The 56,335-nt window shown below is 70.2% G+C and carries 56 protein-coding genes, 3 tRNA genes and 1 pseudogene (2 of these 60 cut by a window edge); 22 read left to right on the top strand and 38 right to left on the bottom strand.

Going from position 1 to position 56,335, the window contains the following annotated elements; translation table 11 throughout:
- The 6 genes from chvE to CI785_RS12955 all read right to left on the bottom strand — a co-directional run.
- Positions 1-345, bottom strand: the 5' portion of a protein-coding gene (gene chvE, locus CI785_RS12980) for a multiple monosaccharide ABC transporter substrate-binding protein (RefSeq protein ID WP_105032499.1). Its footprint begins 771 nt before the window's first position; the window shows 345 of its 1,116 coding nt (coding positions 1-345); it begins with the start codon at positions 343-345; its stop codon lies off the left edge, out of view.
- 58 nt (positions 346-403) lie between these two features.
- Positions 404-1,918: an L-arabinose isomerase gene (gene araA / locus CI785_RS12975; protein WP_105032498.1), complete on the bottom strand. Its 1,515-nt coding sequence runs from the start codon at positions 1,916-1,918 to the stop codon at positions 404-406.
- Complete coding sequence (locus tag CI785_RS12970) at positions 1,915-2,628, bottom strand: L-ribulose-5-phosphate 4-epimerase (RefSeq protein WP_105032497.1); 714 nt, start codon at positions 2,626-2,628, stop codon at positions 1,915-1,917. The genes araA and CI785_RS12970 overlap by 4 nt, the downstream gene beginning before the upstream one ends.
- Complete coding sequence (gene araB / locus CI785_RS12965; protein WP_105032496.1) at positions 2,625-4,352, bottom strand: ribulokinase; 1,728 nt, start codon at positions 4,350-4,352, stop codon at positions 2,625-2,627. The genes CI785_RS12970 and araB overlap by 4 nt, the downstream gene beginning before the upstream one ends.
- Positions 4,353-4,502: 150 nt before the next feature.
- Positions 4,503-5,495 carry a LacI family DNA-binding transcriptional regulator gene (locus CI785_RS12960; RefSeq protein WP_240615205.1) on the bottom strand — a complete coding sequence of 331 codons (993 nt, stop codon included), beginning with the start codon at positions 5,493-5,495 and terminating at the stop codon, positions 4,503-4,505.
- 70 nt (positions 5,496-5,565) lie between these two features.
- Entirely contained in the window at positions 5,566-6,372 is an 807-nt protein-coding gene (locus tag CI785_RS12955; RefSeq protein ID WP_105032494.1) for a carbon-nitrogen hydrolase family protein, read from the bottom strand.
- 81 nt (positions 6,373-6,453) lie between these two features.
- Between CI785_RS12955 and CI785_RS12950 the strand changes: the two genes are divergently transcribed.
- On the top strand, positions 6,454-6,960 hold the full coding sequence (locus CI785_RS12950; RefSeq protein ID WP_105032493.1) for a DUF427 domain-containing protein: 507 nt from the start codon (positions 6,454-6,456) through the stop codon (positions 6,958-6,960).
- A 34-nt stretch (positions 6,961-6,994) separates the two neighbouring features.
- On the opposite strand, the gene CI785_RS12945 is transcribed toward CI785_RS12950, so the two are convergent.
- A complete protein-coding gene (locus CI785_RS12945; RefSeq protein WP_105032682.1) occupies positions 6,995-8,284 on the bottom strand; it encodes an adenylosuccinate synthase in 1,290 nt (429 codons plus the stop codon).
- 223 nt (positions 8,285-8,507) lie between these two features.
- On the opposite strand from CI785_RS12945, the gene CI785_RS12940 reads away from it, so the two are divergent.
- A complete protein-coding gene (locus CI785_RS12940; protein WP_105032492.1) occupies positions 8,508-9,110 on the top strand; it encodes a hypothetical protein in 603 nt (200 codons plus the stop codon).
- A gap of 150 nt (positions 9,111-9,260) precedes the next feature.
- Here CI785_RS12940 and CI785_RS12935 read toward each other — a convergent pair whose 3' ends face one another.
- The 7 genes and pseudogenes from CI785_RS12935 to CI785_RS12905 all read right to left on the bottom strand — a co-directional run bounded on the left by CI785_RS12935 (position 9,261) and on the right by CI785_RS12905 (position 13,838).
- On the bottom strand, positions 9,261-10,130 hold the full coding sequence (locus CI785_RS12935; protein WP_105032491.1) for an oxygenase MpaB family protein: 870 nt from the start codon (positions 10,128-10,130) through the stop codon (positions 9,261-9,263).
- Positions 10,131-10,261: 131 nt separating this feature from the next.
- Positions 10,262-10,474: pseudogene (locus tag CI785_RS17570) on the bottom strand (helix-turn-helix domain-containing protein); the annotation flags it as partial.
- On the bottom strand, positions 10,474-10,971 hold the full coding sequence (locus CI785_RS12925) for a DUF2975 domain-containing protein (RefSeq protein ID WP_105032490.1): 498 nt from the start codon (positions 10,969-10,971) through the stop codon (positions 10,474-10,476). The pseudogene CI785_RS17570 and the gene CI785_RS12925, both read right to left, overlap by 1 nt.
- A gap of 168 nt (positions 10,972-11,139) precedes the next feature.
- Positions 11,140-11,343, bottom strand: a complete 204-nt coding sequence (locus CI785_RS12920) for a helix-turn-helix domain-containing protein (RefSeq protein ID WP_105032489.1) — start codon at positions 11,341-11,343, stop codon at positions 11,140-11,142.
- A gap of 244 nt (positions 11,344-11,587) precedes the next feature.
- Positions 11,588-12,007: a DUF3151 domain-containing protein gene (locus CI785_RS12915; protein ID WP_104048786.1), complete on the bottom strand. Its 420-nt coding sequence runs from the start codon at positions 12,005-12,007 to the stop codon at positions 11,588-11,590.
- 4 nt (positions 12,008-12,011) lie between these two features.
- Positions 12,012-13,031, bottom strand: coding sequence for a class II fructose-bisphosphate aldolase (fbaA, locus tag CI785_RS12910; RefSeq protein ID WP_105032488.1), 1,020 nt, complete (start codon positions 13,029-13,031; stop codon positions 12,012-12,014).
- 132 nt (positions 13,032-13,163) lie between these two features.
- Positions 13,164-13,838: a TrmH family RNA methyltransferase gene (locus CI785_RS12905; protein ID WP_105032487.1), complete on the bottom strand. Its 675-nt coding sequence runs from the start codon at positions 13,836-13,838 to the stop codon at positions 13,164-13,166.
- Between the two features lie 70 nt (positions 13,839-13,908).
- Between CI785_RS12905 and CI785_RS12900 the strand changes: the two genes are divergently transcribed.
- Positions 13,909-14,688: an HAD-IIA family hydrolase gene (locus tag CI785_RS12900; RefSeq protein WP_105032486.1), complete on the top strand. Its 780-nt coding sequence runs from the start codon at positions 13,909-13,911 to the stop codon at positions 14,686-14,688.
- Positions 14,689-14,722: 34 nt separating this feature from the next.
- Here the strand turns inward: CI785_RS12900 and CI785_RS12895 are convergent, their stop codons facing one another.
- From CI785_RS12895 to CI785_RS12885, 3 genes are all read right to left on the bottom strand, one after another.
- Complete coding sequence (locus CI785_RS12895; RefSeq protein ID WP_105032485.1) at positions 14,723-15,763, bottom strand: alpha/beta fold hydrolase; 1,041 nt, start codon at positions 15,761-15,763, stop codon at positions 14,723-14,725.
- Between the two features lie 33 nt (positions 15,764-15,796).
- Positions 15,797-16,372 (bottom strand): orotate phosphoribosyltransferase, encoded by a 576-nt coding sequence (pyrE, locus tag CI785_RS12890; RefSeq protein WP_105032484.1) that lies wholly within the window; start codon positions 16,370-16,372, stop codon positions 15,797-15,799.
- A gap of 127 nt (positions 16,373-16,499) precedes the next feature.
- Positions 16,500-17,738, bottom strand: coding sequence for an ROK family transcriptional regulator (locus CI785_RS12885; RefSeq protein ID WP_420808241.1), 1,239 nt, complete (start codon positions 17,736-17,738; stop codon positions 16,500-16,502).
- A gap of 114 nt (positions 17,739-17,852) precedes the next feature.
- Between CI785_RS12885 and CI785_RS12880 the strand changes: the two genes are divergently transcribed.
- From CI785_RS12880 to CI785_RS12810, 15 genes are all read left to right on the top strand, one after another.
- Positions 17,853-19,370 carry a sugar ABC transporter ATP-binding protein gene (locus CI785_RS12880; protein WP_105032482.1) on the top strand — a complete coding sequence of 506 codons (1,518 nt, stop codon included), beginning with the start codon at positions 17,853-17,855 and terminating at the stop codon, positions 19,368-19,370.
- A complete protein-coding gene (locus CI785_RS12875; RefSeq protein ID WP_105032481.1) occupies positions 19,367-20,437 on the top strand; it encodes an ABC transporter permease in 1,071 nt (356 codons plus the stop codon). The genes CI785_RS12880 and CI785_RS12875 overlap by 4 nt, the downstream gene beginning before the upstream one ends.
- The gene (locus tag CI785_RS12870; RefSeq protein WP_105032480.1) at positions 20,434-21,528 is read left to right on the top strand and encodes an ABC transporter permease; all 1,095 of its coding nucleotides are present in this window, start codon (positions 20,434-20,436) and stop codon (positions 21,526-21,528) included. Before CI785_RS12875 ends, CI785_RS12870 begins: the two co-directional genes overlap by 4 nt.
- The gene (locus tag CI785_RS12865; protein WP_420808240.1) at positions 21,525-22,775 is read left to right on the top strand and encodes a substrate-binding domain-containing protein; all 1,251 of its coding nucleotides are present in this window, start codon (positions 21,525-21,527) and stop codon (positions 22,773-22,775) included. The genes CI785_RS12870 and CI785_RS12865 overlap by 4 nt, the downstream gene beginning before the upstream one ends.
- Positions 22,776-22,828: 53 nt before the next feature.
- A complete protein-coding gene (locus tag CI785_RS12860; protein WP_105032478.1) occupies positions 22,829-23,803 on the top strand; it encodes a sugar phosphate isomerase/epimerase family protein in 975 nt (324 codons plus the stop codon).
- Between the two features lie 182 nt (positions 23,804-23,985).
- Positions 23,986-25,203, top strand: a complete 1,218-nt coding sequence (locus CI785_RS12855; RefSeq protein WP_105032477.1) for a Gfo/Idh/MocA family protein — start codon at positions 23,986-23,988, stop codon at positions 25,201-25,203.
- Positions 25,200-26,198, top strand: a complete 999-nt coding sequence (locus tag CI785_RS12850; protein ID WP_105032476.1) for a sugar phosphate isomerase/epimerase family protein — start codon at positions 25,200-25,202, stop codon at positions 26,196-26,198. Before CI785_RS12855 ends, CI785_RS12850 begins: the two co-directional genes overlap by 4 nt.
- Positions 26,199-26,400: 202 nt before the next feature.
- Positions 26,401-27,723: an ABC transporter substrate-binding protein gene (locus tag CI785_RS12845; RefSeq protein WP_105032475.1), complete on the top strand. Its 1,323-nt coding sequence runs from the start codon at positions 26,401-26,403 to the stop codon at positions 27,721-27,723.
- A 59-nt stretch (positions 27,724-27,782) separates the two neighbouring features.
- On the top strand, positions 27,783-28,898 hold the full coding sequence (locus tag CI785_RS12840) for a carbohydrate ABC transporter permease (RefSeq protein WP_105032474.1): 1,116 nt from the start codon (positions 27,783-27,785) through the stop codon (positions 28,896-28,898).
- Positions 28,895-29,794, top strand: coding sequence for a carbohydrate ABC transporter permease (locus tag CI785_RS12835; protein WP_105032473.1), 900 nt, complete (start codon positions 28,895-28,897; stop codon positions 29,792-29,794). Before CI785_RS12840 ends, CI785_RS12835 begins: the two co-directional genes overlap by 4 nt.
- Complete coding sequence (locus CI785_RS12830) at positions 29,794-31,248, top strand: GH1 family beta-glucosidase (protein ID WP_105032472.1); 1,455 nt, start codon at positions 29,794-29,796, stop codon at positions 31,246-31,248. Before CI785_RS12835 ends, CI785_RS12830 begins: the two co-directional genes overlap by 1 nt.
- A 40-nt stretch (positions 31,249-31,288) precedes the next feature.
- Positions 31,289-32,314, top strand: coding sequence for a LacI family DNA-binding transcriptional regulator (locus CI785_RS12825; protein ID WP_105032681.1), 1,026 nt, complete (start codon positions 31,289-31,291; stop codon positions 32,312-32,314).
- A gap of 64 nt (positions 32,315-32,378) precedes the next feature.
- Positions 32,379-33,203 (top strand): ammonia-dependent NAD(+) synthetase, encoded by an 825-nt coding sequence (gene nadE / locus CI785_RS12820; protein ID WP_105032471.1) that lies wholly within the window; start codon positions 32,379-32,381, stop codon positions 33,201-33,203.
- 26 nt (positions 33,204-33,229) lie between these two features.
- Positions 33,230-34,039, top strand: coding sequence for an exodeoxyribonuclease III (locus tag CI785_RS12815; RefSeq protein ID WP_105032470.1), 810 nt, complete (start codon positions 33,230-33,232; stop codon positions 34,037-34,039).
- Between the two features lie 5 nt (positions 34,040-34,044).
- Positions 34,045-34,887: a DUF8083 family protein gene (locus tag CI785_RS12810; RefSeq protein ID WP_105032469.1), complete on the top strand. Its 843-nt coding sequence runs from the start codon at positions 34,045-34,047 to the stop codon at positions 34,885-34,887.
- 79 nt (positions 34,888-34,966) lie between these two features.
- On the opposite strand, the gene CI785_RS12805 is transcribed toward CI785_RS12810, so the two are convergent.
- From CI785_RS12805 to CI785_RS12745, 13 genes are all read right to left on the bottom strand, one after another.
- Positions 34,967-35,977, bottom strand: coding sequence for a LacI family DNA-binding transcriptional regulator (locus CI785_RS12805; RefSeq protein WP_105032468.1), 1,011 nt, complete (start codon positions 35,975-35,977; stop codon positions 34,967-34,969).
- Between the two features lie 3 nt (positions 35,978-35,980).
- Complete coding sequence (locus CI785_RS12800; protein WP_105032467.1) at positions 35,981-36,946, bottom strand: carbohydrate ABC transporter permease; 966 nt, start codon at positions 36,944-36,946, stop codon at positions 35,981-35,983.
- Complete coding sequence (locus CI785_RS12795) at positions 36,943-37,908, bottom strand: carbohydrate ABC transporter permease (RefSeq protein WP_105032466.1); 966 nt, start codon at positions 37,906-37,908, stop codon at positions 36,943-36,945. The genes CI785_RS12800 and CI785_RS12795 overlap by 4 nt, the downstream gene beginning before the upstream one ends.
- 140 nt (positions 37,909-38,048) lie before the next feature.
- Positions 38,049-39,395 carry an ABC transporter substrate-binding protein gene (locus tag CI785_RS12790; RefSeq protein WP_105032465.1) on the bottom strand — a complete coding sequence of 449 codons (1,347 nt, stop codon included), beginning with the start codon at positions 39,393-39,395 and terminating at the stop codon, positions 38,049-38,051.
- Positions 39,396-39,578: 183 nt separating this feature from the next.
- Positions 39,579-40,235 (bottom strand): hypothetical protein, encoded by a 657-nt coding sequence (locus CI785_RS12785; protein ID WP_105032464.1) that lies wholly within the window; start codon positions 40,233-40,235, stop codon positions 39,579-39,581.
- Positions 40,232-40,834: a DUF6286 domain-containing protein gene (locus CI785_RS12780; protein WP_240615186.1), complete on the bottom strand. Its 603-nt coding sequence runs from the start codon at positions 40,832-40,834 to the stop codon at positions 40,232-40,234. Before CI785_RS12780 ends, CI785_RS12785 begins: the two co-directional genes overlap by 4 nt.
- Positions 40,831-41,205, bottom strand: coding sequence for a hypothetical protein (locus CI785_RS12775; RefSeq protein ID WP_105032679.1), 375 nt, complete (start codon positions 41,203-41,205; stop codon positions 40,831-40,833). The genes CI785_RS12780 and CI785_RS12775 overlap by 4 nt, the downstream gene beginning before the upstream one ends.
- Positions 41,206-41,268: 63 nt before the next feature.
- Positions 41,269-41,460 carry a DUF2273 domain-containing protein gene (locus tag CI785_RS12770; RefSeq protein ID WP_105032463.1) on the bottom strand — a complete coding sequence of 64 codons (192 nt, stop codon included), beginning with the start codon at positions 41,458-41,460 and terminating at the stop codon, positions 41,269-41,271.
- A 7-nt stretch (positions 41,461-41,467) separates the two neighbouring features.
- Positions 41,468-41,935, bottom strand: coding sequence for an Asp23/Gls24 family envelope stress response protein (locus CI785_RS12765; protein ID WP_105032462.1), 468 nt, complete (start codon positions 41,933-41,935; stop codon positions 41,468-41,470).
- Between the two features lie 99 nt (positions 41,936-42,034).
- Positions 42,035-42,538, bottom strand: coding sequence for a hypothetical protein (locus tag CI785_RS12760; RefSeq protein WP_157940267.1), 504 nt, complete (start codon positions 42,536-42,538; stop codon positions 42,035-42,037).
- A gap of 327 nt (positions 42,539-42,865) precedes the next feature.
- Positions 42,866-42,938: transfer RNA gene (locus tag CI785_RS12755), tRNA-Phe, on the bottom strand.
- A 70-nt stretch (positions 42,939-43,008) separates the two neighbouring features.
- A tRNA-Asp gene (locus CI785_RS12750) sits at positions 43,009-43,082 on the bottom strand.
- Positions 43,083-43,169: 87 nt separating this feature from the next.
- Positions 43,170-43,242: transfer RNA gene (locus tag CI785_RS12745), tRNA-Glu, on the bottom strand.
- Between the two features lie 159 nt (positions 43,243-43,401).
- On the opposite strand from CI785_RS12745, the gene CI785_RS12740 reads away from it, so the two are divergent.
- Positions 43,402-43,806, top strand: coding sequence for a metallopeptidase family protein (locus CI785_RS12740; RefSeq protein WP_105032460.1), 405 nt, complete (start codon positions 43,402-43,404; stop codon positions 43,804-43,806).
- 186 nt (positions 43,807-43,992) lie between these two features.
- Here CI785_RS12740 and CI785_RS12735 read toward each other — a convergent pair whose 3' ends face one another.
- On the bottom strand, positions 43,993-45,012 hold the full coding sequence (locus tag CI785_RS12735; protein ID WP_105032459.1) for a universal stress protein: 1,020 nt from the start codon (positions 45,010-45,012) through the stop codon (positions 43,993-43,995).
- A 258-nt stretch (positions 45,013-45,270) separates the two neighbouring features.
- Here CI785_RS12735 and CI785_RS12730 point away from each other — a divergent pair, with 258 nt between their 5' ends.
- Positions 45,271-45,921, top strand: a complete 651-nt coding sequence (locus CI785_RS12730) for an FAD-dependent monooxygenase (RefSeq protein WP_240615185.1) — start codon at positions 45,271-45,273, stop codon at positions 45,919-45,921.
- Positions 45,922-46,014: 93 nt separating this feature from the next.
- Here the strand turns inward: CI785_RS12730 and CI785_RS12725 are convergent, their stop codons facing one another.
- Positions 46,015-46,623: a copper resistance CopC family protein gene (locus CI785_RS12725; RefSeq protein ID WP_105032457.1), complete on the bottom strand. Its 609-nt coding sequence runs from the start codon at positions 46,621-46,623 to the stop codon at positions 46,015-46,017.
- A gap of 122 nt (positions 46,624-46,745) precedes the next feature.
- On the opposite strand from CI785_RS12725, the gene CI785_RS12720 reads away from it, so the two are divergent.
- On the top strand, positions 46,746-48,197 hold the full coding sequence (locus CI785_RS12720) for an NCS2 family permease (protein ID WP_105032456.1): 1,452 nt from the start codon (positions 46,746-46,748) through the stop codon (positions 48,195-48,197).
- A 99-nt stretch (positions 48,198-48,296) separates the two neighbouring features.
- Here the strand turns inward: CI785_RS12720 and CI785_RS12715 are convergent, their stop codons facing one another.
- The gene (locus CI785_RS12715) at positions 48,297-49,082 is read right to left on the bottom strand and encodes a 3-hydroxybutyrate dehydrogenase (protein WP_105032455.1); all 786 of its coding nucleotides are present in this window, start codon (positions 49,080-49,082) and stop codon (positions 48,297-48,299) included.
- 130 nt (positions 49,083-49,212) lie between these two features.
- Between CI785_RS12715 and CI785_RS12710 the strand changes: the two genes are divergently transcribed.
- Entirely contained in the window at positions 49,213-50,106 is an 894-nt protein-coding gene (locus tag CI785_RS12710) for a LysR family transcriptional regulator (protein ID WP_240615184.1), read from the top strand.
- A gap of 120 nt (positions 50,107-50,226) precedes the next feature.
- Here CI785_RS12710 and CI785_RS12705 read toward each other — a convergent pair whose 3' ends face one another.
- From CI785_RS12705 to CI785_RS17660, 5 genes are all read right to left on the bottom strand, one after another.
- A complete protein-coding gene (locus CI785_RS12705; protein WP_105032453.1) occupies positions 50,227-51,954 on the bottom strand; it encodes a cation:proton antiporter in 1,728 nt (575 codons plus the stop codon).
- Between the two features lie 102 nt (positions 51,955-52,056).
- The gene (locus CI785_RS12700) at positions 52,057-52,869 is read right to left on the bottom strand and encodes a spermidine synthase (protein ID WP_105032452.1); all 813 of its coding nucleotides are present in this window, start codon (positions 52,867-52,869) and stop codon (positions 52,057-52,059) included.
- Positions 52,870-52,951: 82 nt separating this feature from the next.
- Positions 52,952-53,488: a GNAT family N-acetyltransferase gene (locus tag CI785_RS12695; protein WP_240615183.1), complete on the bottom strand. Its 537-nt coding sequence runs from the start codon at positions 53,486-53,488 to the stop codon at positions 52,952-52,954.
- Between the two features lie 46 nt (positions 53,489-53,534).
- Positions 53,535-53,876 carry a thiamine-binding protein gene (locus CI785_RS12690; RefSeq protein ID WP_105032451.1) on the bottom strand — a complete coding sequence of 114 codons (342 nt, stop codon included), beginning with the start codon at positions 53,874-53,876 and terminating at the stop codon, positions 53,535-53,537.
- 190 nt (positions 53,877-54,066) lie between these two features.
- Positions 54,067-56,335, bottom strand: partial view of a rhamnogalacturonan lyase family protein gene (locus tag CI785_RS17660; protein WP_276308029.1) — the 3' end only. The gene runs 2,753 nt beyond the window's last position; the window shows 2,269 of its 5,022 coding nt (coding positions 2,754-5,022); its start codon lies off the right edge, out of view — the gene reads right to left on this strand; its stop codon occupies positions 54,067-54,069.

Below are 56,335 nucleotides of genomic sequence, written 5' to 3'. Positions count from 1 at the left end.
GTCGAGCACGCTCGTGAGGGTGGTGCCGTCGATCGACGCGACGACGAGGGCCTTCACGCCACCGTTGATCATGTTCTCGATCTGCGAGACCTGCGTGGGGATGTCGTCGTTGGCGTACTGGAGGTCCACCTCGTAGCCGAGGTCCTCGAGCTGGCTCTTGACGTTCTCGCCGTCGGCGATCCAGCGCTCGGACTGCTGCGTGGGCATGGCCACGCCGATCTTGGCGCCCTCGTTGGACCCGCCCTCGGCGGCGGCGTCGCCGCCGCCCCTGCTGCCACCGCAGGCGGTGAGGCTGAGGGTCAGGATGCTGGCGGCCGCGATGCCGGCCAGATAGTTCCGATTCATGGTGGGACTTTCTTGTGAGTGGTTTCCGGCAGCGGTGCCGGCTTTCTGGAGAAAGTTCTTAGAGTTTCTGCGCGAGCCGGTAGTAGGCCGCGTTCCAGCGCAGTTCGCGCTGGAAGTCCCGCAGCTTCGTGTCGGCGTCGATCCGCAGCAGTTCGACCTCGGCGATGTCCGCGAAGTCCTCGAAGACCTCGAGACCCACGGCGGTGGTGAGGACGGTATGGTGCGCCGCCCCGGCACTGAGCCAGGCGGCAGCGGACGTCTCGAGGTTCGGCTCCGGCTTCCACACTGCGCGCGCGACCGGCAGGTTGGGGAGCGGGGCGTCGGGCGGGACGATCTCGACGGCGTTGGCCGTGAGGCGGAAGCGGTCGCGCATGTCGGACATCGCGACGACGACGCCGGCGCCGGCGTCCGTGTCGAACACCAGCCGCACCGGGTCCTCCTTGCCGCCGATCCCGAGCGGGTGCACCTCCAGGGAGGGCTTCGTCGTGGTCAGGGTGGGGCAGATCTCGAGCATGTGCGCCCCGAGGATCTTCTCCTCCCCGGGCACCAGGTGGTACGTGTAGTCCTCCATGAGCGAGGCGCCACCCGGCAGTCCCGCACCCATCACCTTCGCGGCGCGCACCAGCACGGCGGTCTTCCAGTCGCCCTCGGCGCCGAAGCCGTAGCCGCGGGCCATGAGCCGCTGGACGGCGAGGCCGGGCAGTTGCCGGAGCGCCCCGAGGTCCTCGAAGTTGGTGGTGAAGGCGCCGAACCCGCCGTCTTCGAGGAAGGACAGCAACCCGAGCTCCTGCCGGGCACCGTACCGCAGGGACTCGTGGCGCTCCCCGCCGCGGCGCAGCTCGGGGGCGACGTCGTAGGTCTCCTCGTACTCGGTCACGAGGGCGTCGACAGCGGCGTCGGACTGGGCCTCGACGGCGGCGACGAGGTCGTTGACGCCCCAGGTGTTGATCGAGACACCGAAGCGCAGCTCGGCCTCCGTCTTGTCACCCTCCGTCACGGCGACGTTGCGCATGTTGTCGCCGAAGCGGGCGACCTTCAGCTCGTGCACGGCGGCCCAGCCCGCGGCGGCGCGCTGCCAGGTGGCGACCTTGGCGCAGACCTCGGGGCTGGAGACGTGTCCCACGACGGTCTTCCGCGGCACGCCGAGGCGCGACTGGATGTACCCGAACTCGCGGTCGCCGTGGGCGGCCTGGTTGAGGTTCATGAAGTCGAAGTCGATCTCGCCCCAGGGCAGGGCCACGTTGATCTGGGTGTGCAGGTGCAGCAGCGGCTTGCGCAGGGCGTCGAGTCCGGCGATCCACATCTTGGCCGGGCTGAAGGTGTGCATCCAGGCGATCACGCCGATCGCGGCGTCGTCGGCGTTGACCTCGAGCGCCATGCGCCGGATGGAGGCGGAGTCCTTGAGCGTCGGCTTCCAGACCACCTTCACGGGCAGGCCGGCGTCGCCGAGCATGCGCACGATCTCCTGGGACTGCTCCGCGACCTGCTGCAGCGTCTCCTCGCCGTAGAGGTCCTGGCTGCCGGTGACGAACCAGACTTCGTAGGGGTCGAGGGTGGTGCTGAGGGGGCTCATGCGTGGGCTCCTGGGGTCGAGGGCTGACCGTACACGTTCTGGTACCGGTCGAAGAGGGAGTCGATGTGCTCGGACCCGATGGGCGCGGGGTCACCGAGCTGGCGGGAGATGTGGACGGTCCGGGCCACGTCCTCGAGCATGACGGCGGCCTTCACGGCGTCCCTGGCATCCCGGCCGATGGTGAAGGGCCCGTGGTTCTTCATGAGCACGCCGCGCGAGCGGTGGCCGGTCAGGGTCTCCACGATCCCGCGGCCGATCGAGTCGTCGCCGATGATGGCGAAGGGACCGACGGGGATCTCGCCGCCGAACTCGTCCGCCATGGCGGTGATCACGCAGGGGATCGGCTCGCCGCGCGCGGCCCAGGCCACCGCGTAGGTGGAGTGGGTGTGCACCACGCCGCCGACGTCGGGCATGTGCCGGTACACGTAGGCGTGCGCCGCGGTGTCGCTCGACGGCGACCGCTCGGATCCGGGGGTCCCCGCGATGACGTTGCCGTCGAGGTCGCACAGGATCTGGTTCTCCGGCGTCAGTTCGTCGTAGCCGACGCCGGAGGGCTTGATGACGAAGAGGTCCGCGCCGGGCACCCGGCCGGAGACGTTCCCGCCGGTCCACACCACCAGGCCGTAGCGCACGAGTTCGGCGTGGAGGGCGGCGACGTCCTGGCGCACGGCGTCGATGGCGGCCTCGACCCCAGGGGTGAACCGGCTCATGCGGACACCGCCTGCTGCATCGGGGCCTGCTGGGTGCGGGCCGAGCGGCGGAGGGCCTTGAGCCGGTGCATGACGTCGTTGGTGCCGCGGCCGAAGTAGTCGTGCAGTTCGGTGTACTCGCGGTACAGGGCGTCGTAGGCGGCGGCGCGGTCCGCGTCGGGGGTGTACGCGGCGCGGTTCAGGCGGCCCATCGCGGCGGCGGCCGCGTGGATGTCCTCGTAGGCACCGGCGGCGACGGCGGCATGGATGGCGGAGCCGAGGGCCGGCCCCTGGGAACTGCCGATGATGGAGATGGGCATATTCAGCACGTCGGCGTAGACCTGCATGAGGAACGGGTTGCGGATGAGGCCGCCGGCGGCGACGAACTCGGTGACGGGCACGCCGGCGGCGTTGAAGGTCTCGACGATCTTGCGTGTCCCGAAGGCCGTCGATTCCAGGAGTGCGCGGTAGACCTCGTGGGGCTTGGTGGCGAGCGTCAGTCCCACGATGGTGCCTGACAGCTCGTGGTCCACAAGGACGGAGCGGTTGCCGGAGTGCCAGTCGAGGGCGACGAGTCCGTGCGCACCCACGGGTTCGTCCTGCGCCTGCTCGGTGAGGTACTCGTGCACGCTCTGGCCCTGCGCGGTGGCCGCGTCCCGGATCTCGCCGGGCACCTGGTTCGCGACGAACCAGGCGAAGATGTCACCGACGCCGGACTGACCGGCCTCGTAGCCGTAGAATCCCTCGACGATCCCGCCGTCGACGACGCCGCACATGCCCGGCACCTCGCTCAGGCGGTCCGAGTTCATGACGTGGCACGTCGAGGTGCCCATGATGGCCACCATCTGGCCGGGGTCCGTGGCCTGCGCGGCAGGAGCCGTGACGTGGGCGTCCACGTTCCCGACCGCGACGGCGATGCCCGCCGGCAGGCCGGTCCACCCCGCGGCCTGCTCCGAGAGGGTGCCGGCCTTCGACGCGAGCGCACCGATGGTGTGTTCCACCTTCTCGCGGGCGAACCCTGCGAAGTCGGGGTTGAGCGCGGCGAGGAACTCCTCGGACGGGTAGGCGCCGTCCTGGTAGATGCCCTTGTAGCCGGCGGTGCAGGCGTTGCGGACGTACTGCCCGGTGAGCTGCCAGACGATCCAGTCGGCGGCCTCGACCCAGTGGTCCATCCGGTCGTACAGCTCGCGGTCCTCCTCGAGCAGCTGGAGGCCCTTCGCGAACTCCCATTCGCTGGAGATCAGTCCGCCGTAGCGCGGCAGCCACGCCTCGCCGCGCTCGGCGGCGAGTGCGTTGATGCGGTTGGCCTGGCCCTGGGCGGCGTGGTGCTTCCACAGCTTCACGTAGGCGTGCGGGCGGCCCTCGTAGCCCGGCACCTCGTTGAGCGGCGTCCCGTCGGCGAGGGTGGGGACCATGGTGCAGGCCGTGAAGTCGGTGGCGATGCCGAGGACGTCCTGCGGGTCGATCCCCGCCTCCCGGACGGCGGCGGGAACGGCCGTGCGGAGCACGTCGACGTAGTCGGAGGGCACCTGCAGGGCCCACTCGGGCGGGAGCTGCTCCCCCGTGGCCGCGAGCGTGGCATCCATGACGGCGTGCGGGTACTCGAGCGTCGAGGCGCCGAGTTCGGCGCCGTCGGAGACACGGACGACGACGGCACGCCCGGACAGGGTCCCGTAGTCGACGCCGATGACGTAGGTGGGGCGGCCGCTCTGCTCGGCCGGGGCGTCAGGGGTGGAGTCACTCAAGGGAAGGACCTCTTTGTTCTTCTCGAGACCGCGAAGCAGTGCTCTGGTGGATCGGAGTGCGGATGCGCGGTCTATGTGACCGTTCACATTCGCGGACACCAGTGTAGGCGTGCGGCGGTGTGATGTGTCAATGCGCAGGGCGGGCCGGCATCAGGTCCGAGCGACCGTGGAGGCCCGGACCACGAGTTCCGGGACGACGTCGGGCGCGGCGATCGAGAGGTTACCGGCCCCCTCCTCGCCGATCAGGCCGAGCAGCCTCGCCACGCAGCGTCGGCCCAGTTCCGGGAAGTCCTGCCGGACGGTGGTCAGCGGCGGCCAGTAGTGCGCGGCCTCCGGGACGTCGTCGAACCCCACCACGCTGACGTCCTCCGGCACCCGGCGCCCCTGCTCGCGGAACGCATGGAGCATCCCGAGCGCCATCTGGTCGTTCGAGGAGAACACCGCGGTGACGCCCGGATCGGCCGCCAGGGCGAGCCCCGCGCGGTACCCCGACTCCGCCGTCCAGTCGCCGGACAGCAGGGCCTGCGGTTCCTGCCCCCAGGCCTCGAGCTCGCCGCGGTACCCCCGTATGCGTGCCTCCGTCTCGAACCAGCCCTCGGGTCCGGCGATGTGCGCGATCCTCCGGTGGCCGAGCTGCAGCAGGTGGCGGGTCGCGAGCGCGGCCCCGCCCGACTGGTCCACGGACAGTCGGTGGTCGTCGTGGGCCCGCGCCGAGTGGACCGTCACGAACGGCAGGGAGATGGAGAGGCGCTCGATCTCCGCGAAGGTCTGCGTCTGCGGGGCCAGGATGATCAGGCCGTCCACGTTGTGGGCCAGGAGACGGTCCAGGGCTGCGCGGATCGACCCGCCCTCGGCGTCGTCGAGGTGCGCGACGTCGACGGCATAGCCCGCCTCGCGCGTGGCGCTGTCGATGGCCTGCAGGCTGGCGGCGGGCCCGTACTCGAAGCCCTTGCTCACGAGGACGCCGATGGTGGTGGACCGGCTGGTCACGAGGGCTCGGGCGGCGCGGTTGGGACGGAAGCTGAGCTCGTCCATGGCCGCCAGCACGCGGTCGCGCGTCTCGGGCCGGAGGCTCGGATGACCGTTGATCACGCGGGAGACGGTCTGGTGGGAGACGCCCGCCCGGCGTGCCACGTCCCGGATATTGGCGGCGCGCGCGGTCTCGGCGGGCCGGTCACGCCTCCCGGCGGTACCGACGACCGGACCCGCGGCCTCAGTGGGCGTCGACAATGGTGTCATTCCGGGTGAAGCGCCGGTTCCGCAGCACCGGCAGGAACTCCCGGACGTCGTCGACCCTGCGGCGGTAGACCTGCGTGGTCACGACGCCGCGCTCCTCCTCCTCGAGGTGCACCTGCGGGATCCCCATCGGGTCGAAGATGGCCGAATGGCCGATCGTGTGGTCGCTGGAGGTCCCGGCGGCAGCCACCCACAGGGTGTTCTCGATGGCCCGGGCCTTCAGCAGCGTCTCCCAGTGCTCGATCTTGTGATCGCCCTTGAACCAGGACGCCGGCACGCAGAGGAGGTCCGCCCCGGCGTCCGCGAGCGCGCGTGCCTGCTCCGGGAACCGGATGTCGTAGCACGTCATGAGACCCACCCGCACGTCGCCGATCTCGGCGACCGTGATCCCGCCGTCTCCCGGCTTGATGCGGGTGGACTCCTGGTAGCTGAAGGCGTCGTAGAGGTGGAGCTTGCGGTACGTGTCGACGATCCGGCCGGTCGCGTCGATGAGGACGAGGGTGTTGAAGGGTCGCTGCTCACCGCTGGGCTCGTACCCGCCCGCGACGATCCCGAGGGAGTACTCGGCGGCGATGAAGGACAGCTGCTGGACGAAGGAGGTCCAGGTGGCCTCCACGGCCTGCTGCAGCGAACCCTCGACCTCGCCGATCGCGAGCATCGACTCCTCGGGGAAGACGATCAGCTCCGATCCCTCGGAGCGGGCGGTGGCGGCGAGCTCCCGCATGACCGCCAGGTTGGCCGGGGTGTCCCCACCCGGCCGGAACTGACCAACGCTGACCAACATGTTCCCGCCCTCACGTGTGTGCCGTGCCTTGCGTCCAGCGTACAGACTCCCCGTCGGGCACGCCCGGGTAGCCTTTCTCCCATGAGGAACCCGATGCAGAGCAGGCGGACGCCGCCCGGGCCGGGCCAGGAGTCCGTGTGGGACTACCCGAGGCCACCTCGGGTGGAGCGGACCACGATGGTGATCGAGGTGTGGTTCGGCGGGCAGGTGATCGTCTCCACGGACAGCGCGGTGCGGGTGCTCGAGACGAGCCACCCGCCGGTCTACTACCTGCCGCTCGCCGACTTCGCGCCGGGCGTCCTGGTCCCCGTCGAGGGCACCACGCACTGCGAGTTCAAGGGCGCCGCGAGCTATTTCGACGTCGTCGCCGGCAGTACCCGGAGCCCGCGCGGCGCGTGGACCTACCCCTCCCCGGTGCGGGGGTACGAGGACCTGGCCTCGCGCGCCGCGATCTATCCCTCGCGGATGGAGCGCTGCACGGTCGATGGCGAGACGGTGCAGGCGCAGGAGGGCGACTTCTACGGAGGGTGGGTCACCGGGGCGATCGTCGGGCCGTTCAAGGGCGGCACGGGAACCTGGGGCTGGTAGCCCCAGGACCCCGCACAGCCGACGACAGGCGGTGTCAGCCGCCGATCAGGTCGTTGACCACGATGGTCTGGTCGCGGTCCGGGCCCACGCCGATGGCGGAGAACCGTGTGCCGGACAGCTTCTCGAGCGCCCGCACGTAGGTCTGCGCGTTGTCCGGCAGGTCCTCGATGGTCCTGGCCCCGGTGATGTCCTCGGTCCAGCCGTCGAAGTACTCGAAGATCGGCTTGGCGTGGTGGAAGTCGGTCTGCGTCATGGGCATCTCGTCGTACCGCACGCCGTCGACGTCGTACGCCACGCACACCGGGATGCTCTCGATCCCCGTGAGGACGTCGAGCTTGGTGACGAAGTAGTCGGTGAAGCCGTTGACGCGTGAGGCGTGGCGCGCCAGGACGGCGTCGTACCAGCCGCAGCGGCGCGGGCGGCCGGTGTTGACGCCGTACTCGCCGCCGGTCTTCTGCAGGTACAGGCCCATGTCGTCGAACAGTTCCGTGGGGAACGGTCCGGCGCCCACGCGCGTGGTGTACGCCTTGATGATGCCGATCGAGCGGGAGATGCGGGTGGGGCCGATGCCCGAGCCCACGGACGCGCCGCCCGCGGTGGGGTTCGACGACGTCACGAACGGGTAGGTGCCGTGGTCCACGTCGAGGAACGTGGCCTGGCCGCCCTCCATGAGGACCACCTTGCCGGCGTCGAGCGCCTCGTTGAGCACGAAGGTGGAGTCGATGACGAGGGGCTTGAGGCGTTCGGCGAAGGACAGGAAGTACTCCACCACCTCCTCGACCTGGACGTCGCGCCGGTTGTAGACCTTCACGAGCAGTTCGTTCTTCTGCTTGAGGGAGCCCTCGACCTTCTGGCGGAGGATGGACTCGTCGAACACGTCCTGCACGCGCAGGCCGAGACGGGCCACCTTGTCCATGTACGCGGGACCGATGCCGCGGCCCGTGGTGCCGATGGCGCGCTTGCCGAGGAAGCGCTCGGTGACCTTGTCCAGCACTTGGTGGTAGGGCGCCACGAGGTGGGCGTTCGCGGACACGCGCAGCTTGGAGGTGTCGGCTCCGCGCGCCTCGAGTCCGTCGATCTCCTCGAAGAGCGCCTCGAGGTTGATGACGCAGCCGTTGCCGATGATCGGGACGGCGTTGGGGCTGAGGATGCCGGCGGGGAGGAGCTTCAGCTCGTACTTCTCGCCGTTGACGACGACGGTATGCCCGGCGTTGTTGCCGCCGTTGGGCTTCACGACGTAGTCGACCCGGCCGCCCAGCAGGTCGGTGGCCTTGCCCTTACCCTCGTCGCCCCATTGGGCTCCGACGATGACGATTGCTGGCATGGGATCCTCCCCCATTCGGTACGGGTCCTCGCCGCGCAACCGCGGCAGGCACGCCGTGCATCAGAACGCCCCAACCGGCCGCACGGGAAGTGCGCCCACTGGGGCTCTTACCGTCCGAGTTTAGCCGAGCCGCCCTGCCGGCGCCGAAAAACGCCGGGCGTGACCGGCGCGGGGGCCGGCACCGGCCCCCACGGCGCCCGCTCGGCCCGTGCAGAATGGGGTCATGGACCGCTTCGAAGGACACATCGCCGGGATCGGGACCACGTCGGGGACGCGGCTGGTGATCGGCCGCTGGGACACCTCGCCGTTCGGGTCCTTCACCGACGTGATGCTGGAGGACGCCGCGGGCCGGCGGACGCTGCTCGCCCCCGGCCAGGAGATCGCCGACTACGTCCGGGCCACCTACACGTTCGACGACGTGGTGCTCACGCCGGTCACGTCCACCCTCACGAGCGACCGGCTCGTGGTGGAGGCCGGGGAGCTGCACGTACGGGCCGGGATCGGCGGTGTCACCCTCCTCGGGCGGTTGCTGGGCCTGGTCCCCACCGGCCTGGCCACGCATCCCCGCTGGCTGGCGCTCGTCAATCCGGTGGCGTCACGGCTCGTGAAGGGCGTGGCGACGGCCGGCTCGGCCGGGCACGGGCGCACCGAGTACTACGGCGTCACCTCCGCCCGCGCCATCGTCGGTGCGACGGCGATCTGGCGCGGCGTGGACCTCGGCACCCTGGCGCCGGTGAGCCCGCCGGTTCGGTTCGGCTTCAGCTCGGCCCCGCCGCGTCCGCAGCTGGTCGCGGTGACCACGACGATCCGCCGTCCGGAGCAGTAGGCGGGCGCCTCCGGCCGACCGACGCCGTGCCCGAGGCTTCGTGCATGCGCTCCCGCCCCGGCACCGTGTGCCAGGGGGCGACACACCTCTCCCCGACGACCGGTGCTTCAGAAGGCGTGCACGACGCCGCCGGTCTCGCCCGGCGGGCCGTCAGGATTCGGCGCGCATCCGGCCCCGCGCCACGAGGTAGTGAGGCCAGTAGCGGATGCGGGCGGGCAGCAGGGGCACGGCGAGGCGCGCGGCCCGGCGGACGACGGCGAACACCGCGCGCTCGCGCCGCCTCCACGGCAGTCCGTAGGCGTCGCGCAGGACGGGTGGTAGGACGCCCGCCGCCAGGACGGCGGGAACGGACCGGAGCGGCCGGGGTACGAGCGGCGGCTCCGGGGCGAGGACCTGCCGGGCGATCTGCTTCGCGGCGGCACCGACGTCGAGCGTGGTGCGGACCTGGCGGGCCACGTACCTGTCGAGCGCTGCGTAGTCCTCCGGCAGGACCTCGTCCGGGACGGCGAAGAGGCGGGCGAGCCGCCTCATGTCCCGATAGTAGGCATCCCGTTCCTCGGCGGGCACCGGCCGGTGGAAGGCGTCCGTGACCTCCAGCGCCGTCCAGACGAGCGTCGAGAACACCCACAGCGTCAGGTCCGGGTCGGTCGCGCTGTAGGGCGTGCCCGCAGGGATCCCGCCGCCCTCGACGGGGAGGGTTCCCCGGACGGGACGGTGCCTGCGCTCCACGTACCCGGCGGCCGCCTGCACCTGCATGCGGTCGCCGAAGGTGACGGTCAGGACGGCGTCGAGGGTGCCGCGCAGGCGGCGCAAGGGATCGTCGGCGAATCCGCTGTGGGCACGCACCCCCTCGGCCACGAGCGGGTGCGCCACCTGCAGCAGGAGCGCCGCCGGCCCCCCGGCCACGATCAACCGTTCGCGGGCGATGCGCCAGGCGGTCGAGTGCGGGCCGAAGAGACCCGCGTCCCCGGCGGTACCGGGTGCCGGGGCCGCGGGAAAGAACCGGGCGAGGTCCTTCACCTGCCGCCCCCGGAGCGCCGGGCAGCACCACCGCCGACCGACGCCCCGTCGACCGGCGCTGGAGCACCCGGTCCGGCCCCAGGACCGGCGACCTCTGCAGCACCGGCCTGCACTGCGTCGTCGTCACCGTCGTCGTCGTCATCGTCGGCCCATTCCAGCAGGTCACCGGGCTGGCAGCGGAGGACCCTGCACATGGCCTCGAGGGTGCTGAAGCGGACGGCCTTGGCGCGGCCGTTCTTGAGGACCGCCACATTGGCGGGCGTCAGCCCCACCCGCTCCGCGAACTCCCCCACGCTCATCTTCCGCTTCGCCAGTTCGACGTCGATCCGCACCACGATCGGCATCAGATCACCTCGTCCAGCTCGGTGCGCAGCTGACGGGCCTCGGCGTCCCGGTCCACCGCCTGCACCAGCAGCGCCCTGAGCACCAGCACGATCAGCGCCACGGCCGCGATGCACACGGCCATGCCGCCGATCAGCAGCACCACTCCCGGCGCCACAGCCTCGCCCGGAGCCAGCGCGACGCCCAGCCCGAAGGTCAGCAGGCTGGCTGCGGTGAACGCCCCGATCACGATGTTCACCAGCCGGAAGGCCGCACCCGAGAAGACCGTCCCCTGCCGCACCATGGCCAGCAGTCCCCAGACGCAGACCATCGCGACCTGCAGGGCGAGGATCGTCAGCACGGTGAGCACCACCAGCGGCGTGCGGATGAGCGCCACATCGGGGTCGGCCTGCTCCAGGTCGACCCCCAGAAGTGGCACCATGACCACCTGGATGAAGACGGAGCCCGCGAACATCATGCACAGCACGATCCGCAGGGCGAGGACGGTAGATTTTCCCATGACAGCTCCTTCTGCTGATTCTCAGCACAAAGCTATCGTTAATCAATACATACTTCAAGGAAAACGGCATCGACCCGCCTTGAATGGGCGTGCGGCATCGCCTTCGTTCGGAGGTGCCGGCCATCCCTGCAGCGGGCCCCGTGGACGTCCGGGGCCCGCGTGCAGCGATCAGATCGAGTAGTCCGATCCGCGGTTGGCCGCCTCGAGGTAGTCCCGCACCGCGCTCTGCGGCACGCGGTAGGATCTCCCGAACCGGATGCTCTGGATGGTGCCCGACTGCACCATCCGGTAGACCGTCATCTTCGAGACCCTCATCATGGCCGCAACTTCCGCCACCGTGTACAACTGCCCCGCATTGATGTTCGTGGACATTCCAGCCCCACTTCCGTTCGCCTCACCACCGTCTGTGGAGCTTTTAACTCTGGTCGCGTTGGTCACATCGGCACAAGAATGGGGACTACTCGTTTATGGCAGCGCAGCCGAGTACCGGACCCCGTAGTCGGGTGGTGGGACGCCGAGCGCAGAGAGCAGAAATGACGGGCCCACCGGAGCGGATCCCGTCATCTCTGCTCTCCCTCCGCCGGAGCGGCGCACGCCGCGGCGGCCAGGGAGTGGGTCAGCCCGCGAGCTGCGCGCTCGCCTCGGGGTCCGACTCCCTGAGGAACACGGCGATCCGCTCCGCTTCCTCGATCTCGCCGATCGACGCGGCGGCGCGGCCGAGTGCGTAGAGCGCGCGGAGGAAGCCGCGGTTGGGCTCGTGCGAGTACGGGATGGGACCGGCGCCGCGCCACCCGCTGCGACGGAGCGCATCGAGGCCGCGGTGGTAGCCGGTGCGGGCGTAGGCGTAGGACTCGATGGTCCGGCCCTCGGCGTACGCCTCGTCCGCCAGGATCGCCCAGACGAGCGACGACGTCGGGTGTTTCGCCGCGAGGTCCACGGCCTCGTCACCGGCCGCGAGGCGGTCGACGACGTCGGGCTCCTCGGGGAGGAGGGTGGGCTCGGGCCCCAGCAGGTTCTTCCGGAACTCGTCGGACATCGGGCTAGAGCTTCTTTCCGGCGGACCCGAGGGACGCGGCGGCCTCGACGACGCGGGCGGCGAGGCCGGCCTCGGCCGAGGCGCCCCACACGCGGGGGTCGTAGGTCTTCTTGTTGCCCACCTCGCCGTCGACCTTCAGGACGCCGTCGTAGTTGCGCAGCATGTGGTCGGCGACGGGGCGCGTGAACGCGTACTGGGTGTCGGTGTCGATGTTCATCTTGATGACGCCGTAGGAGACGGCGTCGGCGATCTCCTGCTCGGAGGAGCCGGAACCGCCGTGGAACACGAGGTCGAAGGGCTTGTCCTTGCCGATCTTCTGGCCCACCTGGTCCTGGATGTCCTTGAGGATCTCGGGGCGGAGCTTCACACCCCCGGGCTTGTACACGCCGTGGACGTTGCCGAAGGTGAGCGCGGTGATGTAGCGGCCGTGCTCGCCGGCGCCGAGGGCGTCGATGGTCGCGAGGGCATCCTCGACCGTGGTGTAGAGCTTGTCGTTGATGGCGTTCTCCACGCCGTCCTCCTCGCCGCCCACGGTGCCGATCTCGACCTCGAGGATGATCTTGGCGGCTGCGGCGCGGGGCAGGATCTCACGGGCGATCCGCAGGTTCTCCTCGAGGGTCTCGGCGGAGCCGTCCCACATGTGCGAGTTGAAGACGGGGTCACGGCCGTTCTTCACGGCGTCCTCGGACGCGGCGAGCAGCGGCAGCACGAAGTCGTCGAGCTTGTCCTTGGGGCAGTGGTCGGTGTGCAGCGCGATGTTGACGTCGTACTTCTTCGCGACCTCCTTCGCGAACGCGGCGAAGCCCAGCGAACCGGCAACCATGTCCTTGACGCTCGCGCCCGACCAGTAGGCTGCGCCACCCGTGGAGACCTGCACGATCCCGTCGGAACCGGCCTCGGCGAAACCGCGCATCGCCGCGTTGAGGGTCTGGGAGGAAGTCACGTTCACAGCCGGGAATGCGAAGCCGCCCGCCTTCGCGCGGTCGATCATCTCGGCGTAAACATCAGGGGTTGCAATAGGCATGCTGAGGACTCCTTAGTGGTGGGAAGTGCTTGCATCATCCTAGCGAGCACGCCTGCCGGGCGCAGGAGGGACGGCAGCCGGACCCCGGGCCGGGCCACGGCGGAACGGCGGGTGCGACCACGCCGTGACCCGTCAGACGTGCTGGCCGAACACCTGCTGGCCGAACACGTGCCGGCGGATCCAGCCGTGCATGGCGATCGCGGCCGCCGCGGAGGCGTTGATGGAGCGCGTGGACCCGAACTGCGCGATCGAGAGCGTGGCCTCGGCGGCCTCGTGCACCTCGGGGGAAAGACCGGGCCCCTCCTGCCCGAACACGAGCACGCACTTCTCGGGCAGGTCGTATGTCTCCAGCGGCACCGAGTCGGGGAAGTTGTCGATCCCGATCACCGCCAGCCCCTCGGCGTCCGCCCAGGCCGTGAAGTCGGCGACCGTGGGGTGGTGGCGGACGTGCTGGTAGCGGTCCGTGACCATGGCGCCGCGCCGGTTCCACCGCCGTCGTCCGATGATGTGGACCTCCTTGGCGAGGAACGCGTTGGCCGTGCGCACCACGGACCCGATGTTGAGGTCGTGCTGCCAGTTCTCGATGGCGACGTGGAAGCCGTGCCGCCGCTCGTCGAGGTCCGCCACGATCGCCTCGTGCGTCCAGTACCGGTAGCCGTCGGTGACGTTCCGGGTGTCACCGGCCGCCAGCAGCTCGCGGTCCCAGTGGTCGCCGTCGGGCCACTCGCCCTCCCAGGGTCCGACGCCGACAGGCGGCCCCTCGGGGACGGGCAGGGGGGAGCCGGAGTTCGGGAGGGATTGGTTCACCGTTCAAGCGTAGACGGCACGGGAGGTGGGAGACTGGCGGCGGACGGTCAACTCCCTTGGAAGGACACCCATGCGCGAGAACGAACACATCGAGTGCTGGCTCACCGACATGGACGGCGTACTGGTGCACGAGAACCACGCCATCCCCGGCGCCGCCGAGCTGATCGAGCGGTGGGTCACCACCTCCAAGCGGTTCCTGGTCCTGACCAACAACTCCATCTACACGCCACGCGATCTTGCCGCGCGCCTGAAGGCCTCGGGACTGGAGATCCCCGAGGAGAACCTCTGGACCTCCGCGCTGGCCACGGCGCAGTTCCTGAGCGACCAGTTGCCGGGCGGCAGGGCCTACGTGATCGGTGAGGCTGGACTCACGACGGCGCTGCACGAGGCGGGGTTCGTCCTCACGGACACGAACCCCGACTACGTGGTGCTCGGCGAGACCCGCACGTACTCGTTCGAGGCGATCACGAAAGCCGTCCGCCTGATCCTGGAGGGCGCCCGGTTCATCGCCACGAACCCCGACGTGACAGGTCCGTCGAAGGAGGGGTTACTGCCGGCGACGGGCGCGATCGCGGCCATGATCACGGCGGCGACCAGCCGGGTTCCGTACATCGTGGGCAAGCCGAATCCCATGATGTTCCGCTCGGCCATGAACCGGATCGACGCGCACTCCGAGACGACGGCGATGATCGGCGACCGCATGGACACGGACATCATCGCGGGCATGGAAGCCGGGCTGCACACGGTCCTCGTGCTCAGCGGTATCACGCAGCCCGAGGACATCAACGCCTATCCGTTCCGGCCGGCGCAGACGTGCAACTCCGTGGCGGACCTGATCGACCAGGTCTGACCGGTCGGCCTCGGGCCGGTCGGATTCGGGCCGGTCAGACCTGGGCCGGCCCGCCGTCGGGCGCACCGCCGGCCACGACGGCGCGCTGCACGCCGCCGCCGCGCGGGAAGGGGACGTACCTGCGCTGGACGGCGGCGACGATGTCCTGGTAGACACCCGGGTTCCACTGCGGGCTGGCGTGCGCGGGCAACGCACCCTCCGTCACGTGATCCACCGACACCACGTTGAGGGGCAGCTCCCGCGCCCAGCCGGCGCGGGCCGTCGCGTAGTCCACGACGCGGTCGTGCGGGTTCCCCACGAAGACCACCTTCGTGTCGCCGAGGGACCCCCGGAACGGGAGGAGGTCGAAATGGTAGATGTACGAGGACTGCGACTGGATGAGTCTGCTGCTGGGCGCCAGCGGGGAGACCTGCTCGAGCGTCTGGTCCACGATCTGGCTCCAGGTCCGCTCGTTCTTGTGGGCGATCCGCTCGCCCAGTTCATAGGTCCCACGCAGGCTGATGGGCACGCCCACCCCCGCCTCGTAGAGGCGCACCACCCCCTCGAACATGCGCTTGTCCCGGACGTCGAACCTGCTGGACGGTGAGGAGTCGAGCAGGATCAGCTCCACGGGGATCCCCCGGGTACGCAGCCGGGCGGCGACCTCCACGGCCACCATCCCGCCGAAACTGTGCCCGTAGAAGTAGAGCCTGCGGAGGCGGAAGTTCTCCACGTACCGGTACATCGTGGCCACGACGTTGTCGATGTCCAGGCCCCGGTTGGAGTAGCCCATGACGGCCGACTGAGCCCGCCTGGACAGCACGGGTTGCAGGGAATTGAAGATCCAGAGCCCCTCCTCCCAGCTGGTCTTGTACCCGGGGAAGAGGATCCAGCGGTCGTCGGGGAACCGGGCGCGCGCGGACTCGTCGTCGAGCGGCAGGATCCGCGTGCGGTTCCGCTGGGACTGGATGAACCGCGTGCATGCCAGATCCGTGGTCACCAGCGCGGCTGCCGCCGAGCCGATCAGGAAGGACCGCCGCGAGGACTTCCGGAAGTCCCACGCCCGCTGCACCGCCGCGGCGTCCTCGTTCGTCACGTACCGATCCTCGTGCCGACCCCCCCCCCGCGATCAGGCGAGGCCGAGCTCGTCCTTGCCGAACGCGAAGAGATACGGCACTCCGGCTTCGGTCTCGATGCGCTCCTTCGATCCCGTGCTGCGGTCCACGATCACCGCGACTGCCCGCACGTCGCCCCCTGCCCGGCGCACACCCTCGACGGCGGTGAGCGCGGAGCCGCCCGTGGTCGAGGTGTCCTCGAGCACGACGACGGGGCGCCCGGAGACCTCGGGCCCCTCGACCTGACGACCCATGCCGTGCGTCTTCTGGGTCTTGCGCACCACGAACGCGTCGATCGGACGGCCGGCCTGCGCGGCGGCGTGCATCACGGCGGTCCCCACCGGGTCTGCGCCCATCGTGAGGCCGCCGGCCGCCTCGAAGGCGATCCCGGCGTCGTCGAGCAGCTGCAGCATGACGCGGCCCACGAGGACCGAGGCCTCGTGGTGGAGCGTGATGCGGCGGAGGTCGATGTAGTAGTCGGCCTCGACGCCGCTGGAGAGGGTGACGCGCTCGTGCACCACGGCGAGTTCCTTGATGAGCTCCAGGAGCCGGGAGCGGTCGGTGGTCTGCGCGGAGGTCTCGGCGGTCATGCGGCCAGTCTATCGACGGGCCCGACGGCGTCGGACACGGCCCGGGCCGGTCCGGCCGCATCCGCTCCCGTCGTCGTAGGACCCGGACCCACGGACCCAGGGACACCGGGCGCAGGGCGCCGAGCGGTCAACCGACCAGGCGCGCGCTCGCGGCGTCGATCGCCTCGGGCGAGAGCACGTGCGAGATGGCGAGCACGGCTGCCCCGGCCACACCGGCGTTCTGCCCCGTGACCGAGGGGACGATGCGCAGGTGCTCGGTGGCCAGGGGCAGCGAGCGCGTGTACACGACCTCGCGGACGCCCGCGAGGAGGTGCTCCCCCGCCTGCGCCAGCGCCCCGCCGACCACGATCACCGACGGATTGACGAGGTTGACGCAGGTCGCGAGGACGTCGCCGATGTCCCGGCCGGCCTGCCGCACCGCCTGGAGTGCCAGGACGTCGCCGGAGCGCACGAGCTCGACGACGTCCTGGCTGCCGGACAGGGCCCTCCCGCCGGGCCCGCTCAGCGCCGCGGCCAGGGCGGGACCGCCGGCGATCGCCTCCAGGCACCCCACGTTCCCGCAGCGGCAGACGGTCTCCCCGCCCCGGGGCACCCGCACATGGCCGAGGTCGCCGGCTGTGCCCTGCGCTCCGCGCTGCAGGACTCCGCCCAGGATGATCCCCGCTCCGATCCCCGTGGCGACCTTGATGAACATGAGGTCCTCCACCCCGGGCCAGCTCGCGTTCAGCTCGCCCAGCGCCATGATGTTCACGTCGTTGTCCACGAGGACGGGGACGGGGAAGTCGCGCTGGATCAGGCCAGGGACGTCGAACCGGTCCCAGCCGGGCATGATCGGCGGGTTGATCGGGCGCCCCGTGTCGTGCTCGACGGGTCCCGGCAGGCCGATGCCGACGGCGGCGAGCTCGCCCGCCGTGCGGCCGTCCCGCTCGAGGAGCCCCGTGATGGCCGTCGCCAGCCAGCCCAGGACGGCCTCGGGGCCGTCGCCGATGCTCATCTGCTGCTGTTCGCGTCCCAGCTCCTTCCCGGAGAGGTCCGCGAGGATCACGATCGCGTGCGTGGCACCGAGGTCCGCACCGATCACCACCCGGGCCCCCGGATTCAGGGCGAACAACGACGGCGGACGCCCGCCCGTGGATGCCGCGCCGCCGAAGGGCGCCACGAACCCCAACGACATGAGCGCGTCGATCCGCACCGCGACGGTGGACCGGGCGAGGCCGGTGAGCTCCGCCAGTTCCGCCCGGGTGCGGGGCCTCCCGTCCCGGAGCACCTGGAAGATCTCACTCGCGCCTGACCCGGCGACGGCGGAGGGCCGCCGGGGAGGTCCAGCGTCGCTGGTGGAAGCCCGTATCGACGAGGGAGTGAGCACCCTTTCAGTAAAGCACTCGGCACTTCCAATGGCTCCCCCCTCCATCGATAACGTTCGGGAAGCATCTTTTGACAGTCCCTCGACAAAAGTGGGAGGTCGTGTCACAGTGGCCGCGTGGACGATGAAGTCAACACCAGCGGGGCCGTAGCCCCCATCCTGCGCGTCACCGGGCTCTCGAAGAGCTTCTTCGGAGTGCCCGTCCTCCAGGACGCCGCCCTGGAGCTGTTCCCGGGCGAGGTCCACGGCCTCGTGGGCGAGAACGGCGCCGGCAAGTCGACGCTGATGAAGCTCCTCGCCGGCGTCTACGTGCGCGACGCGGGGCGCATCGAGCTCGACGGCGAACCGGTGGATTTCACGCACCCCGTGCAGGCGCACCAGGCCGGCCTGTCCACGGTCTTCCAGGAGTTCAACCTGCTGCCCGAGCGCACGGTCGCCCAGAACATCTATCTCGGCCGGGAACCCCGGAAGGGCCTGCTCGTCGACCGCAGGGCCATGAACCAGGCCACCGCGGACCTGCTGGAGGAGCTCGGCATCACGAGCATCCGGCCCACGGCGTCGGTCAGCTCCCTCTCGGTGGCCCAGCAGCAGATCGTCGAGATCGCCAAGGCCGTGAGCTACGACGCCAGGATCATCTCCATGGACGAGCCCACCGCGGCGCTGGCGGGACCGGAGGTCGAGCTGCTCTACGGCATCATCGACCGCCTCAGGAGGCGCGGGACCGCCATCCTCTACGTGTCCCACCGGCTGAAGGAGATCTTTGACCTGTGCGACACCATCACGGTGCTCAAGGACGGGCGGATCGTCACCTCGTCCCCCGCGGCCGGGCTCGACGACGCCTCGCTGGTCCGCGCCATGGTGGGGCGGCCCATCTCGGCCTACTTCCCGGACGCCCTCCCCGGCACAGCCACCGGGGGGCCCCTGCTGCAGATCAGCGGCGGCGGCAACAGCCAGCTCGACGACGTCGACCTGACCCTCCACGCCGGCGAGATCGTCGGTGTCGCCGGACTCCAGGGCTCGGGGCGGACGGAGCTGGTCGAGGCGATCTTCGGAGCGGCCGGCTTCACGCGCGGCACAATGACGCTCGAGGGCCGGCCGTACCGGCCGCACTCCCCCCGCGACGCCATCCGGCACCGGATCGCGCTCATCACCGAGGACCGCAAGGCGCAGGGCCTCAGCCTGAACCAGTCCATCCTCGACAACGCACTGGCCGTGGTGCGCTCGGTGACCCCCCGGCGCACCGCCGTCGCCCGCCGTCAGGCACCGGGCGTCTTCTCATCCCTGGAGGTCGTGGCACGCGACCTCGACCAGGAGGTGCAGTTCCTCTCGGGCGGGAACCAGCAGAAGGTGGTCCTCGCGAAATGGCTGGCGATCGACCCGCAGGTGGTCCTGCTCGACGAGCCCACCCGTGGCATCGACGTCGGCGCGAAGGTCGCCGTCTACTCGCTGATGCGCCAGCTGGCGCAGGAAGGCAAGGCCATCCTCATGGTCTCGAGTGAATTGCCCGAGGTCCTCGGGATGTCCGACCGCGTGATCGTGATGCGGGACGGGCGGATCGCCGGGGAGATACCGCCGTCGGCATCGGAGGAGCAGGTGCTGCAGCTGGCCACGGGCGCCCGGGGGGTGCTGCCGTGAACCGCCTGAGCTCGACGCACATCGTCTACCTCGTGGCCCTCGCGACCATCATCGCGGGCACGGTCCTCGTGGGCTCCGCGGGCCGCAACTTCTTCAGCCCCGGCAACGTCTCCGACATCCTGACCGGCACGAGCATCCTCGGGTTCATCGCCATCGGCCAGACACTCGTGATCCTCGTCGGGAGCCTCGATCTCTCCGTCCCCTACGTGATCAGTCTCTCGAGCCTCATCGGCGCCGGGATCATGGCGAACCAGCCCGGGAACATCCTGCCGGCCGTGCTCGCGGCGCTCCTCGTCTCCGCCCTGATCGGCCTGGCCAACGGCGCCGTCGTGGCAGGACTGCAGGTGCACGGCTTCATCGCGACCCTCGGCATGGGGCTGATCGTGAGCGGCTACCTCGGATCCAACTACCAGGGCAGCGCGGGGCAGGCGCCGCTCGCGTTCCGCCTCATCGGGGCCACGGGGATCGGACCCGTCCCCGTCTCGACCCTGATCATGCTCGCGTGCGCCGCCGTCGTGCTCCTCATGCTGAACACCACGCGCCTGGGTCACGCGATGTACGCCGTGGGGGGCGACGCCTCGGTGGCGAGGATGTCCGGCGTCCGGACGCGGACCCCGGTCATCGCGGCGCACGTGATCTGCTCCACCATGGCGGGGCTCGCCGGCCTGCTGCTGGCGGCCCGCCTGGGCGTCGGCAGCCCGACCATCGGTTCCCAGGGCGGGTACGACCTCCTGTCGATCGCCGCCGTTGTCCTCGGCGGGACGCTCCTCGCGGGTGGCAAGGGCTCGCTCATCGGCACGCTCGGCGGCGTCCTCATCTTCGCGATGCTGGACAACATCATGAGCGTCCTGCAGGTCAACCCCTTCCTCAAGGACGTCGTCCGGGGCATCGTGATCGTGGTCGCCGTGGCCGTGTACGCACGGCGCAAGGTGGTGCACAGGCCCGCACGCTTCGGCCGGGGGCCGGCCCATGATGACGACGCCCCACCGCCGGGACCCGGCACCTCCCGGCAAGGGGGACCGTCGCGCGGCGACGGCACCGGCGCACGGGACGAGGTGTCGGCATGAGCGTGGCCACCGACCGTGCGGTCCTGCAGCAGAACCGCTCTCCCCGCGGTGAACGCGTCCTCCGTGCGCTGCGCACCCCGAGCGGTGCGATCTTCGTCCTCGTCGCCCTCCTCTTCCTCGCCGTCCTCGCCGCGAACCCCTCCTTCGGGGAGCCCGGCTCCCTGATCCGCTTCATCGGGCGCACGGCGCCGATCGCGATCGCCGCGATCGGGCAGTACTTCGTCATCGTCTCGGGCGAGTTCGACCTCTCGATGGGATCGGTGGTGACGGCGCAGGTCATCATCGCCGGGAACCTGATCGGCCAGGACGAGTCCCGGACCATCCCGGTCCTGGCCCTGATGATCGTGTTCGGCGCCTTCGTGGGCCTCGTGAACGGCCTCGTGACGACACTCCTGAAGGTGCCGAGCTTCATCGTGACCCTCGGGACCATGCTGGCGCTGCTCGGCCTCGTGCTGTTCTGGACGGGCGGCGCGGCCACCGGCAACCCGGCGGACAGCTTCCGGCAGATCGGCCGCGGCGGCATCCAGGACGTCCCCGTCCTCGAGGTGCTGCCCTACCCCGTGCTCATCCTCGTCGCCACCGCGGCCGCGGCCTTCTGGCTGATGCGCAGGCCCTACGGCCGCACGCTCGTGGCCGTGGGGGACAACTCCCGGGCCGCGGCCCTGACCGGCGCCTCCGTCTGGTGGGTGCGGACGCGGGCGTTCATGCTGTCCTCCCTCGCAGCGACCGCGGCCGGCGTGATCCTCGTGGGATACGCCGGGGTCCACCCGTCCGTGGGCCAGGGCTACGAGTTCACGGCGATCACCGCCGTCGTCCTCGGCGGTGTGGTGATCGGGGGTGGACGTGGCTGGGTCCTCTCCGCCGCGGCGGGCGCCTTCGCCCTCGAACTGCTGTTCACCCTCCTCAATTTCCTCGGCGTCGAATCCACCTGGCGTGACAGCGTCCAGGGCGCGATCATCATCGTCGCCGTGGCCGCAGCGTCCCGGAACTGGCAGCGCAAACGGCGCGGCGCCAGCTCCCGGGCCCATGACGAACACCGTCCTATAGCAGCACCCACGCCCGCACCGGGCACCAATGAGGGAGGAACATGATGCGTGGAAGCATCCTGGGCAAGGTCACGGTGATCGCAGCGACGTCGCTGCTCGCCCTGACGGCCTGCACCACCGATTCGTCCATCGAGGACCCGCCTGCCGCCGAAGGCACCGCGAGTTCCGAGACCACCGAGACCACAGGGGCCGCGCAGCCCAGCGAGGACAGCACGGAGTGGTTCGACCAGGCCGTCTACGACGAGCAGGACGCGCAGCGTTCGGCCACCTTCGAGGGTGACCCCGAGCAGCCGTACCTGCAGTACATCGACGGCGAGATGAAGGACACCTCGGCCTTCGCCTCCACGGGACCGAAGAAGGCGTGCTTCTCCAACGCCTCGATCTCCAACCCGTGGCGCCAGACGGGCTGGATCACCATGAACCAGCAGCTCCAGGTGCTGCAGGAGGCCGGCGTCATCTCCGAGATGGAGACACGTGACGCGCAGGACGACGACAACACGCAGATCGCCGACATCGACTACTTCATCGCCGAGGGCAACTGCGACGCCTTCATCATCTCCCCGAACTCCACGGCGGCCATGACGCCTGCCGTCGAACGCGCCTGCGAGACCGGCAAGCCCGTGGTCGTCTTCGACCGCGGCGTCCAGACCGACTGCGCCGTCACGTTCATCCACCCGATCGGCGGCTTCGCCTGGGGCATCGACACCGCCGAGTTCCTCAGCGAGCGGCTGAACGAGGGCGACAAGGTGGTGGCCCTGCGCATCCTCCCCGGCGTCGACGTGCTGGAGCAGCGCTGGGCCGCGGCCGAGCGCATCTTCGAGGAGAACGGCATCGAGGCCGTGGACTACTTCACCGGCGCCGACCCCGTGGAGATCAAGTCCATCATCTCCGACGAGCTCGCCACCGGCGACGTGCAGGGCATCTGGATGGACGCGGGCGACGGCGCCGTCGCCGCCATCGAGGCGTTCGAGGACGCCGGAGCCGACCTGCCCGTCATGACGGGTGAGGACGAGATGAGCTTCCTGCGCAAGTGGGAGGAGACGGGCATCGACGGCCTGGCACCGGTCTACTCGAACTTCCAGTGGCGCACCCCGCTGCTCGCGCTGCAGAAGATCTTCGCGGGTGAGGAGGTCCCGGCCGAGTGGGTCCTCCCCCAGTCCCCGATCACCGAGGAGGAGCGCGGCGAGTTCCTGACTGCGAACGAGGGCATGCCGGACGGGCACTACGCCAAGTTCGGTGGCGAGGACCTGCCCGGGTACCCGACGGTGTGGCAGGAGCGGCAGATCCCCTGACGCGTCGTCCTGACGCGTCGTCCTGATGCACGGACGAGGAAGGAGGCAGGACCATGACCGACGGCACAGCCCGCCCGATCGGCATCAACACATGGGTGTGGACATCACCCCTGACCGACGCGGACCTGCCTCCCCTCCTCCGCAGGATCGCCGGGCTGGGCTTCGACGGCGTGGAACTCCCCCTCGAGAACGCAGGGGACCTCACGCCGAGCGTCGTGCGGGACGCCCTCGCCGAGACCGGGCTGGCACCCACCGTCGTCGGGGCGATGGCTCCGGGCAGGGACCTGGTGGGCGCCTCCGACGGCGCGGTCCGCGAGACCCGGCGCTACCTGCTCGCGTGCATCGACCTGGCGGCGGCGATCGGCGCCACGAGCGTGTGCGGCCCCTTCTACACCGCCACCGGGCGGGTGTGGAGGATGGACGACGACGAGCGCACCGCGGCCTACGCGGAGCTGCGGGAGAACCTCGCGCCCGTCGCCGAGCACGCGCTCGCGGCAGGCGTGGTCCTCGGTATCGAGCCCCTGAACCGCTACGAGACATCCCTGATCAACACCGTCGGACAGGCCCTCGAGGCGCTGGGGCCGCTGCTCGGCCGGGGCGTGGGTCTGGCGTTGGACACCTACCACCTGAACATCGAGGAACGCTCGTCCGCCGAGGCGATCAGGGCGGCCGGCGACCATCTGGTCCACCTCCAGGTCTGTGGCAACGACCGCGGGGCGCCGGGCGGCGACCAGACGGACTGGCCAGGGATCTTCGCGGCCCTCGACGAGGTGCAGTACCGAGGGCCGCTGAACATCGAGAGCTTCACGGCGCACAACGCCAGCATCGCCGTCGCGGCGTCGATCTGGCGTCCGCTGGCCACGAGCCAGGACCGCCTGGCCGGCGACGGACTGGCGTTCCTCACCCGGGCCGATCCGAGCCGGACCGGCCCGAACCAGACGGACCCGAGCCGGACCGGGCCGTACCGGAGGGATCCGGGCCCCGTCGACTCCTCCGGGGGCGGAGGCCCGATCGTCCGGGCGCCCTAGCGTTCCCGGCCCGGCACGGGCCCGCCCATGGCTGCTTATGCCATCCGGCGGGAAGGAATCTACAGATCATCCCCCTGCTTTTGACTGACGATCGGCAAAAGTCGGAGATACTTGATGTGAAGCAGCGCACACGGACCAGCCGCTCAGTGGCAGTCCGCCCTCCCATTCACCTGGAGAAGCCCATGACATCCCCTCTTTCCGGCCAGGTACCGGACGATTCCGCCGCCGGGCCCCTCGGCGTCGCCATGATCGGCTACGCGTTCATGGGCAAGGCGCACTCGGCGGCCTGGCGCACGGTCGGCAGCCACTTCGACGTCCCCGCGGTCGCCAGGCGCGTCGTCGTCGGGCGGAACGCCGAGCGGACCGCCGAGGCTGCAGCGCGCTACGGCTGGGAGGATTCCTCCACGGACTGGCGCGAGGCGATCCACCGCGACGACGTCGACATCGTGGACATCTGCACGCCGGGCTACCTGCATGCGGAGATCGCCATCGAGGCGCTGAAGGCGGGCAAGCACGTCCTCGTGGAGAAACCGCTCGCCAACAGCATCGCCGAGAGCACCGAGATGGTCTCCGCGGCGGTGGAGGCGCGGGAGCGCGGCGTCCAGTCGATGGTGGGGTTCAACTACCGGCGCGTCCCCGCCCTCGCCCACGCACGGAACCTCATCGCGGACGGCCGGCTCGGCGCCATCCGCCAGCTGCGCGTCGCCTACCTGCAGGACTGGCTGGTCGACGCCGAATCGCCCATGACCTGGCGGCTGCGCAGGGAGACCGCCGGCTCGGGAGCCCTCGGGGACATCGCCTCGCACGCCCTGGACCAGGTGCAGTTCCTCACCGGGCAGACCGTCACCGAGGTCTCGGGCCGCCTGCACACCTTCGTCGACGAGCGTCCCGGCCCCGAGGGACGGGAGCCCGTCACCGTCGACGACGCGGCGTGGATCACCGCCGGGCTCACCGGCGGGGCCGTGGCCACGGTCGAGGTCTCGCGCATGGCGACCGGCGTGAAGAACGGACTGCGTATCGAGGTGTTCGGTGAGCGCGGGGCGCTCCGCTTCGACCTCGAGAACCTCAACGAACTGTGGCTGATGGAGGCGACCGGTCCGGCGACCGAGCAGGGCTTCCGCCGCATCCTCGTGACCGAGCCGGAACACCCCTACCTCGATGCCTGGTGGCCCCAGGGGCACATCATCGGGTGGGAGCACACGTTCACGCACCAGGTGCGCGACTTCCTCACCTCGATCCGGGACGGCCGGCCCACCCAGCCCTCCTTCGAGGCCGGCCTGCAGATCCAGCGCGTCCTCGCCGCGGTCGAGGAGAGCGCGGCGGCCAGGAGCGCCGTCGTCCAGGTGGCTCCCGCCACTGCCGCACAGCACCAGCCCATCCGATCCGAGGAGACTGCATGACCCGCAACTTCACCCTGTTCACCGGCCAGTGGGCCGACCTCCCCTTCGAGAAGGTCGCCGAGCTCGCCGGCCAGTGGGGCTACGACGGACTGGAGATCGCCGTATCGGGCGACCACCTGGACGCCTGGCGCTGGGACGACGACGCCTACATCCAGGACCGGCTGGACATCCTCGAGCGCAACGGCCTGAAGGTCTGGGCCATCTCGAACCACCTGAAGGGCCAGGCCGTCTGCGACGACCCGATCGACTTCCGCCATCAGGCGATCGTGGGGCCCAGGGTCTGGGGCGACGGCGACCCGGAAGGCGTGCGCCGGCGTGCCGCGGAGGAGATGAAGCTGACTGCACGGCTCGCGAAGAAGCTCGGCGTGGACACCGTCGTCGGCTTCACCGGGTCCTCGATCTGGCAGTACGTGGCGATGTTCCCGCCCGTGCCCGCGAGCGTGATCGATGCCGGCTACCAGGACTTCGCGGACCGCTGGAACCCGATCCTGGACGTCTTCGACGAGTGCGGTGTCCGCTTCGCCCACGAGGTCCACCCTTCCGAGATCGCCTACGACTACTGGTCCACGCAGCGCACCCTCGAGGCGATCGGCCACCGGCCCGCCTTCGGCCTCAACTGGGACCCGAGCCACTTCATGTGGCAGCAGATCGATCCGGTGGCGTTCATCTCCGATTTCAAGGACCGCATCTACCACGTGGACTGCAAGGACACGAAGATGCGCATGGGCGGAGGCCGCAACGGCATCCTCTCCTCACACCTGCCCTGGGGCGACCCCCGGCGTGGCTGGGACTTCGTCTCCACAGGCCGCGGGGACGTGCCCTGGGAGGACAGCTTCCGGGCGCTGACGGCCATCGGCTACACGGGGCCCATCTCGGTGGAGTGGGAGGACGCCGGCATGGATCGCCTGCAGGGCGCGCCCGAGGCCCTCGCCTTCCTCAAGGGCTTCGACTTCGCGCCCTCGGAGACCTCGTTCGACGCCGCGTTCAGCCAGTAGGCGCCTCCCGCGTCACCCCGACCCGGCTCTGCCCACCCTGAAGCATTCCAGGGTGGGCAGAGCTGTTTCACCTGCCCTTCCCGCATCTGAGAGAGCGCTCTCTTGACCTCTGTGACCTGCAGCACTTACAGTGTTCCCACAATCCAGAGAGCGCTCTCTCGCCGTCGGCGTCCGTCGCTCACACAGACACAAAGGAGTGATCGTGGAATTCTCGCGACTCAGGAAAATCACCGCCCTCGCCGGCGTCGCATCCCTGGCCATCGTGGCGTCGGGCTGCGGCGGCGGAGGGGGGAACGACGAGCCGGCCAGCGCCGACAATCCGGTCAATCTGACCGTCACCACCTTCGGACAGTTCGGCTACGACGATCTGTACGCCGAGTACGAGCAGCAGAACCCGGGCGTGACCATCGAGGCCAACAACATCGACGGCAGCGCGAACGCCCGCACCGACGCCTTCACGAAGCTCGCAGCCGGTTCCGGCCTGAGCGACGTCGTGGCGGTCGAGGAGGGCTGGCTCGGCTCCATCATGGAGGTGTCCGACCAGTTCGTGGACCTCAACGAGTACGGTGCAGGGGACGTCAAGGACAACTGGGTGGACTGGAAGTTCGAGCAGGGCACCGACCCGGACGGCCGGGTGATCGGCCTCGGTACGGACATCGGCCCGCAGGCCCTGTGCTTCAACCGCGAGCTGTTCGAGGCAGCAGGCCTCCCCACGGACCGCGAGGAGGTCGCCGAGCTCTTCGGCGGCGACGACGCCACGTGGGAGACCTATTTCGATCTCGGCCGCCAGTACAAGGAAGCAACCGGCAAGGCCTGGTACGACCAGTCGGCGTTCGTCTGGAACTCCATGGTCAACCAGATGGACGAGGGCTACTACACCGCTGACGGCGAGCTGAACGTCGAGGGCAACGAGGCGATGCGCGCCCAGTTCGACCTCCTCGCCGCCGGCACCGCTGACGGCCTGTCCGCCAACCAGAAGCAGTTCGACTGGGGCAAGGGCAAGGCCTTCGTCGACGGATCCTTCGCCGTCCACGTGTGCCCCGCCTGGATGCTCGGCACCATCAAGGAGCAGCTCGAGTCCGCAGGCGGCGGAACGGAGACGGGCTGGGACGTCGCGGACGTCTTCCCGGGCGGTGCGTCCAACTGGGGTGGCGCCTTCCTCTCCGTCCCCGAGAGCTCTGAGCATCCCGCTGAAGCCGCGAAGCTGGCCACCTGGTTGACGGCTCCCGAGCAGCAGGTGAAGCAGTCCGCTGCCGCCAACAACTTCCCGAGCACGCTCGAGGCCCAGCAGAAGATCGTCGAGGACGCCGTTCCCAACGAACTCTTCAACGACGCGCCCTACGGCGAGATCTTCGCATCACGCGCCGAGGGTGTCGTGGCCCAGTTCAAGGGCCCGCAGGACTCGGAGATCCAGGAGGACGTCTTCGCGCCCGCGCTGAAGATCCTGGACAACGGCACAGGGACGGCCGACGAGGCCTGGGAGGAAGCGATCTCGCTTCTCAACGACCGCGTCGTGAACAACTAGCAGCACCGGCCACGGGGCCTCCGGCACCGCCGGAGGCCCCCATGGAGTCTGGAACCCACATGACCACGACACTGAACCGTCCGGCAGCCAGTAGTCCTGCCCCCATGAAACCCGCACTCACCTTCCGTCAGCGACTGAACGTCCTCGACATGAAGGCCTCGCCGTACCTGTACATCGCCCCGTTCTTCGTCCTCTTCGCCCTGGTGGGCCTGTTCCCCCTCGGCTACACCTTCTTCGTCTCGCTCTTCGACTGGCACCTGCTCAAGGGGCAGGGCGACTTCGTGGGCCTGCGGAATTTCCAGGAGGTACTCCAGGACCGCTTCTTCTGGAACTCGCTGTTCAACACGCTGAGTATCTTCCTGCTCTCGACCATCCCGCAGCTGATCGTCGCCACCGCCATAGCGGCACTGCTGGACCAGAACCTCCGCGCCAGGACGTTCTGGCGCATGAGCATCCTGCTCCCCTACATCGTGACCCCGGTCGCCGTCGCCCTGATCTTCGCGAACCTGTTCGGCGAGCAGTACGGGCTGATCAACAACATCCTCGAGAGCTTCGGGATCGACAGGATCCTCTGGACGAACGAGACGCTGCCGAGCCACATTGCGATCGCCACCATGGTGAACTGGCGCTGGACGGGATACAACGCCCTGATCCTGCTGGCGGCCATGCAGTCGGTGCCCCGCGACATCTATGAATCCGCGGCGATCGACGGTGCCGGGACCTTCCGCCGCTTCTTCAGCATCACGCTGCCGAGTATCCGGCCCACCATGATCTTCGTGGTGATCACCGCCACCATCGGCGGCCTGCAGATCTTCACCGAGCCCCGCCTCTTCGACCCGAGGACGTCCGGGGGAACCGCGGCGCAGTTCCAGACGACCGTCCTCTACCTCTGGGAGATGGCCTTCGACCGGTCGAACTTCGGCAAGGCAGCCACCATCGCATGGCTTCTGTTCCTCATCATCGTCCTGTTCGGCCTCGTGAACTACCTGATCTCACAGCGGATCGCCACGACCGGCGAGGGCCGCGCCCCGGGCAGGGGAGCCGGCCGTCGTCGCCGGAAGCGCTCCACCGCCCCCGCCGTCGTGCTCCCCGCCGCCGGTCCCCAGCCGCCGGCCCCCGGGTCTGCGGAACCGGCAGCCACCCCAGCAGGCACCACCCCGAGGAGCACGCGATGACCGCCATCGGAACACGGCCACGGCCCACCCCCACCCGGGACGCCCGGGGACGTGCCCTGCGGCGCAGCCTGCTCGGCAACGGCCGACGGCCGGGATTCCTGACCTACGGACTGCTGATGGCCTTCTTCCTGGCCTCCGCCTATCCCCTCTGGTGGTCGGTGATCATCGGCAGCCGGTCCAACGAGGCCCTCGGGCAGACCTGGCCGCCCCTGTTCCCCGGAGGCAACTTCTGGGCGAACGTCGGCGAGGTGTTCGACACCATCCCGTTCTGGCTCGCGCTCGGCAACAGTGTGCTGATCTCGGGGATCATCACGGTGTCGGTCGTCATCTTCTCGACCCTCGCCGGATACTCGTTCGCGAAACTCCGCTTCCGCGGCCGCAACGGGCTCATGGTCGCCGTGATCGCGACCATGGCGATCCCCACGCAGCTCGGCATCATCCCTCTGTTCATGATGATGCGCACGCTGGGCTGGACCGGTGAGATCGGTGCCGTCATCATCCCCACGCTCGTCACGGCGTTCGGCGTGTTCTTCATGCGCCAGTACCTCGTGGACGTGATCCCCGACGAGCTCATCGAGTCCGCCCGTATGGACGGCGCCTCCATGATCTCCACCTTCTGGCACGTCGCCCTCCCGGCGGCCCGGCCGGCGATGGCGATCCTGGGCCTGTTCACGTTCATGACCGCGTGGACCGACTTCCTCTGGCCCCTGCTGGTGCTCGGTCCCGGCAACCCCACCCTGCAGACGGCGCTCAGCCAACTGCAGTCGGCACGGTACGTGGACTACTCGATCGTCCTCGCCGGCGCCGTCCTGGCAACCCTCCCGCTGCTGGTGCTGTTCGTTCTCGCGGGACGCCAACTCATTTCCGGAATCATGCAAGGAGCAGTGAAGGGCTGATGACATCTGACATGACACGCCACCTCGACACCACCACCGCCAGGACCTGGCCCGCCGGCTTCCTCTGGGGCTCCGCGACGGCCGCCGCCCAGGTCGAGGGAGCCGGCCACGAGGGAGGCAAGGAGGACTCGGTCTGGGACGCGTTCGCCCGCGTACCCGGGGCCATCGCGGCGGGTGACACCCCCGAGGACGCCGTGCAGCACTACCACCGCATGCCCGAGGACGTCGCGATCATGAAGGAGCTCGGCCTCGGCTCCTACCGTTTCTCGACGAGCTGGGCACGGGTGCGGCCCGGGGACCGCGGACCCAACGCGGAGGGCCTCGACTTCTACTCGCGCCTCGTGGACGAACTCCTCGAAGCCGGCATCCTCCCCTGGCTCACCCTGTACCACTGGGACCTGCCGCAGGCCCTCGAGGAGCAGGGCGGCTGGGCCAACCGGGACACCGCCTACCGCTTCGTGGACTACGCCAACGACGTCCATGACGCACTCGGCGACCGCGTGGAGCACTGGACCACGTTCAACGAACCGTTCTGCTCGTCGCTCCTCGGCTACGCCGCCGGGGTGCACGCCCCGGGCCGCCAGGATCCGACGGCGGCCGTCGCGGCGATCCATCACCAGCACCTCGCGCACGGACTGGCGGTCCGCGAACTGCGGGCCCGGGGCGCGCAGCAGCTCGGCATCACGCTCAACCTGAGCAACTCCATCCCCCGGGATCCGAGCGACCCGGTGGATCTGGACGCGGCGCGCCGGTTCGACTCGCTGCAGAACCGGATCTTCCTCGATCCCGTCCTGCGGGGCGCGTACCCCGAGGACACCCTCGCGGACCTGGAGCGGTTCGGCATCCGGGACGTCATCCGCCCCGGCGACCTCGACGTCATCGGGACCCCGATCGACTTCCTCGGCGTGAACCACTACCACGACGACCTCATCAGCGGCCACCCCGACACCGACGGGGGCGACGGCCACTCCGGCGGCGCCAGCCGCCCGACGTCGTCGTGCTGGATCGGCTCGGAGGACCTCGCGTTCCCGAGCCGCGGCCTGCCGCGCACCGCGATGGGCTGGGAGGTCAACCCGGACGGGCTGCGCAGGCTCCTCGTGCGGCTCGGACAGGAGTACCCCGGCCTGCCGCCGCTGTACGTCACCGAGAACGGCGCGGCGTACGACGACGTCGTCAGCGACGACGGCGCGGTGCACGACGTGGAGCGCACGCGGTTCATCCTCGATCACATCACGGCGGTCGGCGACGCCATCGACGAGGGTGCCGATGTGCGCGGGTACTTCGTGTGGTCGCTGCTCGACAACTTCGAATGGTCCTGGGGGTACGGGAAGCGGTTCGGGATCGTCAGGGTGGACTACACCTCGTTCGAGCGGACGGTGAAGGACAGCGCACTGGCCTACCAGGCCGTCATCTCCGCCACGGGCGCCGCGCGCCTCGCGAGGTCGAGTGCCTGACGTAGGCTTCAGCCATACGTGAGGAACCTCGGAGAAGATGATGACGACGACGCAGGACGCAGGCGCCCCCCGGCCGGTGGCCACGCTGGAGATGGTGGCGGCCCTGGCCGGGGTGTCGCGGGCCACCGTGTCCCGCGTGGTCAACGATTCGCCGAGCGTGGATCCCGAACTCGCACTGTCGGTGAAGAAGGCCATCCTCGCGCTCGACTACACGCCGAACCGCGCGGCGCGGTCGCTCGCCAAGCGCCGGGCGCAGGCCGTCACCCTGATCGTCCCCGAGTCCACGTCGAAGGTCTTCGCCGATCCGTTCTTCGCCTCGGTGGTGCAGGGCATCGCGCTGTTCCTCACGGACACCGAGTACACGCTCAACATGGTGATCTCCTCGGAGTCCAAACCGGAGAAGACGCGCAGCTTCCTGCTCGGCGGCAACGTGGACGGCGTGCTGGTGGTGTCCCACCACAGCAGCGACCACTCCTGGACGCACCTCTCCGGATCGCTGCCCATGGTGTTCGCCGGCCGCCCCCTCGTGGGCAGCAGGGAGAGCTACTACGTCGAGGTCGACAACGAGCGGGCGGCCTACAGCGTCACCCGGCAGCTGACCGACAGCGGGCGGAGGCATGTGGCGACCATCGCCGGCCCGCAGGACATGCCGCCGGGCATCGACCGGCTGGCGGGGTGGCGCACGGCCGTGGTGGAGGCGGGACTGTCGGACGGGCTCGTGGAGGTGGGGGACTTCACCCTCGCCTCCGGCGCCCGTGCCATGCATCGCCTCCTGGACCGCGGCACGCCCCTCGACGCCGTCTTCGCGGGCAACGACCAGATGGCGGCCGGTGCGTACACCGCCATCCAGGGCCGCGGCCTGCGCATCCCGGAGGACATCGCCGTCGTCGGGTTCGACGACGACTCCTTCGCCACCTCGGTGACCCCGGCCCTGACCACGGTGCACCACCCGATCATCGAGCTCGGGAAGAAGATGGCCGAGATCCTGGTGGACCTGATCGAGGGGAGGCCCGCACAGCGGGCCACGATGCTCCCCACCTCGCTCGTGATCCGCGATTCCGCCTGATCCGGCCGGAGTTCCCCCCGATTTCGTAACGTCGTAGAAATCGAAGCGGGGTAGCGTTGGGGTCATGCGTGAACTACAGGCACAGATCATCGAGGAGATGGGCGTCCGGCCCGTCATCGACCCGGCTGCGGAGGTCCGGAGCCGCGTCGGCTTCCTCAAGGACTACCTCAGGTCCACAGGCACCCGCGGGTTCGTCCTCGGCATCAGCGGCGGTCTGGACTCGACCCTCGCCGGCAAGCTCGCCCAGCTGGCCGTGGACGACCTGCGGTCCGAGGGCGTCGACGCCGACTTCATCGCGATGCGCCTCCCCTACAACGTCCAGAAGGACGAGGAGGACGCCCAGGCGGCGCTCGCCTTCATCCAGCCCCGCACCTCGACGGTGTTCAACGTGGCCCCCGCCGTCGACGGCTTCCAGCAGGAGTACGCGGAGACGACCGGCGAGCGCATCTCCGACTTCACCAAGGGCAACACGAAGGCCCGGGCCCGCATGGTGGCGCAGTACGCGGTCGCCGGCCAGCACAACCTCCTCGTGATCGGCACGGACCACGGCGCCGAGTCCGTGACGGGCTTCTTCACGAAGTTCGGCGACGGCGGCGCGGACATCCTGCCGCTGTTCGGGCTGAACAAACGCCAGAACCGCGCCCTGCTCAAGGAGCTCGGGGCACCGGCCGCGCTCTACGACAAGATCCCCACGGCGGACCTCCTGGACGAGCTCCCCGGCCGGGCCGACGAGAACGAGCTCGGGCTGACCTACGAGCAGATCGACGACTACCTCGAGGGACGCGAGGTGGACCCCGACGCCGCGAAGGCGATCGAGCACCGCTACTGGATCACACGGCACAAGCGCACGGTGCCCGTGAGCATCTTCGATTCGTGGTGGCGGGAGTAAACACCGCCGTTGGTAACGTAGGGTCCGTGAAGATCGCCACCTGGAACGTCAACTCCCTCCGTGCCCGCGCCGACCGCGTCGAAGCCTGGCTGAACCGGTCCGACGTCGATGTCCTCGCCATCCAGGAGACCAAGTGCAAGGACGACAACTTCCCCTGGGAGCTGTTCGAGAACAGCGGCTTCGAGGTGGCGCACTTCGGCCTGAGCCAGTGGAACGGCGTCGCCATCGCCTCCCGGGTGGGGCTCGACGACGTCGAGCGGACCTTCCCCGGCCAGCCCGCCTTCGGCAAGCCCGGGACCGAGCCCGTCCAGGAGGCACGCGCCATCGCCGCGACCTGCGGCGGCGTGCGCGTGTGGAGCCTGTACGTGCCGAACGGCCGCGCGCTCGATGACCCGCACATGCCGTACAAGATCGAGTGGCTCGACGTCCTCCGGGGCCATGCCCAGCGCTGGATCGAGGAGGACCCCGCGGCGCAGATCGCCCTGATGGGCGACTGGAACATCGCACCGCAGGACGAGGACGTGTGGGACATCGACCTCTTCGTCAACGGCGGCTACACGCACGTCAGCCCGCCCGAGCGTGCCGCGTTCCAGGCGTTCCTGGACTCCGGGTTCGCCGACGTCGCGCGCCCGTTCACGCCGGGTCCCGGGCTCTACACCTACTGGGACTACACGCAGTTGAGGTTCCCGAAGAAGGAGGGCATGCGCATCGACTTCGTCCTCGGCTCGCCCGCCCTGGCCGGACGGGCCACCAACGCGTTCGTGGACCGCGAGGAGCGCAAGGGCAAGGGCGCCTCCGACCACGCTCCCGTCGTCGTGGAACTCAGCGGACCGTGAGCGCGATGGGTGCGCGCATCCTGCAGCCGTTCCCCTACGTCTCGTACCTCCGCGTCTACGAGCCCCTCGACGCGTTCTCCGACGCGCAGCAACTCGCCATGCTCGAGCAGCGCGTCCGCGAGCGCACGCTCACCGAGGCCATCGAGCACGAGCAGTCGCTGCGGCGCATCCTGCGCAGCGTCTCGGATCCCTTCCCGCACCACGAGCCGGACCTCGTACGGGTCACGCACTTCCCCGGTGCGAGCGGGACGACGGCGCCCTACTACTGCCCCAACCAGCTGGCCGTCCGCACCACCCTCGCCGCCGAGTCGCTGGACCAGAGCCTGCGCGGCCCGTTGATCGACGTCCTCGTGCCCGAGGCCGCCCGGGAGGCGCACCAGGCGAGGCTCGACCCCGACACCTTCGCGGACACCGTCGCCCGGCTGCACACGCGGTCGGCGACGTGGGGCGTGCCGTTCGCCTGGTTCGCCCTGATCCACGAGGACGACCTCACGGAGGTGGTCGAGGACGACGGGCGCGTGTCCACGGTCCGGATCCTCGCGCGGATCGGCGACTGCATCGACCGCGGGAGGCGCTCCGTCGCCCAGCTCGCCATCGGCGCCCCGGAGATGGACCTGCTCGACGAGCTCACCGAGATCGTCGAGTGGCTCGAGATCTTCCGGCGTGACGCCGTGGTCGAGGTGGACTACGGCTCGGTGGCAGACCGTGTGTTCCCCGACGACTCCCCCATGGACGTGCGCCTCGGCATCGAGAGCCTGGCCGAGGCGGACATGATGGGCGCCGCCGCCTCCTACCGGCGCCTCGCCTCGCGGTGGATCCCGATCCGCCAGCTCGCCCGCGCCTCCTGAGCCGGTCGCCGGCGCGTAGGTCCGCCGGGCCGTCGCCGTCGCCGTCGCGGATCGGTGCGCGCGACGGCCGGGCCGGCGCTCAGGCCGGGGCGGGCCCCGTCGATGCCCGCTCGACGAGCAGGTGCGGGCGCGCCGGCGGGTACTCGGCCGGCTCGTTGCGCAGCAGTTCCCCGAGCAGGATGTCCGCGGCGTAGGCGCCCTGGTCCCCGGGGTCCTGGCGGATGGTCGTCAGCCCCATGGGCTCGGCGAACTCGTGGTCGTCGATCCCGATCACGGACAGCTCGCCCGGCACGTCGATGCCCAGTTCGGCCGCCGCCTTCAGCACGCCGAACGCCATCTCGTCCGAGGAACAGAACACCGCGGTCGGGCGGTCGGCCGGATCGTCGAGCAGCGCGAGGGCGGAGACCCGCGAGGTGGAGAACGTGAAGTCGCCGAAGGCGGACCACTCCTCGCGCAGGGGCAGCCCGCGCTCGGCCATGACCTGCTCGAAGGCCTCCTCGCGGATGCGCGGCACCTCGAAGTCGATGTCGAAGGACCTGCCGCCCCGCATGTGCGCGATCCTCGTGTGTCCGAGGCCGATCAGGTGCTCCACGGCGTCGCGTGCCGCCCGGGCGTCGTCGATCCCCACGTGGCGGACGCCCTCGATGGCTCCTCCCACGACGATGTGCGGGTACTCGAGCTGCTGGACCGCCTGCCGTTCCTCCGCCGTGAGGCGCATGCACATGACCAGGAGGGCGTCGATGCGCTTGCGCAGGATGGAGCGGTGGAACACGCGGTCGCGGTTCACGCCGTCGCCGCCGAGGCTGAACACGATGAGGTCGTAGCCGGCGGCGCGCAGCTGCCGGTCGACGCCCTCGAGGACCGCGGAGAAGTACCAGCGGTCGATCGCCGGGACGAGCACACCCATCGCCATGGTGCGCCCCGATGCAAGGCCGGAGGCGGACGAGGACGGCACGTATCCGAGCCGGTCGGCGGCCGAGGTGACCCGCGCACGCGTCTCCTCGGCGACCCCCGGCAGCCCGCGCAGTGCGCGGGACACCGTGGCGGTCGACACACCGAGGGCTGCTGCGACGTCGTCGATGCTCGTCATGACTCAGCCCTTCAGGCCGCCTGCGAGCAGTCCCCGGACGAAGTACCGCTGGAGCCCGAAGAACACGGCGAGGGGGATGATGATCGAGACGAAGGCCCCCGCGGTGAGCCGTTGCCATTCGCCGCCCCTGGAGCCCTGGAGCTCGGCGAGGCGCTGCGTGATCGGCGCGACGTCGGCCCCTCCGCCCGAGAAGACCAGGGCCACCAGCAGATCGTTCCACAGCCACAGGAACTGGAAGATGCCGAACGAGGCCAGAGCGGGGGTGGCCAGCGGGATGATGATGCGCCAGAAGATGGTGCTGTGGCCGGCGCCGTCGACCCGCGCGGCCTCGATGACCTCGCCGGGAATCTCGGAGATGAAGTTGTGCAGGAGGAAGATCGCCAGCGGCAGGCCGAAGATGGTGTGGGCCACCCAGAGCTGCGCATACGTACCGCTCGGGAGCAGCTGGAAGTCCCCGACCTTCAGGACCTGCGTGAAGAGCTGCAGGAGCGGGATCAGCGCCATCTGCAGGGGCACGATCTGCAGGGCGAAGACGACGATGAAGAGGTTGTCCCTGCCCTTGAACCGGCCCCAGGCGAACATGTAGGCCGCCATGGCGCCGAGGACCAGCGTGAAGATGGTGCCCGGGATGACGATGGCCAGCGAGTTGACGAAGTACGAGAGCAGGTTCGGCGACTGGCTTCCACCGGGGCTGAGGACGTCGACGTAGTTCTCGATGGTGAACTGGCGGTCGGTGAGGACGTTCCACCAGCCGTTGCCCTTGATGTTGTCCTCGGGCCGGAAGGACGAGACGAGCAGGCCGAAGGTCGGGATGGTCCAGATCACGGCGATGACGACGGCGGCCGCCGTCGCGGTCCGTGAGGTCAGGCGCTGCCGGACCCGCTTCTGCAGGGCGGGACGTCCCGGCGGAGTGCTCGCGCCGGCGCTCGGCAGGAGGCTCTTCTCGTTCTCCAGGGGCACAGTGCTCATCGGATTTCCTTCTGCTTGCGGAGCAGCCGGGCGTTGTACACGACCACGGGCAGCACCATCAGGAACAGGATCAGGGCCAGCGCGGCCCCCCGTCCAGGCTCCCCCGCCCGGAAGGCCTGGGTGTACATCTCGTTGGCCACGACGGAGGTCTCGTACTGGCCCGCCGTCATCGTCCGGACGATGTCGAACACCTTCAGGGTGCCGATCGTGATGGTGGTGACGACCACGATCAGCGAGCCGCGGATGGTCGGGATGGTGACGTTGAGGAACTGCTGCCACGGGCCGGCGCCGTCCAGCCGCGCCGCCTCCACGATCTCCGTCGGGATGCCCTTGATGGCGGCCGAGAGGACCACCATGGCGAAGCCGGTCTGGATCCAGATCATGACCGCGATCAGGAACAGGGTGTTCTCGGGGGCATCGAGCAGGAACTGCTTCGGTTCCCGGCCGAACCAGACCAGGATCTGGTTGAGCAGCCCGATCTGGTCCTGCTCGGGCCCCTTGTAGGCGTAGACGAACCGCCAGATCACGCCGGCGCCCACGAAGGAGATCGCCATGGGCATGAAGACGAGGGCCTTGAGCGCCTTCTCGCCCCACGCGCGGTCGATGAACACCGCGTAGGCGAGGCCGATCGACGTAGCCAGCAGCGGGACCAGGACCACCCAGATGACCGTGTTCCGCAGGGTCACCAGTGCCTCGGGCTGCGTGAACATCCAGACGAAGTTGTCGAGTCCGACGAACTCGCCGTTGCGGTCGGTCAGGGAGAGGTACGAGGTCTGCAGTGCGGGGAACACGAGGCCGACGGCGAGCAGCACGAGGGCCGGAGCCAGGAACCCTGCGATCTGGACCTTCTCCCGGCCGCTCTTCGGGGCCCGATCGACGAGCACCATGATGAGGCCGATGACGGCGGCGAAGACGGCGAGCCCCACCACCACCTGTAGCCCTTTTTCTGCAATGTCTTCCACAGCACGGCCTCCTGGGTGCACCTGAGCGAAGTAGGGATGGTCGACGGAGGCAGGATGCGCCGCGTGGAGCGGCGCATCCTGCCCCGTCGAGGGCGGCTGGTGCCTCGCCCGGCGACAGGCGGGCTACCAGCCGCGGTGCATCAGGAAGCAGGCCAGCTGTCCTCGACGGACGTGGTGACTTCCTCGGTGGAGGAGCCGTTCAGCCAGTTCACGATGCCGCTCCAGAAGGAGTTGGCACCCACGGCGCCGGGCATCAGGTCCGAGCCGTCGAACCGGAACACGGTGTTCGGGTCCTGCAGGAGCTCGATCGACTGACGGTCGAGGTCCGACTGCGCCACCTCGGGATCGAGTCCCTTGTTGGCGCTGATGGCGCCGCCCTGGGACACGCGGGCGTTGGCGAACTCGGCACTGGCGAGGTACGTCTGCAGGGCCTGGACCTCGGGGCGGTCGGCGTACGCGCCGATCAGCTCACCACCACCGGTGATGGCGGTGCCCTGCGAGGCGTCGATCGGCGGCGTCATGAAGGCCCAGACGTCGCCGTCCTCGGCGACGGTGGTCCCCTCGGGCCAGTTGGCGGCCTGGAAGGATGCCTGGTGGTGCATGGCGCACTCGCCGTCGAGCACGGGCTGACCCGCCTCGGAGAACGGCGTCGAGAGGATGGAGCGGACATCGCCGAAGCCGCCGTTGACGTTCTCGTCGTTCTTCAGGATCTCCCCGACGCGGTCGAAGGACGCGACGATCTTGGGGTCGTCGAACGGGATCTCGTGGGTGACCCACTGGTCGTAGACCTCGGGACCGTGCTCGCGCAGGACGGCGTCCTCGACCCAGTCCGTACCCGGCCAGCCGGTGGCCTCGCCCGATTCGAAGCCTGCGCACCAGGGCTTCATCTCCCCTTCCCCGGCGATCTTCTCCGTCAGCGCGGTCATCTCGTCCCAGGTCGTGGGGACGTCCCAGCCCTTCTCCTCGAAGGTGGCGGGGTCGTACCAGACGTAGCCCTTGACGTTCGCGAGCATGGGCGCCGCATAGAAGATGCCGTCCACCGTGCCGTACTTCTTCCAGTCCGCGGACCAGCCCTCGTCGACGAGGTCGGAGACGGCCTGCGGCGCGGGCTTGAGGTTCGGAGCCTGGTCGGCCAGCAGGCCGGGCTGCGGGAAGATGGCCAGGTCGGGAGCCGTGCCGCCCTGCGCGCGGACGCCGATCTGGGTCTCGAACTCCTTGGACCCCTCGTACGCCACCTCGATGCCGGTGCAGTCCGCGAAGTCGGCCCATGAGTTCTCGAGCAGTTCCGCCTCGACGTCGACGATGGTCGAGTAGACGCTCACCTCGGCGTCCTCGAAGGTCCCGTAGGACTCGTAGGCCGAGCAGTCGGCGTCGCTGGAACCGCCGGCGCTGTCGGATCCTTCGGACCCGCAGCCGGACAGGGCGAGAAGGGAAACACTGAGTGCTGCAGTGGGCAGCAGGAACTTCCGTGAGCGAGTGGTCGCCATTGAAACAGACTCCTTTGTCCTGGGATACGTTCTGCGCCGGTCACGAGGTCGAGGCCTGGTACCGGCGCCGGCCCGCCTCCCTGAATGATGAACCGAGCGTAAGCGCTTACAAAAGGTCCGGACAACCCGACGCCGGTCCACGAGGGGTTCGATACAGAATTGTGACCTGAGTTACGCGTGGTTCTAGGTGACACGGTCCGCCCGGGTGAAACGGGCCCTCGCACCCGAGCTGACGCTGATGAGCACCGGCGTCCTGGAACCGGTCACCGCGTCGAGGGCCTCCACGAGGCGGGAGACCTCGACCGCTATGTCATAGGGAGGCACACCCTTCCGGGGAAGGACGCGGACCCGGATCCCCGGCACGCCCCGGATCCGCCAGGTGCTCACGGATGCGCCCACGAGATCGGGCCGCTCCAGCAGCGCTGCCTTCAACGCCTGCTCGGCCGCCGCTGCCGTGATCGTCACGGATCCCGCCGTACCGCCACCGCTGGAATCGCCTCTGCCTGTCGCCCCGCCACCACCCCTGCCGGTCACCGTGCCGGTGGCGAACAGTCCCGTGCGGCCCCTCCCCTGGGCGGCGATCCAGACGATGAGCATCACGATCAGGAACACCAGGACCAGCGCGAGCGCGATCCACAGCCAGGTGTCCTCCTGGCCCTCGAGCGTGGTCCGGCTCCGGAGGTCCTCCACGGCCTGCCCGGCCCGCGGCGCCGCCGACCGCCACCAGCCGGCCGCGGCGGGCAGCGTCAGGAGGGCGAGGCCACCGGCCCCGAGGGCGAGCGCGATCAACCCGACGACGGCGAGGACGAACCGGTTCAGCAGCCGTGGCGTGGTGTTCACTGTCCGATCACCCCGGACTCGGCCACGACGACGGCGATCCTCGGCTCGGGTTTGATGCTGGAGCGGCGGAGGTCGTCCGCGACGGCAGCGCGGACGGCGTCGGCGTCGACGGGGGTGCCGGAGGTCGGCCTGATCTGGACCGTGACGGAACCCCGGCCCACCGTGACGAGGACCTGCTCGGGTGCCACGCCCGCGGCGACGCGTGCCCTGCGGGCGAGCGACGACGCCACCACCTCGGCGTCCACGACGACGGCGGCGCGCTCGTTCGGGATGGTGTAGCGGGCCCGCCGTCCGGGCAGGAGCGCGAGCAGGAGCAGCAGCGCCCCGAGGACCACCAGCAGCACCGACCCCGCGCCGAGCAGCGAAGCGGGGACGCCACCCGGGAGCGTGCCGAGCCAGGCCGCCACCGCCTCGACGTCGAGCAGGAACGGCCTGTCGCCCACCGCCTTGAGCACCGCTTCGAACAGGAGGACCAGGCATCCCGCGATCAGGACGGCGGCGGTGACCACGGAGGGGAGAGCCCGCGAGGAGTACAGCTCCCGGCGCACCAGACGGGCGGTGGACGCCGACGTCGCCCGGTCCAGTGGATCGGCCTTCACTGGACCCTCGCCCCCTTGGTGACCGTGCTGCCGATGATGCGGATATCCACCCGGCTCAACCGGGCCCCGCTGAGCTCCTCGATCCGCCGGAGGATCGGGGTCCTGGCCGCTTCCGCGCGGACGAGGATCGGACCGCCGAACGTGTCGACGATCCCGGGGTCGTCGAGCACGCGGGCCAGGGGCGGCACGGGAAGAGGCAACGCGAGGAGGAGCGCGAGGAGACCGCGTTCGTCGGAGAACGTGGCCCTGATCTGGCCCGGCTCGACGTCGAGTTCGGCGGCGGCCGCTGCGCAGGCGAGGCTCGTGAGCGCCTGCGTGGTGATGCGGTTGTGCCCGGCGAGGGACGCCCGGTCCGGGCGCGCCAGGACCAGGGTCGGCGGGCGGGTGGGTGCGGCGGGAACGGTATCGGGCGTCACGGGCTGATCACGCAGGGGTCACGAGGACGAGCGCCGGCCGGACAGGGCGTCGAAGACGCCGCGGAGGTCGAGCTTGCCCTCGGCGATCCGGCCGAGGACGGCGCCGCACAGGACGAGCACCAGAGTGAGGAGGAAGCCCCAGAACCCGAAGATCAGCGCGGCGAAGGCGAGGACGGCTCCGGCCGCCATGCCGATGGTGGTGGGTGTCATGGTGTCCTCATTCGACCGGGGGCTTGACCTGCGTGGCGCCCGTCGGGCTCGTGGCGCGGACCCGCTCCACGGCCTTGGAGTCGGCCGGCTGCGGCACGTGGACGTCGAGGACCTCCACGTTGACCTCGATGACCTCGAGGCCCACCAGGTCGGTGAGGGCGTCGTAGACGGCAGCACGCACCGCGTCGGCGAGCGCGTTGAGCGCGTAGCCGTACTCCGCGACGAGGCTGACGTCCACGGCCAGCTGGGTCTGCCCCACCTCGACCTTCACGCCGTGCGAGGCATCGTTGGCTCCGACGGCGTCGCGGATGGCTCCGAGCGCACGCCCGGCGCCGGGGCCGAGCGCATGCACCCCGGGCACGGTGCGCGCGGCGATGGCCGCGATCTTCACTGCGGCGGGGTCGCCGATGACGGTCCGGCCGGCCGGCGCGGCCTGCAGGACGGGCAGCGGTCGTCCCGTGGGTTGTTCGATCATCGACTGAGGCCCCTTTCGCTTGTGCCCAGCCTAAGCCACGCCGTCACGGGCGGTAGGGGCGGCTCCGCCGTCGTCCTGGACGGCGTGTCGGCCCGGGCATCAGGAGTCGGCGCAGTGCCGTCCGAGCCAGTCCTGCACCGGCACCATGGCACGCCGGAACGCCTTCTCGTCGAAGGTGCCCGAGCCCTCGGGGGGCGCCTCCACCGAGTGGGCAAGGGCGGTGAAGTCGTCGTGCAGCTCCGGAGGCACCCTGTCCCGCAGGGCGAGGATCTGCTGCTCGAGGGCATGCAGCTCATCCGGGTCGGACTGCGAGCGCAGGCTCAGCGGTGCCAGCATCGCCGTGGTGACCCCGCCCGCCACCATCACGCAGTGGTCGGAGGGACCGGCCGTCGACCCGGGGGCCGTGCTGCCACCGGCATCCGGCTCGGCGGGCGTGGCCTGGCCCGGCTGGTCGGACGGCGACCCGGGCAGCGGACCAGGACTCGCTGACGGGCTGGCCGGCATCGTGAGTGCCGTCTCCTCGGGGACACCACCCCCCTGGCTGCACCCTGCAAGGGCCACTGCGAGAGCGCAGAGCGCGGCAGCGGAATGCAGGAATCTCACGGGTGCCCTCTCGTCTCGGTGCGGTGCCGGGGGTTCAACGCTCGGAAGCCCCACTACTATCCCAGGTAGTTCTCCTGAGCAACCGGACGGGCGGCAGGCCCGGCGGGAGGCGTCCGCTGGAATGCTACGGCGCGAACCACGGCATTGTCTGGGAGGACGGCGGGGCCCCTGGTACGTGCTGAAGGAGCAGTCGCGGTCGCACCGGGACCGTCCGGATCCACCGGGACCCTCCACGGACGTCGACCCCGCCATGCGCCCAGGGGCGGCCTGCCCGCACCCGGGCACGAAAAAACCCCGCGTTCCAGGGGGAACTGCGGGGTTCTGCGGTGGCTCCGACCGGCGTCGATCCGGTGACCTTTCGATTTTCAGTCGAACGCTCTACCAACTGAGCTACAGAGCCTTGCAACCATCTGACGATGATCACCGTATCCAGCCCGACCGGGCTCCCCGAAGGGATCCGGCCGCCTGAGCGACCCTGACGGGACTTGAACCCGCGACCTCCGCCGTGACAGGGCGGCGCGCTAACCAACTGCGCTACAGGGCCTTGCTAACTTCACTTGCTCGTTTGCAAGAGTTCCAGCCTACCAGCACTTTTCGTCCTGGTTGACCGCCCGCGAGGGCAGCTCCTGCGTACCCCCAACGGGATTCGAACCCGTGTCGCCGCCGTGAAAGGGCGGTGTCCTAGGCCACTAGACGATGGGGGCCAGAACCACAGTTCGGGCTCCTGCGACCTTCCGGAAGGGCAAGCATTTCCGGCGGATCATTCCCTGTCGTGGACCTATAAAACTATAGGGGCAGTTTCCCGATTCCACAAAATCACCCGGGACGGACCGCCCGGCCGATTGCGGAAGCCGTCCGGGCCGATGCACCGCGGGGGATCTCTGTACGATCGGGGCGTGCCGTTCGAGATCACGCGTGAAGAGTTCGAGGAAGCCGTCGACGATGCGATCGACCTGATCCCCGACGACCTCGCCCGCGCCATGGACAACGTGGCCATCCTCGTCGTCGAGGAGTACGAGCCCGGGCCCGGCGAGCCCGCCGATGCCGAACTGCTCGGACTCTACGAGGGGACACCCCTGACGGAGCGGGACGGGTGGTGGGACGCCGGATCCCTGCCGGATCGCATCAGCATCTTCCGGGGACCCCTCATGCGCCTGTGCGGATCCCGCGAGGAACTCGTCGAGGAGATCCTCGTGACGGTGGTCCACGAGGTCGCCCACCACTTCGGGATCGACGACGAGCGGCTCCACGAACTCGGCTGGGGGTGACGCGACACACGACCGCGCGCCCTCGTGTCCCGGGGCAGCGGCGCGGACATCCGGCACGTGGCATCTCCATCGGCGGCAACCGGGTGGTCGACGCCCTCGACCCGGAGCAGGGCATCCCCGTCACGGATCCCGCCTCCATGGGCGGCATGGGACCGCTCGATCCCTCGGCGGGACGCGTCCAGGTCCCTAGCGGACCGGAGCGATCATCGGCCCGAACGAGCTCCGGTCCTCGAGGCGCGGATCGGCCTTGTCCGGCACGATCAGCACGGGCCCACGGGCGTGGTGCAGCACGCCCTGGCTCGTGGACCCCATCAGCATGCCCGTGAAGCCGCCACGGCCGCGCGTGCCGACGACGAGCAGCTCCGAGCTGGCCGAAGCCTCGATGAGCACCTCGGCCGGCGGCCCGTCGACGAGGTCCACGCGGATGTCGACGTCGGGGAAGTGGCTCTTGAGCCAGTCGCGCCCGGCGGCGAGCTGGACGGCGAGGTCCGCATGCAGTGCCTCCCGGTCCACGGGTGCCGGCACCCAGGCGAGTGATCCGTTGAAGGGTGCGACCGAGCAGATGACGCGCAGCGCCAGCCCCCGCGACCGGGCCTCCTCGGCGGCGGCGAGCGAGGCCATGCGGGCCTGCTCCGAACCGTCGACGCCGACCACCACCACCGGCTGCACCTCGGGGGCCGGCCGGTCCTTGTCCCTGCGCGGCTTCCTGTCGAGTTCCGGGTGCCCGAGGCGCGCGCCGGTGCACACGGGGATGACCGCCGTCGGGCACTTGGCGTGGGCCGGCAGGGCGCTGCTGACGGAACCGAGGAGCCGTCCCACGAACCCGCCGCGGCCCCGGGAGCCCACCACCATGAGCTCGGCCTCCTCGGAGAGATCCAGGAGCACACCGGCGGCGTCGCCGGTCTCGATCCGGGGATGCACGTCCACGGCGATGCCCTCGAGGTGGGTCAGGGAGTCATTGAGGACGGCCTGCGCGCTCTCGCGGATGACGTCGTCGTCCACCGTCGCGTAGCCGGCGTCCATGCTCGACGCCGCGAAGACGGGCACGGTGTAGGCCGTCACCACGTACAGCGGCGATGTGCGCCGTTCCGCCTCGCGTGCGGCCCAGAGCAGGGCACACGTGCTCTGGTCGGAGCCGTCGACACCCACGACGATGCCGTGCTGCGCCGGCCCCTGCGACAAGCCTTCTGCGTGCTCGCTGACCATGGCAATCCTCCTCCGTCGCGGGTCCCCACCGCCGGTGGCAACCCGGTCCACCATTTGTAACCCACAGGCCCGGCCCCGGTCTATTCAGCGTCTGAAAAGTTATATAGGCTGCGGGAGACCCGTTGCGGGGGCTGGGCCCGTGGGCCGGACGCCCCTGCGCGTACCGCTCCTGGCTGACCCGTTCGCAGCCAGGAGTCCGTACGGTCCGGAAGAGGCGCCGGACCGTACGGGACCCCTACGTCGTGTGGAGGTAACCCGGTGGATTCCTTGCCGCTTGACCCGGTCCGCTCTGCGTCCGTGCCGGTACGCGCGGAGCATACGAGCACCGTGGTCATCGGCTCAGGACTGTCGGGACTCGCCGTCGCCAGTGAGCTCAGCCGACGCGGCATCAGCTCGATCGTCGTCGAGAGCGTCGAATGCTTCGATTCCGGGGCCATGCGCACCATCATGACGGACTCCGTGTCCCTGTCGGAGCGCACCGAACTGATGCGGCTCCTGCGGGCCTACGCCGCGTCCCACCGGCTCGACGTCCGCCAGAGCACCGTGGCCGAGCAACTCAGCGTCATCGGGCACCCGAAGCTCCTCAGGGCTCCCGTGGGACGCAAGAAATGGGCCGTCCAGACGGCCGACGGCGTCCTCCTCGCAGATCACGTGGTCCTGACCAAGTACCCGCAGAACGAGCTGAGGAGGTTCCTGCGGTCCATGGGCATCGCGATCGGCCGGGACTTCAAGGACGCCCTGCGCGCGATCGGCCTGCACCTCGTCGGCGTCGGCGAGTTACTCACGCCGACCACGCGCGAGATCGTGCGGCAGGCGAAGCTCGTGAGCGACGCCATCGGGGCCCAGGGGCCCGCCGCGCTCAGCCGGATCGTCCCGCCGCGTGCAGCCCTCTCACCGCTGGGCGCCTGACACCTACCGTCACCTTCCGCCGCCGACGAGCTACGGCCGGGTCCTCCCTGCGGGCGCCCGGTCGGCGCGCCCCGAAGGGCGTCCTGACCGCCCCTACTTCCCGGCGCCGAGCCGCTTGCGCGCGGTCACGGCGAGCGCGACGGCGATGGCCACGAGGGCCGCGATCATCAGCACGATGCTCCACGGGAAGTCGCTCACACCGGCCGTCTGCGTCTCGTTGGCCGGGGCATCCTGCGCGTCCACGGGACCGGCGGTGGTCGCGGCGTCCGGCACCGTCGTCGAACCCTGCTGTGTCCGGAAGGCGAACGTGCCCTCGATCGGGTGCGAGTCCGAGCTCACCACGCGCCAGTTGACGGTGTACCCGCCGGCAGGGGCGCCCGGGCGCAACGGCTGGGTGGCCGTCCGGTCCACGATCTCGACCGGCCCGTCGGCCCAGTCCGTGCCGGATTCGTCGAGCACCTGCACCTGCGCGCCGATGCCGGACGGGACGTTGGAGAAGTTCAGCTCCAGGGCCGGTGGGAGCACCTCCACGGTGGCGCCCTCGGCCGGGTTCGTGCCGGTGAGTTCGTCGTGGGCGGTCGCGGCGCCGGCGGGACCGAACAGCATCGCGAGGGCGAGCAGGACGGCGGGGATCACCGCGGCGGCCACGCGGGGACGACGCCGGGGGGTCACGGGAGGGTGGACAGGCAGGAGGGCGGACATGCCCCAACCCTACGCGGCGTCCCTGACCGGGTGCTGGGTCCGGCCGTCACGAACGAGGCCGCTGCGGGGGCGCGGGATAGACTTCCTCCCGAGTCCCCGCCCCTGCCGCCCTAGGATCCCCCATGCTCAAAACTGGTTCCGTGCTGGACCGCTACTTCGACATCACGCAGCGGGGGTCCACGTTCTCCCGCGAGATCCGCGGCGGTCTCGCCACCTTCTTCGCCATGAGCTACATCGTGGTGCTCAACCCCCTCATCCTCGCCGGCGCCGACTCCTCGGGCGGTGAGCTCGGCTTCGAGCGGGTCGCCGCCGTGACGGCACTCGTGGCGGGCGTCCTGACGATCGTCATGGGCGCCTGGGCCAAGTACCCCTTCGCCCTGGCCACGGGCCTCGGCGTCAACGCCTTCGTAGCCATCACCGTGGCCACAAACCCGGGCCTGACCTGGCCGGACATCATGGGACTGGTCATGCTCGCGGGCCTCACGATGCTCGTGCTGGTCCTGACGGGCTTCCGGACGGCGGTCTTCAACGCGGTGCCGGAGAGCCTGAAGACGGCGATCGTGGTGGGTATCGGCCTGTTCATCGCCCTGATCGGACTCGTCAACGCGGGCTTCGTGCGCCGCGTCCCCGACGTCGCCAACACCACCGTGCCCGTGGGCCTCGGTTTCGGCGGCGTCCTGATCGGCTGGCCCACCCTGGTCTTCGTCTTCGGCCTGATCCTGACCATCGCGCTCGTGGTCCGCAAGGTGCGCGGCGCCATCCTGATCGGCGTGCTGGCCGCGACGGCCCTCGCCGTGATGCTCGAGGCCGTCGTCGACGTGGGCCCCAGCGTCAGCCCCGACCAGGATCCGAACCCCGCGGGCTGGTCCCTCGTGGTCCCCGAACTCCCCAGCGGCTCGTGGGTGGGCGTGCCCGACCTCAGCCTGGTGGGCAACGTCAGCCTGTTCGGCGCCTTCGGCCACCTCGGTGCCACCGCGGCGATCCTGCTGACCTTCACGATCCTGCTCAGCATCTTCTTCGACGCGATGGGCACCATGGTGGGGCTGGCGAACGAGGCGAAGCTCGTCGACGCCAGGGGCAACATCCCCGGCGTGAACCGGGTACTGGTGATCGACGCGCTCGGCGCGGTGGCCGGCGGCGCCGGGTCCGTGTCGTCCAACCAGATCTACGTGGAGTCCGGTGCCGGCATCGGCGAAGGTGCACGCACCGGCCTCGCGAACGTGGTGACGGGCCTGCTGTTCCTCCTCGCAATGTTCTTCACGCCGCTCATCAGCCTCGTGCCGTTCGAGGCCGTGGCGCCGGCCCTCGTGGTCGTGGGCTTCATGATGGTGTCCCAGGTGGGCCGCATCGACTTCGACGACTGGGGCGTGGCCCTTCCCGCCTTCCTCACCTTCACCCTCATGCCGTTCACCTACTCGATCGCCAACGGCCTGGGCGCCGGGTTCATCGCGTTCGTGCTGATCCGCGCCATCCAGGGCCGCGGACGCGAGGTGCACCCGCTGATGTGGGCCGTGGCCGCCGCGTTCGTCGTGTTCTTCGGGATCGGACCCATCGAGGAACTGCTCGGCATCTGATCCCGGGGCGGCATCCAGGGACGGCGCCCCAGCAGCCGGCAAGCGACGACGGCGGGTGGAGGACCGCCGTCGTCGCCGGTCTGTGGGGGACGTCCCGCTTCAGCGGGCGGACCAGCCGCCGTCCATGACGTAGGAGGACCCCGTCACCATGCTGGCGTCCCCGCCGGCCAGCCAGGCCACGAGCGAGGCGACCTCCTCGGGCTCCACGAGTCGCTTGATCGCGGACTCGGTGAGCATGATCTGCTCGAGGACCTCCTCCTCGCTGATGCCGTGCACGCGGGCCTGGTCCGTCAGCTGGTTCTCCACGAGGGGCGTGCGGACATAGCCCGGGTTGACGCAGTTGCTGGTGACGCCGTGGGCGCCGCCCTCGAGAGCCGTCACCTTGGAGAGTCCCTCCAAGCCGTGCTTGGCGGTGACGTACGCGGCCTTGAACGGCGAGGCCCGCAGCCCGTGCACGGAGGAGATGTTGATGATCCGGCCGAAGCCCCGCGCGTACATCCCCGGGAGGGCGGCGCGGATCAGCAGGAACGGCACCTCCACCATGAGCCGCTGGATGCGGCGGAAGTCCTCGGGATCGAACTCTTCGAGCGGGCTGACCCTCTGGATCCCCGCGTTGTTGACGAGGATGTCCGCCTCGAGGGTCAGCGTCTCGAGTGCCGCGGTGTCCAGCAGGTCCACCGCCCACGCCTCACCGCCGAGCTCGGAGGCAAGGGATCCGGCGCCCGCTTCGTCCCGGTCCGCGACCACCACGTGGGCTCCCCGCGTGGCCAGCGCCCGCGCGCACGCGGCACCGATCCCGCTCGCGCCACCGGTGACCAGTGCCCGCCGTCCGGCCAGGGACCCGGGGTTCAGGGCCGCCGCGGGCTGGGACGCCGTCGTGCTCATGGATCTCCTTCGTCGACGCTGACACGGATGCCGGCCCCTGCAGGGTCCCGGGTGATGCCTACGAGTATTGCTGCAGGATCCAGCCCAGCCAATGACCAGAACGGCAGGAATGCTCTGCAATACTGCAGATATGAGCGTGCCCAACGCGCAGGATCTCGTGGTCCTGCTCGCCGTCGCCCAGAGCGGGCGCTTCACCACGGCCGGTGATGTGCTGGGGCTGAATCACACGACCGTGTCCCGGCGGATCGCGGCCCTCGAGAAGGCGCTTGGCGGGCGTGTGGTCTCGCGCGGCAGCGGCGGCTGGGAGCTGACCGAACTGGGCCGGCGGGCAGCGGACGCGGCGGCCGTCGTCACGGACGCGATCGCGCAGTTGGGGGGCGACGACGACGGCGGCCTCTCCGGCGTGGTGCGGATGAGTGCCACGGACGGCTTCAGCGCCTTCGTCGCCGCACCCGCTTTCGCCCGGCTCCGCGCCGGCAACCCCCGGCTGAGGATCGAGATCATCACGGCCACGCGCCGGGCCTCACAGACCCGGACGGGCCTCGACTTCGAGGTGGTGGTCGGGGAGCCCCAGGTGCACCGCGCGGAGGCGGAGAGGCTGGGCACCTACGTCCTGGGGCTCTACGCGTCCAAGGGCTACCTCGCCGGCCACGGCGCGCCCGCCACGCTCCAGGAGGCCATGCGGCACCAGCTCGTGTACTTCATCGATTCGATGCTGCAGGTGGACAGCCTCGATGCGCCCCGGCGGCTCCTGCCGGCCATGCGCGACGCCCTGAGCTCGACCAACGTCTTCGTCCACGTCGAGGCCACCCGGGCGGGCGCCGGCCTCGGCCTCCTGCCGTGCTTCATGGCCGACCGGCACCCCGATCTCGTTCGACTCCTCCCCACCGACGTCGCCGAGGAGCTCGACTACTGGCTCGTGGTGCGGGCGGACGCGCTGCGCCAGCCGGCCGTGGCGGCCGTCGTCGACGCCCTGCGGCGGGCGACCGCGGCCCTGGAGCCGCAACTGCTGGGCCGCGGCTGACGACCCCCGGGATCCGGCCCGACTCCGGCCGGGCCCCGGTGCCTGCGGCGCGGCGCCGTCCATGAGGCGCGGGCGATCGGCCCCACTCGTCGTGCACATCCGGAGGGAGCCGACGTCGGCTCAGGAACCGCTCCGCGGGCGCAGGCGCGTCTCCTCGACGTCGAGCACGCGCTGGGCCCGGGCCAGCACGCGCGACGAGTACGTCCCGCGGGCCCTGGCCGCGAGCAGCGCCTCCCGCTCCGCCGCGAGCACCGCCAGCCGCAGGTCGCGGTACTGGCGGTGCGGCGAGCGCACCAGTTTCTGCTCGGACAGCCGCGCCCTCTCCCACTCGAACTCGGACCGCCTCCCGGTGTCCGTGCGGACGCGGTCCAGCACCTCCTCGTCCACCCGGACGTCCTCGCCCATGATGGCCTGCGGGTCGTCGAGCACGCGCAGGCCCTCGGTGCGCAGCTCGTCGAAGAGGGTGGCGGACTCCTCGTGGTCGGACCCGACGTCGATGCCCTCGATCCTCAGCACCCGGATGAGCGCCGGCAGGGTGCCGCCCTGCACCAGCAGGGTGGTGACCGCGACGGTGAAGGCGATCAGCACGAGCTGCTCCCGGTAGGCGAAGGACTCCGGCAGGGACTGCGCCGCAGCCAGCGTCACCACCCCGCGCATGCCGGACCAGCCCAGCACCGTGGCACCCTTCCAGCCGAGCCCCTCGCGCCGCTCCAGGTCCAGGTCCGCCTTACGGCGCTGGTACAGCCTCGTGAGGACCCGCTTGCGCCGCTTCTGCCTGGCGTCGAGCGTGGGCTGCTGCTTGAGCCGGCCGAGTCCGCGCCGCAGCTGCAGCGTCCGGCGTTCCGCGCGGCTCGGCAGCCGTCGCATGAGCAGGACGAGGGGGAACACCCAGAGGAAGCGCAGCACGATCAGGGTGAGGGTCGCGAGGAGACCGATCAGCACGGTCTGCCCCACGGTCAACAGTGACTGGTCGATGTCCTGCAGCAGGCCCCGGACCTCCAGGCCGATCAGCAGGAAGACACCGTTCTCCAGGAGGAACTGGACGGTGCGCCAGTTCACGTTGTCGCTGATGCGTGCGCGGGCATCGAGCCGGCTGGCACTGTGGTGCCCGGTGTAGATCCCGGCGATCACGACGGCCAGCACCCCGGAGGCGTGCAGCTCCTCGGCCGGGATGAAGGCGATGAAGGGCACGGCGAGGGACAGCGCGGTGTCCAGCACGGGGTCGTCGAACCGGGAGCGGACGAACACGGTCACCACCCCGACCACGTAGCCCACGATCAGCGCCACGACGACGGCGAAGGCGAAATCGGCCACGGCCGCGCCGACACCGGCCAGGGCTCCCGCGGACGCAGCGATGGCGCTGCGCAGGAGCACCAGCGCCGTCGCGTCGTTGACCAGCCCCTCGCCCTCGAGCACCGTGAGCAGCCGCGGAGGCAGGCCGAGGCGCCGACCGATCGAGGTGGCGGCGACGGCGTCGGGCGGGCTGATGACGGCGCCGAGCGCGACCGCCGCGGCGAGCCCGAGCCCGGGCAGCAGGGCGTGGAGGAGCAGCCCGGTGACGAAGGCCGAGACGACCACGAGGGCCACGGACAGGCTCGCGATGGGGGTGAGGTTCCGGCGGAAGTCGGTCACGGGCGTCTTGATCGCCGCCGCGTACAGCAGGGGCGGCAGGATGCCGGTCAGGATCCACTCGTCGGGGATGGTGAAGCGCGGCGCGCCGGGCACGAAGGAGAACCCGATCCCCACGACCACGAGGAGGAGCGGCGCCGCGACCCCCACGCGCTTCGAGAGCACGGCCACCCCTACCAGGACGGCGATTCCGATGATGCCCAGCAGTCCCAGTTCCACGCGGTAAGCCTAGTGGGGGGCGCAGGCCCGGTGCCTCGGAGGGACTGTGCGTGCTGCGCTTGACGATCCCCTCAGGAGCCCTCGACGGGCTCGGCGGCGTCGTCAGTCGGTGAGGATCTGCGCCCCGGCGGCGAAGGTCCTCACGCGGGCGTCCTGCCACAGGTGGGCCGGCACTCCCCCACCGAGCAGTTCGCGGGCCAGGCCGGGATCCTCACCGAACGGTGCGTCGCTCCCGGCGATGATCACGTTGCCGTAGCGCCGGCCCTTGAGCATCGCGGGGTCGGCGATGATCGCGGTGTGGGCGAACTCGGCACCGATCGTCGCGGCCTCCCGTTTCGCCGTGCCGAGGTCGGGGCCGTCGCCGCAGTTGACCACGTAGAGGCCGTCGGGTGCGAGCACGCGCTTGGCGGCCCGCGTGAACTCCCGCGTGGTGAGGGGGAGCGGCGTCAGGGCCCCGGCGAAGACGTCCCGGATCACGAGGTCGCGGCTGCCCTCGCTCAGGGATTCCGTGACGGTCCGCGCCTCGCCGACGCGGATGCGGACGAGGGGTGCGCGGGGCAGGTCGAACCACGCGCGCACCAGCTCGGCCAGGCGTCCGTCGAGTTCGACGACGACCTGGCGTGCCTGCGCGTGGGAGGCCGCGAAGCGCCGGGCGAGCGAGCACGCACCCCCGCCGAGGTGCAGGGCTCGGAGCCTGTCCGACGGCGCCCAGCGGGAGTCGACGAGGGAGGCGATCCAGCGCATGTACTCGAAGTCGAGCTGCAGCGGGTCCGCGAGGTCGATGTGCGAGCTCGGCACGCCGTTGATGCGCAGCACCCACCCGTTCGAGTTGTACGGATCGGGTTCGAGCTCGCAGGTCCCGGTGTCGATGGGGAACTCGCCGATCTCCGGGCGCGGCCCCGTGGGTTTCGCCATCAGGGCGGTCTCCTCTGGTCAGGTTCGAGCGGGTGCAGTGCTGGTCGGGCTCGGTGCTGGTCGGGCTCGGTGCTGGTCGGGCTCAGTGCTGGTCGGGGCGGTGCATGCGGAACATCGGCCTGTAGTGCCAGGTCGGGCCACAGAGCATGGACGTGCCGTCGGGCGTGAAGCCGTTGCGGACGTAGAAGCGCTCGGCCCGCGGGTTGTCGTTCAGGATCCACAGGTAGGCGGCCCGCGTGCCGATCGCGGTGTCCAGCAGGCGCTGGCCGAGGCCCGAACCGTGGGTGGAGCGCAGCGTGTAGATGTGGTGCAGCTCGAAGTCGGGCCGGTCCTCGTCGCGTCCCGGTCCCGACGTCGCGATGGCGACGGGTGCGCCGTCGTCGTCGAACGCCAGCCAGCTGCGCGCACTGCCCGGTGCGCGCTCGGCGTCCTCGAACGCCGCCCGCCGGCGCTCGATGATCGCGGGCAGCTCGGCGTCGTAGTACTCGTGGTACTCCGGCGGCATGATGTGCTCGTAGGTCTCGTGCAGCCCCGCGACGTGGGTGCGCGCGTACGTCTCGGCGTCGTCGACCGTGGCCGGCCGGATCACGTAGGGCAGCGTCAGCAGGGGCGGTGTCACGGTGCCAGCTTAGTGGCCTGAAGCCACCGGTTAGGGTCGGGCGGGGTCAGGAGTGGCCCTCGAACTGCTCCTGCTCGGCGAGCGCCGCTTCCAGCCGTTCCACCTTGCCGGTCAGCTCGCCCGTGCGTCCGGGGCGGATGTCCGCCTTCAGGACGAGCGACACGCGGCTGCCGTAGCGGCCCACCGCCTCCGTGGCGTTCTTGACCACGGCCATCACCTCGTCCCACTCCCCCTCGATGGTGGTGAACATGGAGTCGGTGGAGTTCGGGAGCCCCGATTCACGCACGACGGCGACCGCGGCGGCGACGGCGTCGTGCACGGACCCGTCGGGGTTCTCGCGGGAGAGGTCGGAGGAACCGGACGGGGCGACGCTGAAGGCTACGAGCATGGTCCCAGTCTGGCACGCGGGGACGCGCGGCGGGCGGTCGGCCTCCCATGACCGCCGCGACCGGTTCGCCGACGCCGAGCACCGGAACACGATCGCCAGCCACTCTTCCGCTCCTGCTGCGCGAGCCCCGCCGATGGGCGGACAGGCGGAAGGCCCGGACGGCCGGCCGTCCGGGCCTTCCGTCGGCCGCTCAGGGACCGGTGACCCGCAGGGCCTCCCAGCCGTGAAGCGTCCCCTCACGATCGAACACCACGATCTTGTTGTTGCCCGGACGGGTGTCCTTCGGCGTGGTCACCGTGACCTCGCCGTCGTCGTCCGCCTGGCGCCAGCCGAGACCGGTCGCGTCGAGGTAGACGTAGTACCACTGGCGCGGCTCGAGGTTCTCGAGCGTCACGTCACTGGCGCCGCGCCCGAACTTCTCACCCGCGAGGCCGAGGTCCACGCGCGTGGACTCCTTGAGGTCCTTCGCCCCGGCGGGACCCGGCACGAACGACGGCTCCGGGTCGACCAGCTCGCCCGGCCCCGCATCCTCACCCGTGTAGGTGATGCTCGGCGCCGCAGGTGCCTTCATGTCCTGACCCAGGAAGTACGAGGTGTGCGGGGGCTGGTTGTACGCGGTGTTCTGCCAGGCGACCCCGAGCCGGTACACCGGATCGGACTGCAGGGTGCGGAGCCGGTGGTCGGTGACGTCGACCGTCGTGGAGATCCTGAGCGCCGAGGAGTCCTCCGTACGGGTGACGATCTCCTCGCGCCAGTCACCGAACAGGTCCGCCTGCAACGCAGGATTCGCCTTGGTCGTGTTGTTGCTCAGCGTCCCCTCCGCCCGGTAGATCTCGTCGGCTTCCTGCGTCGCGGGGTTCCACTTGGAGACGGTCGGGACCCCGGCCGCCGCTGCGGCGTCGTAGTCGTTGTCCGTGATCTCGCGGAGCAGGTCCCCGTCCCACCAGGTGAGGAAGTTGGCCGCCGGGATCTTCTCCGAGATCAGCTCGCCCGCGGACGAGCGGAGCTGTCCGACCGGCGAGTTGTAGGCCGCGTCCCCACCGATCGCCCAGCCCTCCGCGCCGGGGTGGCTCGGATCGATGTCGGCCATGGCGGCGCGGCCGGTGTCACGGGCCGCAGGGATGGACCAGAGGATCTCGCCCGTCGCGGCGTCGCGGAAGGTGGCGCCCCGGTTCCCGGAGGACGCCATGTCCTCGTGCGCCGCGAAGACCTCGAGCCCTTCGTTGGTCGGGTCGAAATCCGAGACGTGCAGCGCGTCGCCGTGGCCGAGGCCCGTGGTGTACAGGGCCTCGCCGTCGTCGTCGATGGTCATGGAGCCGAAGACGATCTCGTCCTTCTGGTCGCCGTCCACGTCCGCCACGGAGAACCCGTGGTTGCCCTGGCCGCGGTACTGGCTGCCGGAGCGGTCGGAGTCGAAGGTCCAGCGGGAGGTGAGTTCGCTGCCGTCGAAGTCGAAGGCTGCGACGACCGCGCGGGTGTAGTACCCGCGGCTGAAGACCACGCTCGGCTTCTCGCCGTCGAGGTAGGCCACGCCCGCGAGGAAGCGGTCCACCCGGTTGCCGTAGGCGTCACCCCAGGCACCGACGTCACCGCGGGCCGGGAGGTAGTCGATCGTGTCGATCGCCGCTCCCGTCGCGCCGTCGAACACCGTGAGGTACTCGGGTCCGCTCAGGACGTACCCGGTGGAGTTCCGATGATCGGCGGCGGCGTCACCGATCACGGTGCCCGCGCCGTCCACGGTGCCGTCCGCGGTCTTTATGGTCACCTCGGCCCTGCCATCCCCGTCGAGGTCGAAGACCTGGAACTGCGTGTAGTGCGCACCGGCACGGATGTTCTTCCCGAGGTCGATCCGCCACAGGCGCGTCCCGTCGAGCTTGTACGCGTCCACGTAGACGGTGCCCGTGTAGCCGGCCTGCGAGTTGTCCCGGCTGTTGGTGGGATCCCACTTCAGGATGATCTCGTACTCGCCGTCGCCGTCGACGTCGCCCACGGACGCGTCGCCGGCCTTGTAGGAGTAGGGCTGGCCGTCCTTGGTGACGGCGTCGGCCGGCTTCTCGATCGGTACGTCGAGGTACTGCTGGCCCCAGACGGTGAAGTCCTCGGTGGCCCAGCGCTCCACGCCGTCGACGACCGAGCTCACGCGGTACACCGATGCCGCCGAGCCGCCGGCGTCGAGCAGATTGGTGCTCGCCGTGACGGGCGCGTCGGTCACCCGCTCGCCGTCGCGGTAGACGTGGAAGGCGATGCCGTCGTCGTCGAGGCCCAGCATGCGCCAGCCGACGTAGACGCCGCTGCCGCCCTGCACCGCGACCGGTGCGCGGTCGAGTCGCTCGGCCTGCCGCTGCAGGGTGGTGGCCGCCGGGGAGGTGATGGTCGAGGACCGCTCCGACGCCCCGCCGGCGTTCACCGCGGTGACGGCGTAGGTGTACTCGATCGTCGTCAGGACGCCGTCGTCCGTG

This window comes from Arthrobacter ruber (genome assembly GCF_002954225.1).
In the GTDB taxonomy this organism is placed as follows: Bacteria; Actinomycetota; Actinomycetes; order Actinomycetales; family Micrococcaceae; genus Arthrobacter_D; species Arthrobacter_D ruber.
This window is presented reverse-complemented; position numbering and strand designations above follow the sequence as displayed.

What these genes read in the sequence shown, in the direction of transcription:
- CI785_RS12800 (WP_105032467.1), bottom strand. Translation starts at nt 36,946, where the DNA reads ATGAGCACTGTGCCCCTGGAGAACGAGAAGAGCCTCCTGCCGAGCGCC.
- CI785_RS12725 (WP_105032457.1), bottom strand. Translation starts at nt 46,623, where the DNA reads ATGTCCGCCCTCCTGCCTGTCCACCCTCCCGTGACCCCCCGGCGTCGT.
- nadE (WP_105032471.1), top strand. Translation starts at nt 32,379, where the DNA reads ATGCGTGAACTACAGGCACAGATCATCGAGGAGATGGGCGTCCGGCCC.
- CI785_RS12740 (WP_105032460.1), top strand. Translation starts at nt 43,402, where the DNA reads ATGCACCGCGGGGGATCTCTGTACGATCGGGGCGTGCCGTTCGAGATC.
- CI785_RS12865 (WP_420808240.1), top strand. Translation starts at nt 21,525, where the DNA reads ATGATGCGTGGAAGCATCCTGGGCAAGGTCACGGTGATCGCAGCGACG.
- CI785_RS12825 (WP_105032681.1), top strand. Translation starts at nt 31,289, where the DNA reads ATGACGACGACGCAGGACGCAGGCGCCCCCCGGCCGGTGGCCACGCTG.
- CI785_RS12870 (WP_105032480.1), top strand. Translation starts at nt 20,434, where the DNA reads ATGAGCGTGGCCACCGACCGTGCGGTCCTGCAGCAGAACCGCTCTCCC.
- CI785_RS12920 (WP_105032489.1), bottom strand. Translation starts at nt 11,343, where the DNA reads ATGTCCACGAACATCAATGCGGGGCAGTTGTACACGGTGGCGGAAGTT.
- CI785_RS12915 (WP_104048786.1), bottom strand. Translation starts at nt 12,007, where the DNA reads ATGTCCGACGAGTTCCGGAAGAACCTGCTGGGGCCCGAGCCCACCCTC.
- CI785_RS12770 (WP_105032463.1), bottom strand. Translation starts at nt 41,460, where the DNA reads ATGACACCCACCACCATCGGCATGGCGGCCGGAGCCGTCCTCGCCTTC.
- CI785_RS12700 (WP_105032452.1), bottom strand. Translation starts at nt 52,869, where the DNA reads ATGGCGAAACCCACGGGGCCGCGCCCGGAGATCGGCGAGTTCCCCATC.
- CI785_RS12835 (WP_105032473.1), top strand. Translation starts at nt 28,895, where the DNA reads ATGACCGCCATCGGAACACGGCCACGGCCCACCCCCACCCGGGACGCC.
- CI785_RS12690 (WP_105032451.1), bottom strand. Translation starts at nt 53,876, where the DNA reads ATGCTCGTAGCCTTCAGCGTCGCCCCGTCCGGTTCCTCCGACCTCTCC.
- CI785_RS12950 (WP_105032493.1), top strand. Translation starts at nt 6,454, where the DNA reads ATGAGGAACCCGATGCAGAGCAGGCGGACGCCGCCCGGGCCGGGCCAG.
- CI785_RS12855 (WP_105032477.1), top strand. Translation starts at nt 23,986, where the DNA reads ATGACATCCCCTCTTTCCGGCCAGGTACCGGACGATTCCGCCGCCGGG.
- fbaA (WP_105032488.1), bottom strand. Translation starts at nt 13,031, where the DNA reads ATGCCTATTGCAACCCCTGATGTTTACGCCGAGATGATCGACCGCGCG.
- CI785_RS12900 (WP_105032486.1), top strand. Translation starts at nt 13,909, where the DNA reads ATGCGCGAGAACGAACACATCGAGTGCTGGCTCACCGACATGGACGGC.
- CI785_RS12715 (WP_105032455.1), bottom strand. Translation starts at nt 49,082, where the DNA reads ATGAGCACGACGGCGTCCCAGCCCGCGGCGGCCCTGAACCCCGGGTCC.
- CI785_RS12720 (WP_105032456.1), top strand. Translation starts at nt 46,746, where the DNA reads ATGCTCAAAACTGGTTCCGTGCTGGACCGCTACTTCGACATCACGCAG.
- CI785_RS12810 (WP_105032469.1), top strand. Translation starts at nt 34,045, where the DNA reads ATGGGTGCGCGCATCCTGCAGCCGTTCCCCTACGTCTCGTACCTCCGC.
- CI785_RS12945 (WP_105032682.1), bottom strand. Translation starts at nt 8,284, where the DNA reads ATGCCAGCAATCGTCATCGTCGGAGCCCAATGGGGCGACGAGGGTAAG.
- CI785_RS12970 (WP_105032497.1), bottom strand. Translation starts at nt 2,628, where the DNA reads ATGAGCCGGTTCACCCCTGGGGTCGAGGCCGCCATCGACGCCGTGCGC.
- CI785_RS12790 (WP_105032465.1), bottom strand. Translation starts at nt 39,395, where the DNA reads ATGGCGACCACTCGCTCACGGAAGTTCCTGCTGCCCACTGCAGCACTC.
- CI785_RS12860 (WP_105032478.1), top strand. Translation starts at nt 22,829, where the DNA reads ATGACCGACGGCACAGCCCGCCCGATCGGCATCAACACATGGGTGTGG.
- CI785_RS12925 (WP_105032490.1), bottom strand. Translation starts at nt 10,971, where the DNA reads ATGGGAAAATCTACCGTCCTCGCCCTGCGGATCGTGCTGTGCATGATG.
- CI785_RS12830 (WP_105032472.1), top strand. Translation starts at nt 29,794, where the DNA reads ATGACATCTGACATGACACGCCACCTCGACACCACCACCGCCAGGACC.
- CI785_RS12850 (WP_105032476.1), top strand. Translation starts at nt 25,200, where the DNA reads ATGACCCGCAACTTCACCCTGTTCACCGGCCAGTGGGCCGACCTCCCC.
- CI785_RS12840 (WP_105032474.1), top strand. Translation starts at nt 27,783, where the DNA reads ATGACCACGACACTGAACCGTCCGGCAGCCAGTAGTCCTGCCCCCATG.
- araA (WP_105032498.1), bottom strand. Translation starts at nt 1,918, where the DNA reads ATGAGCCCCCTCAGCACCACCCTCGACCCCTACGAAGTCTGGTTCGTC.
- CI785_RS12710 (WP_240615184.1), top strand. Translation starts at nt 49,213, where the DNA reads ATGAGCGTGCCCAACGCGCAGGATCTCGTGGTCCTGCTCGCCGTCGCC.
- CI785_RS12955 (WP_105032494.1), bottom strand. Translation starts at nt 6,372, where the DNA reads ATGTTGGTCAGCGTTGGTCAGTTCCGGCCGGGTGGGGACACCCCGGCC.
- CI785_RS12765 (WP_105032462.1), bottom strand. Translation starts at nt 41,935, where the DNA reads ATGATCGAACAACCCACGGGACGACCGCTGCCCGTCCTGCAGGCCGCG.
- CI785_RS12735 (WP_105032459.1), bottom strand. Translation starts at nt 45,012, where the DNA reads ATGGTCAGCGAGCACGCAGAAGGCTTGTCGCAGGGGCCGGCGCAGCAC.
- CI785_RS12805 (WP_105032468.1), bottom strand. Translation starts at nt 35,977, where the DNA reads ATGACGAGCATCGACGACGTCGCAGCAGCCCTCGGTGTGTCGACCGCC.
- CI785_RS12940 (WP_105032492.1), top strand. Translation starts at nt 8,508, where the DNA reads ATGGACCGCTTCGAAGGACACATCGCCGGGATCGGGACCACGTCGGGG.
- pyrE (WP_105032484.1), bottom strand. Translation starts at nt 16,372, where the DNA reads ATGACCGCCGAGACCTCCGCGCAGACCACCGACCGCTCCCGGCTCCTG.